Below are 42,315 nucleotides of genomic sequence, written 5' to 3' on the forward strand. Positions count from 1 at the left end.
CTTGCTGCGCGAGTTGCTGGCCAGTGCCGGGTTTGCCGATGCTGGGCTCCACAGCAGCCACTCGCTGCGCCGCGGGTTTGCCAGCTGGGCCAACGACCAAGGCTGGGATATGAAGGCGCTGATGGAGTACGTGGGCTGGCGCGATGTGCAGTCGGCCATGCGTTACCTGGACGGGCGTGACCCGTTCGCCCGGGATCGCATTGAAGCGAGCCTGCCCAGCCCAGCCGCGCCAGCTCCGACGATGGCGCTGCCGGCGCCCGAGGGCAAATCTGCCCTGCAGCTGCGCCTACGCATGATGCTGACCCCGTTTGCCCGCGCCGGCCGTGGCGCGGCCAAGGCCCGGGGGCGAATCGAAGAGATCTGCTTGGCTCCGTTCCAAGCTGTGCGGCTGAACACCGCCAGCAGCGAGTACCGGTTGACTGCTCCCACCGATCCCGACCGGGATCTGGATGAAATTTTGGCTACGTTGCTCGATGACATGCACCGCATGGCCGATACGCACCAGTGTTTCCTGGAAGCGTCTCTCAGTACAGACGACGGCCGCCACTGGGATTGACCCCCCTCATAACCTCCGGATCCAATGGCTACCCTTCACGAGACCGCCTACCCGCGACTGAAGCCTGATCCCACCGCCAAGGAACTGGAGGAGATCTATACCCCGACCGCCGCTGAGATTGCATTTGCAAAACAGCTGACCACCCAGCCGGGTCCGCAATTGGCGGTACTGATTCATCTCAAGCTCTTCCAGCGTTTGGGCTACTTCACACTGTTGGCCGACGTACCCGAGCGGATCCGGCAGCACATCGCCAAGGCCGCCCGACTCGGGCGCGTATTGGATACCGACCAGCTCGAACGCTACGACGCCTCCGGCAGCAAGCGCCGGCACATGCCGCAGCTTCGGCAGTTCATCGGTGTACGTCCCCTGGATAAATCAGGCTTGGCCTGGCTGGACACGGTGGCCACCGGAGCAGCCCAGACCAAGCACACCATCCCGGACATCGTGAACGTCCTGCTCGAAGAGCTGGTGCACCATCGCTACGAACTGCCCGGTTTCCGCACCCTGGAACTGGCCGCCATCGGCGCGCGTGAGCGGGTCAATCTGGGCTACTACCGCAGCATCAGCCACGCGCTGACGCCTACCACGCGCACGCTCATTGACGACTTGCTGCGCGCACCGGAAAACTCCAGGTTCACCGGCTGGCAATCGCTCAAGCGCGAGCCTGGTCGGCCCACCAACAAGGAAGTCCGGTTCTATCTGCAGCACATCCGCATGCTGCAGCAGTTGGCTGAGCAGCTGCCTCCGATCGATGTGCCGGTCCCTAAGCTTAAGCAATTCCGTGCAATGGCCCGGGCCTATGACGCCAGCGAGCTGGCCGAATTGGCTCCGGACAAGCGCTATGCGCTGGCCACCATCTTCATTCGCGCCCAGCATGCCAAAACGCTGGATGATGCAGCCGAGTTGTTCATTAAACAGGTGCGCGGGCTGGAGAACACGGCCCAGCAGAAGCTGCTGGCCTACCAGCTCGAACATGCCAAGCGGGCCGACTTCCTCATCGGCCAGCTCAAGGAAATCCTGCAGGCCTATCAGCTCGACGGCAGCGATAGTCAGCGCGTGGATGCCATCGACAACAGCCTGGAAGCGGAAGTGTCGACCCTGCTGGCCGAATGCGAAGAACATATGGCCTACGCGGGGAAGAACTACCTGCCTTTCATGTTGCAGCCCTATGGCGCGGTCAGGCCACTGCTGTTCAACGGGCTGGAGCTGATGAATTTGCGGGCAACCAGCCACGATGCCGGCATGGAGCCATTGATCGCAGCGGTGCTGTCGCTGCGCAACCAACGCCGTGAGCTGATCGAAGTCGCATCCCTCGGCCTGGATCCGGAAAAGGACTTCGATTGGATGTCCAAGCTCTGGCGTCAGCACGTGTTTGGCAAACGGGCCAGCGCGGCAGGCGCCGGCTGGATGCACCGCAAGTACTTCGAGCTGGCGGTACTGGTGCAGGTCAAGGACGAACTGAAGTCCGGCGATCTCTTCATTCCCAGCAGCGAACGGTTTGATGACTACCGCGAGCAGCTGGTCGATGAAGCCACCTTGGCCCAAGAGCTGGAAGCCTATGGCCAGGTGTCAGGCCTGCCCACCGACGCCGAGTCGTTCGTGGCAGGGTTGCGCGCACAATTGACCTCCCTGGCCGACGAGGTCGACGCGCGTTTCCCGGAGAACGTGCATGCGGACATCCTGGAGGGGCGCCTGGTGCTGCGGAAGGGGCAACGCGCCGAAGTCTCCAGCGCGATTACCACGGTGGATCGCCTCATCGCCGAACGGCTCCCAGAGTCCAGCATCGTCGATGTGCTGATCGACGCCAGCCAATGGCTGGATCTGCACCGCTTCTTCCGTCCGATCGCCGGCACCGAGAGCCAGGTTGAAGATCTGCCCCGGCGGGTGATCACCACGCTGTTTTGCTATGGCTGCAACTTGGGTCCGACGCAGACGGCGCGGTCGATCAAGGGCTTCAGCCGTCGCCAGGTCGCTTGGCTCAACCTCAAATACGTGACCGAGGATGTCCTTGAGAAGGCCATCGTGGAGGTCGTTAATACCTACAACAAATTTGACCTGCCGGGCTATTGGGGCAGCGGCAAGAGCGCGTCAGCAGATGGCACCAAGTGGAGCGTCTACGAAGACAACCTGCTGTCGGAGTACCACATCCGCTACGGCGGCTATGGCGGCATCGGCTACTACCACGTGTCCGACAAATACGTGGCTCTGTTCAGCCACTTCATTCCCTGTGGCGTGCACGAGGGCATCTACATCTTGGACGGCCTGTTGGCCAACACTTCCGACATCCAGCCTGAGATCGTCCATGGTGACACGCAGGCGCAAAGCTATCCGGTCTTCGGCCTGGCCCACATGCTGGGCATCCAGCTGATGCCCAGGATCCGAAACATCAAAGATCTGACGTTCTTCCGGCCTGAACCGGGAAGGGCCTACAAGAACATCCAGGCCCTGTTTGGGGACAGCATCGACTGGCAACTGATCGCCACCCATCTCCACGACATGCTGCGGGTGGTGATCTCCATCCGATTGGGCAAGATCACCGCGTCCTCGATCCTGCGCCGATTGGGCACCTACAGCCGAAAGAACAAACTGTACTTTGCCTTCCGGGAGCTGGGCAAGGCCGTCAGAACGCTGTTCTTGCTGCGCTACATTGATGACCACGAGATCCGCAAAACGATCAATGCCGCGACCAACAAGAGCGAGGAATACAACGGTTTCGTGAAGTGGGTGTTCTTTGGCAGCCAAGGGATCATTGCCGAGAACGTCCAACACGAGCAGCGCAAGATCATCAAGTACAGTCAGCTGGTGGCCAACATGATCATCCTCCACAACGTGGAAGGCATGAGCCGGACCTTGGCCGAAATGCAGAAGGAGGGGATTGAACTGACGCCCGAGATTCTGGCCGGCCTGTCGCCTTACCGAACCAGCCACATCAATCGCTTCGGCGATTACCACTTGGATCTTGAAAGGGAAGTGGCGCCGCTGAGCTATGCCGCCAAAGTCCTTGAACAGGCCCCATAGACGGGGAGATCCGCTATCGGAATAAGGCAATTATCATTGCGCTTCAATCGTTTAGGTGGCTTTTGGCCCAGTACGTAACGATTCCCTGCCGACCCTCGATTTCGCGCACTTCGCACATGCTGGGTCTGCAACGTGGCGACAGGACGTTAGCCTCTCATTCCAGCCGACCGATTCCAACGGGGACGGAATCGTAAGCAAATCAATAGGATAGAGTGCCGTGGCCGACCATTCCTTGACCCATCGTGGGGGGCAGCCGAGATACGTGTAAAAACCGATCACAAAGGCCGAAAAGTCCTTTGTGATCGATAACTTACAAAGTTTTCGTTCGTCGTTTAAGCGTCCAGCTCGAGCTCCCCGTCGATCGGATCCGGGGCTTCCTCGAAGTTCAGCCAGTAGTCCCCAAAGCGCTTGATGTGTTGGGTGGGGTAGGGGCTCAGGCACGCCACTTGGGCCACCGTGATCTTCCACCCGCCCTTACGAAGCGCGCGGATGATCCGCGTCTGGTGGACCGAGTTCCACAAGATCACCGCATTTGCCACCACATGGGTGTACTTGACCGCTTTTTCCTGTTCGATCGGGTCATTCTGGGTGATGACCTCGCCACCAAAGCGCAGGTGCTTGCTGAACCCATTGAAGGACTCGGCCTTGTTGCAGGATGCGGTGACCTCAACGCGGAGCGGCCCGTCCTGGATGTAGCGCAGTAGATACAGGGTCCGCACCGCGGTGCCGAGCGCCTTGAACGCGTGGTAGAGCCTGTTCTTCCGGCTGTAATTGCCCAGCTTGCGCAGAAGCGTCGACGGGGCGATGCGGCCGGCGCGGATGGACACGACCACCTGCAGCAGGTCCTTGAAGTGCCGCTCCACAAGCTCCCAGTCGACGGACTCCCGGAACAGGGGCTCGATGTGGTCGTAGCGGGTGCCGGGGTCGGGTCGGAAAAACCGGTAGTCCTTCCAGTTGCGAATCCGCGGCATGAGCTGGATGCCCAGCAGGTAGGCGAGGGCGAAGATCGGCAGGGACTGTCCCTGGGTGTCGGCGTGGAGCCGATCGGGCTGCAGATCGCTCGAGTTCTTGTAGTGCATGTCCAAGATATGCACGCCTTCCCAGACCCCGCAGCCCAGAAACTGGGTGAAGAGGGCAACGTAGGTGTCGGATACGTGGTGGTAGGCGATGCCGCCCACGCCGCCGTAGCGCACGTGATACGAGGCCAGCGCGTTGTCCTCGTACAGGTCGTGCTGCGTGCCGTCAGCGGCGGCGCTGGAGCCGTCACCCCAGAACCGGGGCAGGTGCATGGCGGCAAACGCGTTGACCACGTCGCGCGAGGCGGCCTCGAGCTTCGTGGCATCGATATGACGGCGATTGACGAAACCGATCTGATGGGACGACACCGCGCCGCGCATGTGCCGTGCGGTCTGGGCGGGGCCGAGATTGCAGCCGTAGGCGAACAGGGTGACGACATATCGGCTCGCCGCACTCTCAAGCTTGGGCTCCGAACCCGAGATCGGTCCGAACTGCCGGGTGTAGTCGGTCCAGCAGTGCACGTCCCAGAGGATGTCTACGATGCCCCGCACCGGCATGCGTTCGGAGATCGCCGCGGCCAAGGCCTCGGTACCCGGAGGAATGGGGCGCGCGGCGTGCCGCTTCAGGTGGGGCTCCCCGTTCGGGTCGATCACGAGCGCGGCGTTTTGAAGGTAGTCCGCGTCGGTCGTCAGGGCCTGCACGCGAAGCCGCTCCCGCAGTTCAGCCACGAATCCGGTGGCGTCCGCGGGCAAACCCAGCTCGTCGCAGTGCGCTTTTGCCGGGGTTTCGCAGTCGTCCCAGGGCACGAGCATGGCCCGGTAGTCACCGTGCGCGATCGCGCCGACGATCGCGATGTCGCCCGAACGCAACTCGTTGGCGAGCGAGGAGAAGACGCAGGCCTGGAAGAAGTCGAAGCGATACCGCTCGGCGCTCTCGGCGCGTTCGATGATCAGCTCGCGCCAGGCGTGGATGGCGAACCCGAGGTCGACCGATTCCGTGAGGTACGCACTGCGGCCATGGCGACGCAGCACGACCATCGCATCGATCAGCGTGGTGTCTTCCGTCGTCGAGACAAACTCGAGGGTGCGCAGCATGCGCATAAAGAGCGAGCGGAAGCCCTCGAGCGGCTTGAGGATGTAGCGCAGATGCTGGTCACCGTGGAACTGCATCAGCGCTTCGCAGTCGCGCAGCAGCGGCTGGATGCCCCCGCGATCCTCGATCAGGTGGCGGATCGCGCGACCGGCATCGGCGTCGGCCGGATGCTCGGCCAACAGGCGAATCACGTCGGCGATCGTCGCCACCATGGCGTCGGTGCGTTCGCGAAAAGCCAGCCGGTCGAGCTCGAGCGCGTCCTTGGCCGCGCGGTGGATCTTGGCCATCCGACGGATGAACATCTCCGCGATCTCATCGCGCGTGGTGGCGCGGGCGTGTGCGAGCAGGCATGCCAGCAGGGCGCGCCGCTTCACCGGCCCGTAGTCGCGCAGCTCGCTGGCATCCATCGCGGCCGCCTCGGCGGCGAAGTGCCGCCGCTTCACATGCGGGACCTCGTCCAGCACGCCCTCGACCCGCACGAGGCCGTCCAGAAAGTCCAAATGGTCCAGCAGGGCGCGCAGGTTGGTCGCCGAGTCCTTGCGGGCCCGCTTCTTGAGCTGGAACAGCAGGCTCTTGCCGCCACCGGGCACATCGAGCAGCGCGTCGAGCTGCGCCTTGTCGGCTTCGCTCAGGCGCGCGTCGATCCCGGCAAAGACCCGGGTGTTGATCGTGGTCCGGACGCGGCGGCAAAGGCGATCGAGCGTGGAGAACGCCGGCAGTTCGAAGCGCTCGCGGCCCAGTACCGCAAGGCTCGCATTAATGATGTCCGCGGGGTGGTCCTGGACCGCCGCCGCTTCGGCCATAGCCTCGGCGGCCGCATGCAGGGCGTCGCGCCCGAAGCGGCGCGCCTTGCAGCGCTTGAGGATGTCCTTCTGGTAGCGACGATAGGTCGCTTCCCCCAGCGGCGAGGGCACGACGTTGCGCCGGAGCTTGAGGCAGGTGCGCAGATGGACGACGACATAGGGGGGGACGTCCGCGACCGCGGGCAGGTAGCCCAAGCGCTGGAACGACTTGAACAGCATCGCGTAGGCGAGCCGATGCGGGGCACTCTTGCTGAATTTGCGGTTGAACAGCTCGATCTCGTCGTCGGTCGGCGTGTACGCCGTCGCGAGTTCCCGATCGAGGGCTTTCTTGCGAAAGCGGGGATAGGCGGTGCGGTCGATGGACGTCATGCGTCCCCCGCGGGCACGACGGGGGGTGCCGGCGTAAGCCGGGGCAGGTGACAGGCAGGCATGGGACTCCTCAGGCAACAGTCGCCCGAGCCGGCTCGCAGAGCGGCTTGACGGGCAGGGAGGAAATGCGCGAGGCTTGCCAGCGAGTCGTTATCGAAGCAACCGCTGTTCAAGCACTCTCAAGGGGTTCCGCGTTAGCGCGCGGGCCCCTTGTGCGTTTCCGGGGGCACGAAAATGCGGGGCGGTCGGCTAGCGCATGGCATCGCCTCCTTGCGGGCCGGCAGGTTCTGCCTCGGCATTCGTCGCCGGCTCGCTCGCCGCCGGTTCCGCGGCGCCCCGCGACGCCAGCCACCGAGCGAGCTCGAACGTGCGTGCAAAGCGCCCGCGACGCCCGGTGAGGGTGAACGTCTCGATCGGCATACGTTCGCGCTGCACGGCGACCTGGAACGCGCGCGCCGTCCGGTAGCCCAGTCCGCGGGCCAGCGCGGTACCCCCGATCAGCTCGCCATGCTCGCTTAAAAGACGCCGCTCGAGGTCGGCAGCGTCACGGTCGTTCAACGGCATCATTTCGGCTCAGCAGGCGCAGATTCGCTGCTGGATACCGCATTGCGCGACGGCAATCCATGCCAGAATTGGGAGGAAAAGACGTACACGTCGGACCATGCCTGAATCGATAGCGTCAGAGCCCGAAAACGACGCCGTGCTTCGCGGGCGCGGCGAGGAAGACGTCGTACATCGCGCCCAAAGCGAGGTCTGGCTGGCCTGCGTGCGCTCGATGGCGCGGACCCCGAAAACGCTCGCGGCCATGGGCACGGCATTCCTTGGGGACGCGCCCGATGCCAAGCGCGTGTTCGCCCGCATCGCGCACGATGCCTCCGACCCGGGGCGCAAGCGGGGCTCGTTGGGTGACCGGAGCGTGGTGGAGCTCGTCGCGCAGGTGCGCGGTTACCGGGACACGCAGGACGTCTACGGGAGCACGCTGTGGAAGCTCCTCGGCCGCGACCCGTTGCCGATCGATACGCTCGAGATCTATATGGGGGATATCAGCAAGCGGCTACTGTGGCGTCAGTGGAGTCCCCCGCCCGCGACCGAGGCGAGAGAGGTGTTCGACTTCCTGTCGCCGCCCCCGCGGCCGATGGAGGCGGCCGCGTTCCGCCGCTGGGCGCTCCGCCTGGCGCGTACGCCCACGATCGATGCGCTGACGCTGCTGTGCCTGTTGTATGAGCGCAGTCTGCGCGAGGACGCGATCGACGCCGCGCGGTTGCTACACGGCGCGATCCTGAAGGCGGCGCGTCGCTTCTGCGACCGCCCAGGGTTCGCGAGTCGCACGGTTGCGCTCTTCGTGTTCCTGATTCGTCGCCGCGTGTTGAGCGGCCGACGAATGCTCGATCACCCGTATTCGACGGTGTATGCGGCGGAGGACATGCTGGCGGAATGGCATTGCGTCGTCGAAGGCGATGACGAGCGCGCGTGGCTCGATCACGAGACGTGGCGCTTGGCCTGCGCGCTCGATAACACGTGGAGCCGGAAGTCCGTCCCGCCGGCTCCGGACACGATCGGGAGCACGATTGGAGCAGGCGAGCGGCGGTTGTTCGAGGAATTCGCGCAAATGCCCACGGCGCGGCGGCTGGCCAAGCGCTTTCCCAGCGCCTGACATCCTGGCGCCCCGTATGGCGGCCCAACGTCGGCTAAGGCGCCCGTGCGGTGTAGAAGTCGCCGTCCGCGTCCTCGGCAAGCCCGCGTAGCACGTCCTCGTCCAGCGCGCGGAGCGCCGGCAGCGAGCCCGCTCCCGTCACGTCCGTGGCGTAGAGCTCAATGCCCTCACCGCGGTCGTGCAGCGAGCGGCTGCCGGGCAGCCAGGAGCCGTGGAAGGCCTCGCAGTCGAGGCCCGCGTCGCGCGCAGCCGCGCCGCACGCGTCCTCTGCGCGTTGCGCTTCGAACACGCCGAGGACTCGCCAATGAGAGGGCTCTTGCACCAGCCATCGACGGGAGCGGATCGTGCTCATCGGTCCGTGTCCGACAGGCCGTCGAAGTCGGACGGCGGAAGCGGGAGCGCATTTTGCAGGTCGCGGGCGAGTCGCTCGACCGTCAGCGCCAGTGCGGCGACATCGGCAGGCGCGAGCTCGATCGGCTCGCCCTCACGCGTCCGGCTGTTGCGGTGGACGATGTCATGACGCACGAGGAGCGGCCGTTCGAGCGCGTCGAAGGACGGCACCTCGACCCCGAAGCCCGCCTTGTAGAGGCGGGCCACGTCATGCCAGCGGTGCCAGACAAAGCCCTGCAGGTAGCCGCGTACTTCCTGGCGCAGGCCCGCAACGCGCTTGAAGACGTCCCCGAGCTTGACCGTGCGCCCCTTGAACTCGTCGAAGCCGGTCACGAGCCGGTGCAGAACGCGCTCGTCGGCGTCGATCCAGTACGCCAGCGTTTCCCACAGATAGCTCTCCAGCGCCGTGATTACCGCGCTGTAGGCCCAATGCACGACTAGGCGCTCGGCCTGCACATCGCCGCGCAGCCCCATCACGCGTTGCGCGTCCGCCAGGCGCCGCAGGAGGTGCTCGAATGGGGCATCGGCCGCATCGACCTCGACGTCGAACGCCTCGTCATAGGCGCGCATGGGCGCCCATTCGTGGCCGACTTCGGCGTGCAGATGCTCCACCGCCTCGTCGATCAGCATGTCGTCGAGCACGCCGCCGAAGCGATCAGGCAGTTCGTCCGCCGGATCGAACGGGCCCCCGTGGATGAACTGGTACCCGCCCTCGCGGCCGTTGTAGGGCGTCTCCTCCGCAGGATCGCAAAAGCGCGCCCTGAACCATTCGATCATCGCGACGCGCTGCAGGCCGCGGGGAAGGGCCGCCAGCCGGCCGTCGTCGAACTCGAGCGGCTTGCCCGGTGGATGGGTGAAGACCACGATCGGCGCATCCGCGAGCGAGTACTCAAATTCGCTGTCGTTCGATTCGTCCATCGCGTGCGTGCCGGGCCAAGGATTCGAGTCTAGGCCTTCATCGCGCGGCGCATCAGTACCGGCGAATCACACCCAGCACCACACCTTCGATGCCGAACTCCCGCCCGGCGGCCACCTCGACCGGCGGATAGGCCGGGTTCTCGGCGATGAGCTCGATGCGCGGGCCGCGGCGCCGCAGCCGCTTCACCGTGATCTCGTCGTCGAGCCGGGCGACCACGATCTCGCCCGATTCGGCACTGGCGCGAAGCTCGACTGCGATGAGGTCGCGATCGAAGATCCCCGCGCCAATCATGCTGTCGCCTTCCACGCGCAACAGCACGTCGGGTAGCTTTCGAAAGAGCCCGTCGGCCACGGACACGACCTCGCTGGCATCCTCGACGGCGAGCACGGGACGGCCGGCGGCGACCCGGCTAATCAAGGGGATCGGGTGCACCGAAACGGCCGCCGACGCACGCCTCGCCGGTGCAAGTCCTCGCGAACCCGGCAAGCGGCGAAGGGCGCCGTGGCGCTCGAGTGCTACCACGTGCTGCTGCGCGGTCGGGCGGGTGATCCCGAAGGCGTGCGCGATGTCCGCGCGGGTCGGGGGGCGGCCACTGGCCGCCGTAGCCTCCACGAACGCCAGCACCTCGCGCTGCCGCGCGGTCAGCGCGGCCATGGGCGGGGGTGCGGGCACGCGAGGCGGATGAGATACCATACAGGTGTAAGGTATCATCGTCGGCACAATAGCCGGCAGTTCCGCCAAGGACAGACTCGGGGTCGACATGGCGACGCAATCGAAGATCGAATGGACCGATCGCACCTGGAACCCCACGGTCGGGTGCACGAAAATCAGCCCGGGCTGCAAGAACTGCTACGCCCTCGGGATGGCCGAACGCCTCAAGGCCATGGGCATCGACGCATACCGCTCAGGTTTCAAGCTGCGCATCCTGGAGGAGCGACTGGCTGAGCCGCTGGAGCGGCGCAAGCCGACGATCTATTTCGTCAACTCGATGAGCGATCTGTTCCACGAGAAGATCCCGGACGAGTACCTGGATCGGGTCTTCGACGTCATCGCCCGCACGCCGCAGCACCAGTACCAGATCCTCACCAAGCGTGCTGAGCGCATGGCGCGTTTTTTTGAAGGTCGAACCGCGCCGCCCAACGCCTGGCTCGGCGTGTCGGTCGAGAACCGCAAGCACGGCGTACCACGCATCGACTTCCTGCGCCGCGTGCCGGCCAGCATCCGCTTTCTCTCGTGCGAGCCGCTTCTCGAAGACCTGGGCGACATCGACCTGACCAACATCCACTGGGTTATCGTCGGCGGCGAGTCCGGACCCAAGGCGCGGCCGATGGATGCGGCCTGGGCCTCCCGGATCCGGCTGCAGTGCGAGGAGCAGGGCGCCGCGTTCTTCTTCAAGCAGTGGGGCGGCTGGGGTGCCGACGGCAAGAAGCGCTCCAAGGCCGCCAACGGGCGGCTGCTCGAGGGGCGCACGTGGGACCAGATGCCCGCCGGGTTTAGTCTGACCGCCTGAGCCGCTCGAACCGGAGACCGCTGTGGCAGGACGCTACGACTGGACATCCGGCACGCCGCCCCGGCTCGACGAGCACAGCGCCGCCAAGCATCGGGTGATGCGGCGCTATGTCGAGAACTACATCCAGATCCTCTGCCAGGATCCGCACCGCGACCGGATGCGGCTCGTCGTCGTCGACGGCTTTTGCGGCGGCGGCGTCTACCAGGACGAGGCGGGCATCCTCCAGCCAGGCTCGCCCCTGATCCTGCGCGAAGCGCTGCAATGCGGAAGGGCCCGGCTGCACACACGCCGCGCCGAGATGGGAATGCGCCGGCCCTTCGATTTCGAGGCCACGCTGATCCTCAACGATATCGATCCGGACGCAATCGCCATGCTGCACGAGCAGCTGCGAAGCGCGCCGGACCGAGGCTGGACGCCGGACACGCAGGTTTTCACACTGCCTTTCGAGCAGCTCGCGCGGCAGCTCATCGAGCAGTACCGCGGCCGGCGCGGCAGTCCGCGCATCCTGTTCGTGCTCGACCAGTACGGTCTGAGCGACGCGAGCCTTCCGGTGATGCGCGAGCTCTTCGCCGCCTTCCCCAAGGCCGAGATCGTCCTGACGTTCGCGATCGACACGCTCGTGAACTTCGCGTCGGACAACATGCTCGAGCGCTACGAGAAGATGCTCGCCAAGATGGGCTTTGACGACATCGTCAGTGCCAAGCGCCTGGCCCGGCTCAAGGCCGAGGACGATGGCGCCAAACACCTGATCCAGACGGTCATCCTGCGTGAGGTCTTTCCCCAGACCGGTGCGGCGTTCGCGACCCCGTTCTTCATCATTCCCAAGCAAAGTCGCCGCGGGTACTGGCTCGTGCACCTGGCCAACAACGTGCGGGCGAATGACGAAATGAAGTCCCTGCATTGGCAGGAGCGCAACCACTTCATGCATTTCGGTGCAGAGGGTCTGAACATCCTCGCGTTTGATCCTCTCCGGCTCGAATCGGCGCAGACCACGTTCGACTTTGGCGACTTCGCCCGCGACCGCACGCGTCGCGCACTGCAGGAGGATCTGCTGCGACGCGTGCATGACGCGCACGGGCAGGGCATTAGCGTCGGGGCGCTCCTGAGGAGCGTGGCCAATGAGACCCCCGCGACGGGCACCATGGTTCGTGAAGTGCTGTTCGGTCTCGACCGCGATCGTGAGCTCGACGTACGCTCGAGAACCGGGCGAAGCCGTAAGAACGTCGAACGCCTGCATCTGGACGACGAAGTCCACCCGCGTCGCCAGTTCATCCTTCTCTAGTCGAGGCCCATGTCCGGACCGAAAACGACCGTGTGGCCCCTGGAGCCGCACACCCGCGCCAAGCACCTGATCCTGCAGCGCTACCTGCAGGCGTGGCTGCCGATCATCTCGAGCAATCGCAGCCGCGTGGTGTTCATCGATGGCTTCGCCGGGCCCGGGGTCTATGAGGACGGCGAAGCCGGCTCGCCGGTGATCGCAATGCGTGCCCTGATCGATCACGCCCACCAGGCGGCGATCAACTCGGCGGTGCACTTCGTCTTTATCGAGGCCGACGGCCGTCGGGCCGCGCGCCTGCAAGAGGTGGTGAGCGATCTTGTCCCCGCCCTGCCGAAAGGCGCCACTGCGAACGTGCTGCAGGGCGCCTACGCCGATCTGCTCGCCCACGCGCTCGACGAGATCGAAGCCAATGGCAAACAGCTGGCGCCCTCCTTGGTGTTCATCGACCCGTTCGGCGTCTCAGGGCTGCCCATGGCGCTGGTTCGCCGCATCCTCGCGACGCCCAGCTGCGAAGTCCTCATCAACGTGATGACAGGCTTTATCCATCGCTTCGTGGGCTCGTCGGAATTCGAGCCCCATCTGGACGCGATCTATGGCACCGACGCCTGGCGAGCGGCTCGCGCGCTCACTGGCCCGGCGCGGCTGGAGCACCTGCGCCGGCTCTACCTTGAGGAGCTCACGCGCCCCGGCGTGACCGGCGCGGCACGCTATGTCCGGCTGTTTTCGATGCTCAATGGCGCGAACCAGCCGATCTACGACCTGGTGTTCGCGACGAACCATCCGCGCGGGATCGACCGAATGAAGGATGCGATGTGGAAGGTCGACGCCGCCGGCGGCGAGCGCTTCTCCGACGCGACCGATCCCGGGCAATCGACATTGCTCGACGCGGGCGCAAGCCACGATGCGGGCTTGATCGGCATGCTCCGCTCGACCCTGGCCGGACGCAGCCTCACCTGGGATGAGGTCGAAGAGCACATCCGGCATACCCCGTTCCGCGCATTACGACGGCCCTTGCTTCGCGCCGCGAAAGAACCGGCGTCCGGGATCCGCATCGAGTCGCGCACGCGCGGCATCACGCCCGACGCGCTGATCCACTTCTCCGAATAAGCGCGCCGCAGAGGCTACATCCCAAGGTCCCGGGAGCGGTCACGTTCGATCTGCCGGTCCATGCCTCGATCCTGACTTGGCGCCGGCTCGCGCTCCAGGCCGAGCAGCGAGTCGAGCGAAGTGGCGGTCACCGCCACCAATCCGTCGGCCCCGTGCGCCACCCCCAGCCACGTCTCGTCCGCCCACCGACCGCCCGCGCCGATCTGCTCGCTGCGCAGCGCGCGCAGGCGGCCCAGATACTCGAGCATGGCGGCAGGAGCGAGCCCGATCGGCTTATCCGGAGCTGGATTGGCGAGGTGGACGGCCAGCTTGCGAGCGGAGGTGCGATCGAGATTGACCGGGTTGGTAAGGCCGAGCACGTCGAGGTACGTGCACAGGCGGATGTCAACTACCTCGGTCGCAACGCGTCCATACAGCACGACGTGCCCGCACAGGCATGCGTTGTAGAAGGCGGCTTCTTTGGCGAGCGCGGCTCGCAATGCGGTTCGATCCTTCGCCCGTTCTTCTGCCAGGGCAGCGGCCGAGCGCTTGAATTCGATGACCAGGCAGCGCTCGCGCCCAACAACGAGGTCGTTGAAGGTCGCGTCCAGCGGCGTCTGCTGGAACAGGTTCACCATCATCGGAGCCGGCTGGGAGCCCGAGGCTCCGCTGCGGGCGCGATGGAACGCGTCGGCGTAGCCGAGTGCGTACAGGAACGACCCGATCAGCTGATTTTCGTAGGGAAGCATGGCCTTCACCCTACGCCGCGAGGTGCGCACGGCCGACGCGACGCAGGCGGTCGGCTCGGCAGCTTCTGCTGGGTCGGCACTCGGGCAGGCCCTCATCTCTGGCGGCCGCGCCGGCTACCACCATGGTGCCATTCGCTCCATCCATGCCTAGGCTCCTCGGTACCGGATCGCACGTTCCGACATGGCCATGGTACGGCGGAGCGACAGGTCTGCGCCGAGCGCGGGAGTTCGCAGGCGTCTCAGCCGTGCGCATGCCCGGTCGGGGTCGGGAACGCAGCTTTCAAGCCGCGGCGCGAAAATGTCTGCGCGGCGATCGCCCACGGATCCCCACGCTGGGCGCGGTACGCGAGTGAGGCCATGTCGCGCAGCAGCCAGAACGGGAGGCGACCAGGGACGGTCGCGGCGTCGCGACGCGCGCGGCACCGAGCAGCGAAGACCGCAACGCGCGCTGCAATGGCTGGGTTCGAGATCGTCGCACCAGGGGCGACCCGGACGCGCTCGCGGTAGGCCAGCACGGGCGGAAGCGCTAAATCGCCCGCCCAGGCAACGGCCGGAAGGGCGGGTGCGGGGTAGGGCGACTCGTAGGGGAGATACATCGGGCCTGGATCGATGTGCAGGCCGCTTGCGCCCACCCAGTAGTGCGAAGGCTCGCCAATGCCCGTCGTCCCGAACCCCTGCAGGCTGAGTTGGCGCCCGTCGGTCGATACCACCGCACACAGGAAGTCTCCGCCAACGACGCTCGCTTTGATCCCGGCATCCTCTAGCAGCGACGCGATGCCGAAGGCCGCGTACATGCACCGCTTGTGGAAGTCCGATGGAAATACCGCACGCAGTTCGGCGTCCGTGACGAGCAACGAGTGCGTGATGGGATCAGTCTTCGCCACGTGGACTCCAGTACGTGCGGGAATGAACGCGCCTCGCGCGCCTTGGCATACCGGGCGTCGCCGCATCCAGGAACGCGCGCAGGCTTGGATGAACTGTCAGGGTGCAAGCCGGCGCTGCGTGAGCCAGTCCGTCCCACAAGGCGCTTGGCAACGTGCACGGTGGCAGGCTACATGGAGTGCGCCAAGGCCCTGGACAGATTTGCTACGGCTCGTCCGCGCTGAAGCTGGGCATCGGCGCTTCGTGCGCCACGCCCGGCACTGCGCCGGCAGCGGTCGCTCGGTCGACACACATCCGGATCAACGCCTCGTCCGCCCCGGTGGCAATCGCGTAGCCATGGATCCCAATGTCGGCGACCAGGCTTTCGCCCAGGTGCGCAAGTTCGACGGTCGCAACGCCGATCTGCCTGAGTGCGCTGTGCTTGGACAGGGCCAAGGGTGATTGAAAAAGGGACGGCACGACGACCAACGCGTCGTCCGCCCTCCGGTACACGCGCAGCTCCACGGGTCGCGGTCACAGCAGGTTGGGTGTTGGGCGCGAACGGTACAGCGGCCGGCATGGGGCCGTCTGTGCGCGTACCACGCCCGGGTCGACGCGCCCGGACGCGGGCATGCTTCCGCATTTGCCGCAGCTCCTACCCGCCACTCCGAGCGCTCGGAACGCGTTGGTCCCCCGGCAGTGGGTGATATCCCATCAGGACGGTGAGGGTGCGGAGTTCAAGGAAGAAACACGGGCCGCTGAGCACGACCCTTGGGCTCTGACTGACGTTCTCGCCAGCCCCCCAAAGCACCCCATGCTTGTGCGCGTTCGGCGCGGGTTCCGTCAGTGAGGCGGTGTCATCCGGCCCTCGGCAGGGCGTAGTTGGGCTACCTCGACCGCGCCAACGCCGGCGTCTCGACCAGCCGAGTGAGCTATCGGCCGCGACCGGTCCGCGCCACGTCTACATGATCGACTGCCGCCGTGCGTCCAGGTATCCAGCGAGTTCCTTCAGGGCCCTCGGCACGGTGTCCATGGTGCTCATCTGTCCTCACTTGCCAGGAGCCGCTTTCATGCCGTTCGGGTGTGATGAAAGTAAGCGCCTTCCGGCGGCGCGGCCGTGAGCCCTACGTCGCGCGGCGGCCCCGGTTGGCCCGACAGGGCTCCCCTCTCGGCCACGGGCACAAACTTTGCAAGACCGATACCGCTCCCACTGCGGCGACCGACTTCCTCCATGGCCGAGCTCATCGATCCACCCCACCCGATACCAGCGGACGAGGCCGGGCGCCAGCGGGCACTCGACGCCCTCCAGGTTGTCGACACCGAGCGGGAAGGAAGCGCGTGACCTCCGGTCGGCCATGCGCGACGTGCAGGCGACGATCCGCACCATGGGCCTTCCGATGGATACACGGTTCGCTACGGCGGCCTCTACCAGGAACAGCAGCAGTCGTTCCGGGAGTTGATCATGGTATTCGGTGCTGCCCTCCTGCTCGTCGCGACGGTGCTCATGTTCGTCTACGAACGAGCATCGGTCGTCCTGGCGATCATTGCCACCGCGCTCCTCACGCTTCCGGGCATCTTCCTCGCCCTGTGGCTGACGAGGACCGAGCTCGACTTGTCATCGATGATGGGGCTCACCATGGTGATCGGCATCGTCACTGAAGTCGCAGTGTTCTTCTTCGCCGAAGTCGACACGCGCAGCGAAGTGACGCCCGGTGACTTGAGGCACGCGGCGCACATGCGGCTGCGGCCCATCCTGATGACATCGACGATCGCCATCCTCGCACTCAGCCCGCTAGCGCTGGGCCTGGGGACCGGCTCTGCGATGCAACGACCGCTGGCGATCACGATCATCGCGGGATTGGTAGTCGCCGTCCCGCTGGTGCTTCTGGTGATGCCGCTGCTGTTCCTGCGGTTTGACTCGTGGAAGCGGCCAACAAAGCTAACGCCGGCGGGAGATTCTGCTTAGAAGTCGCTACGGCAGCGACACCGAGACTCCTCCTCATAGGTCGACGCCGCGAGCGTGCAGTCCGGAGTCGACCCACTTCCGAAAAGCTGGGAATCAAAGAATGGCAGACAGTTACGGGCACCGGCCGCGAGGGCCAGCGCGTCTTCTCGCCGCGACCCGATGGTCGATGCAGGGGCTCCAGGCCGCATGGCTGCACGAGTCATCGTTCCGCTCCGAGGTGCTCGTGTTCGCGCTGCTCAGTCCCGTGGGCTGGATCATCGCGCCCGGGCCGGTGGAGCGGGTGCTGCTGATCGGCAGCCTGCTCGCCGTCCTCGCGCTCGAGTTGCTGAATTCGAGTATCGAAGCCGTCATCGAGCGTTATGGGCCGGAAATCCATCCGCTGGCGGGACGCGCGAAAGACATGGGATCGGCGGCGGTGTTCGTCGGCCTGATCGGCGGTGCGCTCACGTGGGCCAGCCTTGGCATCGTGCCGCTGGTGCACCGCCTGATGGCCGCATGACGTCGGCGCAGGTGCTGCCCCGCGTCGGTTCCATGCTGTCTCGCAGCACATGGCTACTCTGGCTCGTGTTTGCGGCCCTGTGTCTTGCTGCTGGCCTGGGCCTGCGAGACCCGTCGCCTCCCGATGAGCCGCGATTCGTGCTCGCCGCGCGTGACATGGTCGAGTCCGGGCAATGGCTGCTCCCGCATCGGGGACGCGAGCTGTACGCGGAAAAGCCACCGGTCTTCATGTGGCTTCAGGCGGGGGCTTACTCGCGCGTTGGCAATTGGCGAATCGCGTTCCTGCTGCCCTCGCTGCTGGCGGGGTTGCTCACGCTCGTGCTGACAGCCGATCTCGCGCGCCGCCTGGCATCCCGCAAAGTCGCGCTGTACGCCGCAGGCGCGCTGTGGGTCTGCCTGCAGTTCGGGCTCCAGGCAAAGCGCGGGCAGATCGACATGGTGCTCGTCGCCATGACGACGATGTCCCTCTGGGCACTCGTACGCTACCTGACCGCGCCGGACGGCGTGCGCTGGTTGGCACTGGCCGGGTTCGCCGCGGGCGTTGGCACGGTCACGAAGGGGGTCGGATTCCTGCCGCTTCTCATGCTCGTCCCGTGGGCCGTACATCGACGCGTGTCGCATGAAGTCGCACCTGCCACACCACGCTGGGCGTGGCTGGTTTTGCCCGTCGCCTTCCTGGCAGGCACCGCGGTGTGGCTTGCGCCGCTCTTGATCGAACTCGCCAGGACGGGCGACCCCGAGCTGGCGCGCTACACACGCGAGCTCCTGGTGCGCCAGACCGGAGAGCGCTATGCGAACGCTTGGCACCACGTGCAACCGGCCTGGTATTACCTGCAGGTCGTCGCGACGCTTTGGCTTCCTGGCGCGCTCCTCCTGCCGTGGCTGGTTGGTCCGTGGCTGCGGGCCCTGAAGATGCGCGACCAGGCGACCTGGCTGATGCTCGGGTGGTCAGCCCTTGTGCTCGTGTTCTTCAGCCTCAGCCCGGGTAAGCGGGAGGTCTACATCTTCCCGGCGCTGCCAGCGCTGTGTGTCGCCGCTGCGCCGTTCCTGCCCGGCCTGTTGCGCCGCCGACCTGTTCAGATGGTGCTCGCCGCGTACCTCGCGCTGCTTGGCGGCCTGCTTCTCGCCTTGGGCACCTCCGGCCTTGCTGGCTGGAGCGACTGGGCCGTCCGGCTGGCGAGTGATCGCGAGATTCCAGCGGGATTGTTGCGGTATTTCCTCGTCTGGCTCGCCGCCGTGGGGGCGATCATCCTTGCGCTGTTGGCGATTTTTCGACGCCGCCGCATCGGAATCGCACTCGTGCTGGCCACCGGCATGCTGTGGTCGGCCTACGGACTGGGATTGGCGCCCGCAGTGGACGCCGCGAGTTCGGCGCGTGCCGTCATGGAGGCGGCGCGGCGTCTGGCGGGCCCCACGGCCGAGATCGGGCTCGTCGGGTGGCGCGAGCAGAATCTGCTGCAGGCCGTCCCACCCGTACGCGAGTTCGGCTACAAGGCACCGTGGCGTCGCCAGTGGAACGAAGCCAGTGCATGGGCGCGCGCCGCGGCAGACCGACGTTGGGTCTTTTTCCTGAAGGATGCTGCGAGCCCTTGTGTTCGCGCAGGCTCGGCCATCCGCGTGGGCCAATCGAATCGCCGGGACTGGCTCATGGTGCGCGGCCGCAACCTGCAGGCCGGGTGCGTGACGCCGCCGTTGATCGACGAGGCAGCGCTGGCACCTTGAGTTGCCGCTCCCGGTATCGGGCGCGACCGGCGACCCGGTAGCCGGCAGCGCCGCTCCCCCGGGAGTCGTCGGCGGTTTAGTACACCGACACGCCGCGGAACGCTCGGCCACCGGCCGGCTGGCCGAAGCTGCACAACGCACCGCACATGCCCCGTGTTGCCTCGTGCCTGCATCGACACGAGGCGCGAGAGATAGGTCGACGCCGGGTCACCGGGACGCGCGGTGGACGACTCACGCCCCCGACGGCCGCCCCTGCGGGGCGCTGCATCGACCGAAGAGATCGAGGGACGTGTCGCGCGCCGCGGTCTGGATGTCGAGAAGCCCGAGTACCGAGCTGAACAGATTGTCGTGGCTGACAGCCTTGGACGCGCGGGCTCGAAGGCACTGCACATCGAGTCCGCGCGAACGGGCGAGGCCCGGGGACAGCCATACCGTCATCGGTACGCGCAGCTGCGTGGGCGGAGCGATCGGGTAGGGCATGCCATGGAGGTAGATATTTCCCTCACCGAGCGACTCGCCATGATCGGATACGTAGATCATCGCGCTGTCACGCGTGAGGTCGCGCTCGAGCCGGTCGACCAAGGTCGCCAGCACGTGGTCGGTGTACAGAATCGCGTTGTCGTACGAGTTGACGATCTGCTGCCGCGTGCAGTCGCCCAGCTGTCCCGTGTCGCAGGTCGGCGTGAATGCCCGGAACCGCGACGGATAGCGCGCGAAGTAGCGCGGGCCATGGTTGCCCAGCTGGTGCAGGACGATCACCTGATCGACACCCGTCCGCAATGTCGCCGGGAGCCGGTCCACGAGGATCTGGTCCAGGCAGCGCTCGGCGTTGCACAGCTGCGGATCCTTCGCATCGGCCAGCGATGTAAATGGCAGGCCTGCGCAGACCCCCTTGCACCCTGCCTGGTTGTCCAGCCATGCGGTCGCGATGCCGGCACGGTCCAGCACGTGGAGCAGCGAGTCCGATCGCCTGATCGTGTCGCGGTCGTAGTTCGCACGTCCGATGTCGGAGAACATGCAGGGCAAGGAGACCTCCGTGCTGGAGCCGCACGCGGACACATCGCTGAAATTGATGACACCGCGTCGTGCCAGCTGCGGCGTGGTGTTACGCGCGTAGCCGTTGAGCCCCCAGTTCTGCGCGCGAACGGTCTCCCCGACGACGATGACGAGAAGCCGCGGCTTGCGCGCGCCTCGTGGTCGCGAGCGGGCGTCGGCGCCTACGAGACGGCGTGTCGGGCTTTCCTTGACTACGTCCTGGACGACCCGGGCGACCGAAACGATGTAGTTTCCTGGCGTGATGAGGTGGCGCAGGTCACGGTGGTTGCGCATGAGCGCAGCGATGGGCTGGAACCCCACCGCCAAGGCGGCAACGGTTAGGACGAGTCCGCCCATTGCGAGCGCGCCGCGGTGGAGAAGCCCCTTTCGCCAGGGCTTGGGACGCAGCCGCAACCGCCACAACAGCACTGACGGCAACACGGCATAGCCGAGGAGCCACGGCACGAGCCCGGGCGTGAGGAGCTCGCGCGACTCTTTGCTGTCGGTGTGGATGACGTTGCGCACCATGTCAGGGTCCAGGTACACCCCATACACATGCATGTAGTACACGGCGAACGCCGTCACAAATAGAAGGCCGGTCAGCACGACCTTCGCGGTCCGCCGGCCAAGCAGAACCGACATCAGGAGAACGTTGACGCCGAAGATCGCGAGGAAAAGGCTGACCGTCATGGTGACCGATGACCCGATCCCCCCTGCCGCCTCGGCATAGCTTCGCCAGAATGCGAGGTTGCATGCCAGTGAAAAGAATGCCGCGGCCAGCAGGGCCAGCATGTCGACCGACACCGCGGGTCGCCAGGTCCGCGCCCAGCGCAGTGCACGCACACCGCGCGGCATCATGCCGACGCTCCCAACGCCTTGCCGGGCGATGCGGGCAACCAGGGCAGGCCCGCCGCGCGGAATGCGACCCAAGCGACCAGCCAGCAGATGGCGAAGGTCATCGCGTCATGCGACGCGAAATGGGCGCCTCGGAACTGCTGCGCGATGCCGAACGCGAGTCCGGCGAGCACGCCAGCGGCGAGCCCTGCCCATCGAAACCGGGGGAGCGTCGCGCCAAAGAAAAAGTAGAGCGCGACCCACGCGTATCCGGCGCTGGCATGCCCTGCCGGAAAACACCCGCCCCGCGGCTTGAGCATCGCGATGGACCGGAGCAGCCCGGTGTAGGGCTGGGACCCGCCATAGCGAGCGAGATCCCAGGGGCAATCGACGCCGGAGAACTTCTTTACCAGCGAGACCGCGACCGTGGCGGTCAGGACCGACAAGGCCAGATAGCCCAGCGGGCGCCGCCAATGCTTGATGCGCGGCTCTGCACAGGTATAGGCAAAGAGCGCGAGTACAGCGACCCATGCCGCCGCGCTCGCCTTCTTGCCCAGTTGATGCAAGCCCAGTTCGAGTATCGGGTGCTGCGCCAGCGACCAGTGACCGCCCTGCAGTGCGATTACGCGGTCCGCGATCTGGAGATCGATGCCACTGAGGGCCAGCACCAGCGACGCGGCCAGGCCGATCAGTGCCGGGCCGAACATGGGACCCGGCGCGGGGGATCTCGATCGTTGGGTGCGAAAACGCGACGCGACCGGACCGCGCCGGACAAAACGGACAGACGAGTGCATTACCTGAAAAGCCTTTCCTGATCCGCTGCGTGTCACGCCGCGTGCATGGACAAGGCTGCTCGACGCGATGTACGGACGGCTCCGGCGGTTCTCCGGCGCGTGTTATGCCGTGAGCGCCATCACGGTCGATCGAGCAATGCGTCGGTGGACGCAGATTCGCTCTCTTCGTAAATCGCGTACACGCCCGCGCCTTCCCGCTGGTACATCACGAGCCCGTCAGTCTTGTACGGTTGCTGATACACACGTGCCAGCCCTCCACCGGGGCGCGCCCGCTTGAGGCGCGTGACCAGCAACCCTCGCGGATGAGCGATGAGCCACGCACGCTGATCGTGAGGCGCAACACGTTCGATCGGCGCGGACAGCCTGCCGAGAAAGCCGAACTCGCCCTGGTAGTTGCCGACGTAGGCGACAGGACGACCCGCGCGCTGTTCCTCGCCGATAAATTTGGAGGCGGCCTCCAAGTCGTAGCGTGGGCCGATGACGCTGAAGGTGCCAAGTATCGCGAGCACTGCAAACGCGACGCTCGACGCTGCGATGCGTTGAACCGACATCGCAAGCGTCCTCGCTGACCGCGATACGAGGATCAGACCGATCATGAATCCGACGAGTGACATCCACCATGGCGGCGCCGTCAGCCAAGCCGGGCCGTGCTTGCCCCCAAGCGTTATCGCGAGTGTCACCGATATCCCCGCACCGCCCAGAAAAAGCGCCGGTGGCACCAAGTGCCACGGTCTGCCGGGGCCTCGCGCTTGCCAGAGAAGCCGGCCGGCGAGGAGAGCGAAAAGCGCCGTGACCGGAATCATGTAATGGGGTTGCTTGCCTGCGACAAGGCTCAGTACGCACAGGGCGGACGTCGCGGTCACGATCAACATCCTGGCCGACCGGTCGTGCGAGAGCGTGTGGGCGTTTCCCATCGCCGTCCACAGCGTCGGCCAGAGCGACCAGGGCAACAGAAGCAGCGGAAGCAGTGGGGCATACCAGTACAGCGGGCGAGGGTGCCCCATCGCGCCAGTGATGCGGCCCAGGGTCTGGTCCAGCAGGACACTGTGCAGGTAGCCCAGCGACGATGCACCTGATGCGGACGCGATCCATGCCAGCGGTATGGCGGCCATCAGGGCGCAGGCTCCGGCAACATGCCAGGCGTTGACGCTCGGTCGCAATGACGGGGCCCACGCACGGATGGAAATCAGCGGAGGTAAGGCATACACCAAGGCCACGGGCCCCTTTGTCAGGATCGCGAGGCCACCCAGGACGCCCCAGGCCATCCATTGCCGACGCCTGCCTTCGACGACCGCGCGGTGCAGCGACCACCACCCGAGGGTGATCCAAGCCAACAGCACGAGATCAAACATCACGCCGGTCAGGAACACGGCGACATAGACGGACGATAGCCACATCAGCGTGCCGATGCGGCCGGCCGCCTCATTGTCGGGCCATAGACGCGCCGCGAGCCGTTCCAGGGCGAGCGCGCTGACGAGGGCGCACAACGGGCCAATAAGGCGCGGCCAGGACTCGCTGACGCCACCCACCCACCACCCTGCCTGGATCAACCAGAACAGCAGCGGGGGCGTGTGGTCGTATGGGACGCCGTTGAGATGCGGTACCCGCCAGTCGCCAGTGCGCCACATCTCCCAGGCCACCGTGAGGTAGCGGGTTTCGTCGACCGGAAGGACCGGACGCATGAATGTGGATGCAGCCCAGAGCGCGGCGATCGAGGCGATCACGGTCCACAGCCACTGGCGGCGACTCAAGGTTGCGGCTCCACCGGTATGCGAAGCAGGAGCAGGGCGCGCACGTCAGTCACCAGGTCACCAGCCAGGCGGGTCAGGCACTCTCGAACGTTTCCCGTCCGCGCGAAAAACAGCAGCGTCGTGCCGCCGCCGCGACCTGAACGCCCTTGAGCGATCGGCACGACGCTGGCGCACCCGACTGGTGACGACTGCCATTGCGCGACACGCCGCACCGGGTACGACCGACCTGACCGCACGGGCACGAGCGCCCAACCGGTCAGACTCACGGGTCACCACCGTCGGCGCGCGGGATCTTCGGAATCCGGGCGGACCGGTGGAGAGCAGTGATGGGCGAATTCACGGTGTCGATCCGGCGCACTGGCTGCCCGACGATCACGCTGGAGCGCGTAAAGCGTGCTCGTGAATTTCTCGAAATCGCGTTAAGTCGCTGGCGGTCGATGTCGACTGTCCGAGGTTCCCGGACCACGAGTGAGCGATCGCCAGGCCAGGGCCGCGGGGTTTGCGGTGCGGCGTACATCTGCCTCCAAGCGATGGCTGCAGGGCGAGGAGTCTCTCCATACCGCGCGCGGCACCTACAGAGCTATCGCACGTCGGGCACGTTTGGAGGCCGAGTCGATGTCGCCGACCGTCCACGTGCACGGGGCGCACTCATCCGGATCACCAGGGCGTGACAAGCCGCACCCACCAGCAGGCCGGCACAGGCCGCGGCGACCACGTCGGACGGCCAGTGCACGCCCAGTACGAGCCGGGACAGACCAACGGCTGCGACCCAGAGTGTGCCTGCCGCGCCGACGACCATCGCCGGCTTTCGACCAGCGCTTCCTGCGACCAGGTAGGCCGACGTCGCGACGGCTGCCACGGCCAGCGTATGCCCGCTCGGGAAGCTCGATCCCCAGTACTGGTGCGTGGGCCACAGGGTCGGGCGCGGGCGATCCACCAGCGCCTTGGCCACATAGATGAGCGCACCCGCGGCGATCGGCGTCAACACGAGGCTTGCCGCATTGGCCCGACTTCCGCGCAACCACAGGCCTACGCCCGCGAGGGTGCACGCCCCGGTCAAGAAGGCGAATGAGCCCGTTAGCGTGATGGCGCCGAACGCTGTCTCCCACACGGCGGGCACGGTTTCATGAAGCCCGAGCAGCAGCGAGCGATCGAGCACCGACGTTTCACCGCCGAGCACATCCTCGACCAGCTTCACCAACACGATCGTTGCGCAGATGACCAGTCCGTATCCAAAGCGGCTCTCCGCCAAAGCCGCGTCCCACGCGGGACGCTGCGACGCGACGACCGCGACCAGGCTCAGCGCAATGCCGAGCGTCGCGATGAGTTGCAGTGCCTCAAGGGCGATCGTGCCCACGCCTGTGCTTTGAAAGTCCGGAAGGCGGTGACGATGGCCCGGTGCCGGGTAGGGAAAGCTCGGCCAAATCTACGTGACGCGTTAACGCGCCCTGCCTGCGCGGGTAAGCTTCCATAGGCTGATCGACAAGGGCGCGTCGACCGTGAATGCACTGGGTAACCTTCTTCTCGTCGGCGCGGGTGGCTTTCTCGGTTCGATCGCCCGCTACGGCGTCACCCTGGCGCTGGGCGCACCGGCCGACGGTGCATTCCCGACGGCGACATTCATCGTCAACGCCGTAGGCAGCGCTGCCATCGGGTTCCTGCTCGGGATGTCCCTTGACGGCCCGATGGCATCGCCGGCGGCGCGGTTGTTTCTCATCACCGGCGTACTGGGCGGCTTTACGACATTTTCCGCGTTCGGAGTCGAAACGTTCATGCTCCTGCGCCGTGGAGACACGGGCCTGGCGGCTCTGTACGTGGTTGGAACGGTACTGTCGTCTCTCGCGGCGGTCTGGCTGGGGTTCCGTGGCGCCCAGGGCTAGGACGGCTCGCGGGCGTTCTGCCGGTCGCCTTGCCAACGCACCTGCACGGTGCCGTTATCTCGCTGCGACTCGTCCACGAACCAGCCCATTGCGTGAGCGAGGCGGCCCATCAGGCTCATGCCCAGTCCGAGGTCTCCACGGCCGAAGCGTGCGGCGCCTGGCTTGATCTGGGCGAGCGGATCGCCGGTGACGTGCGAGAACGTCGCGCGACCTGCCGCTGCCGACACGGCGAGGGCTCCGCTCGCGCCTGGGGGAACCAACCGGCGCACGAGCGTGCGAGTGACCAGCTCGGCATCGCGCGGCGATATGTCAAGGGTCTCGCCATCCGATCTGACTACGACCTCCACGTCGGGCGCATGCCGCCGCAGCGCCTCCTTCGCGGTATCGCGCAACCAGGCGCCCAGCTCAACCTGCGTGTCCGGCCTGATCTGCCGGCGCGCCAGGCGAAACAGCGCTTCAACCAACTCCGACAGTTCGACAACGCCACGCTCCACACGCTCCAGCCGCGGCTTCGCGCCGGGTACGCCGTGGATGTCCTCCTGGAGCAGCTCGATCGCGCCGCCCATGACCGACAACGGCGTACGCAACTCGTGGCTGGCGTCGGCGAAAAACGCCTGCTCGGCCGCGGCGGCGGCTACCAGACGCGCCTGGTAGCCGTCGACCGATGCGCCGAGGCGCCCGAGCTCATCCGGGGGCAGCATGGCCGCGAACGCCGTTTCCGTGGGCTCGGGCGGCAGAGCTTCAACCTTGTCGGCCAACCCGGCGATCGGCCGGGATGCGGCGCGGGCGACCAGCCAGCCCAGCCATGCGCCGATCGCGATGCCGCCAGCGACGATCACGAGCAGCATTACGCGAAGATGGACTTCCAGCTCCTCGATGCCGCTCAGGTCGATCTTGAAGTACAGCCGACCCGCACGGGTATCAAAGACGCCGATGTGCACACCATCCACGTCCTCGGTGGCCGACTCGTGGATGCCGGGTTCGAGATCGCGAAGCTCAGGGGGTATGGCCGGCGAATCCGGGTGGCGATGGGACGCCGCGAAACCCTGAAGCCGTCGCGTCCGCGGCAGGGGCGTCGCCGGCGCTACAGCCAGTCGCTCGCTGTAATCCTGCGCAAGGCTGTCGAGGATCGCTTCGACCAGAACGTGCTCGTAATCCTCAGTGATGTAGATCGATGCCCACGCGAATAGCAGGCTCAAGACGGCCGCCATCGCCGTCGCGAGCAGCGTCACGCGCGTCCGGAAGCGCATCGGGCTCTTCATTCCGGCGGCAGCAGGCGGTAGCCCATTCCATGCACGGACTGGATCATGGCTGCACCGAAGGGGCGATCGACGAGGTGACGAAGACTGTACACATGGTTGTGCAGGGCGGCGAGGTCCCGATCCTCGTCACCCCACACCGCGCGGCAGAGCGCCTGGTGCGTGACGACGGCCGGGGATCGCTGCATCAAGGTCTGCAAAATGGCGCCTTGGGCGCGAGTCAGCGCAACGCGCCGACCTTCGCGGCTGGCGATCATCGAGTCGGCGTTGTACGCGAGCGGGCCGCACGCCAATGCCTGGGTTATCGGCGCCTGCCGGCGACGGTTCAATGCGTTCAAGCGCGCCTCGAGCTCGCGCAGCTCGAACGGCTTCACCATGTAGTCGTCGGCACCCTCCCCAAAGCCTTTGATCTTGTCGTCGAGTGTGTCGCGCGCCGTCAGCATGAGCACCGGAACACCGCGCCCGGCTTCGCGTAACCTGCGACACAGCTCGAGTCCGTCGAGCTTCGGAAGCCCGAGGTCGAGCACGATCACGTCGAACTCGCCACTCAACGAACGCATGAGGCCCGATGACCCGTCGGCAGCATGGTCGACGTGATGCCCGCGGCGCTCGAGGTAATCCCAAATGTTCGCGGCGATGTCGTGCTGGTCTTCAATAACGAGAACCTTCATGAGCACTCCTGCCGTCGGATGCGAGGCCGAGAAAATTAAATTGGATGACGGTGACTCGAGCGCGTGCGCCGCGCATCAGATTTCTTCCGCCGTAGTGCGCCGTGCGCGGGCGATCAGCCAGGCAACGCCATGCAGGTCGCGGATGCCCACGAGCGCGCGGTTGAGGTTGTTGTACTTACTCACGCCGGTGGCGCGCGGGCGATGGTTGACCGGCACGCTGACTGTCTTCCAGCCGGCTCGCTGCATCAACGCGGGCAGGTAGCGGTGCATGTGGTCAAAGTAGGGCAGGTCGAGGAAGGCTTCGCGCTCGAACAGCTTGATGCCGCATCCGGTGTCGGGCGTGTCGTCCTTCAGCATCGAGGCGCGGATCGCGTTCGCCCATTTTGAGGCCCAGCGCTTGCTGCCACTGTCTTTCCGCTCCACGCGCCAGCCGGCAAACATCTTGACGTCCGAAGGCGCGCCATCACGCCTGGCCAGCAGCTTCGGGATATCGGCCGGGTCGTTCTGGCCGTCGCCATCGAGCGTCGCGATCCACGCACCGCGCGCGGCCTTGACGCCGTTGCGGGTGGCCGTGCTCTGCCCGGCGTTGCCCAGGTGGCGCACCACGCGAAGTTCGGGCACCTCCGCCTTGAGCGTGGCGAGGGCGGCGAGCGTGCGGTCGGTCGAGCAGTCGTCGACGTAGACGATCTCGAACCGCGTGACGCTGCGCAGGGCCGCGACGATCTCGCGTACCAAAGGGCCTACGTTGCCCTCCTCGTTGTAGACGGGAACGACTACGGAAAGGGAAATCGCTGCCGCGTCGATCATGAGTCGAAAGCCGTTGTCGAACGGGTGACGCCTTGGCCGTAAGGCGTGGATAAGGGCCCGACCGCAGCGGCAGTGGCAGGGGAGCCACGCGGGCCAGAAGCGGCCGGGTCAGTGGATTTTAGTCGCCGCAGATGGGTGGACTTAACGATCAATGGAGAAGCCCTCCCCCCCTGGGACGGGGCGTGTCCTGTCGCCGCTTCGCGGGTCGAATGGAACCACGTCGCTTCGGGGCCGGTACGAAGTCATCGATCGGTCACGGGCTCACGCGACGCCGGCATCAACCTCGGGTGGGGGCCTGCGTGCGCGGGAGCGCGAGTGTCCAAAGCCCAGCAATCGCGGACAGGGCCGCGCCAGCCGCGAACGTGGCGAGCGGGCCGAACGCCGACCACAGAGCGCCTGCGCCAGCGCTCGCAATCAGCAGCGCGCAGCCGATGACGAGGCTGAAGACCCCGAACGCCGTGCCGCGGAGGTGGTCGGGCGCGGCATCCGCGACCAGCGCACTGAGCAGCCCCTGTGTCGCCCCCATGTGCAGACCCCACAACGCGGCACCGAGCATCAGGGTGCCCGCCGATGAGGCAAGACCGAGCACGACATCGGCGATGCATAGCAGGAAAATGCCGATCGACAGCAGGTGCCTGCGATCCATGCGATCCGCCACGCGCCCGAGTGGCCACGCACTGATCGCGTATACCGCGTTCATGGCCACGAGCACCGCTGGCGTCCACGTGGCTTCGAGGCCCACGTCGCTCGCCCGAAGGAGCATGAAGGCCTCGCTGAAACGAGCGAGCGTAAGCACGCCCGCCACGGCGAGGCATGCCCAGTAGTAGGTCGGCAACTGCCTGAGTTCCCGCGGATGAAGCGCGATCGGCTTGCGCGCGACGGGATGCGCATGCGTCTCGGGCTCCCTCACGCCGAAAACGACAATGGCCACTGCCACGGCTGCGGGTATTGCCGAGGCCCAGAGCACCAGTCGGAAATCCCCGGACGTGGCCGCCATGAGGGCGATGGCGACGACAGGCCCGGCGACTGCGCCCACGGTGTCCATCGACTGCCGAAAGCCGAAAGCGGCGCCTCGCGCGCCCGGCGGTGTTATGTCGGCGATGAGTGCATCGCGCGGCGCACCGCGCACTCCCTTTCCCACACGGTCTACGAATCGTGCGGTGACGATCGTCGCCACATCCTGCGCGATCGGGAAAAGGGGCTTGACTAGCGCTGCCATGCCGTAGCCCGCCAGCACGAGCGGCTTGCGGCGCCCGATCCAGTCGCTCAGCGCGCCCGACGCGGTCTTCATGAACGCGGCGATGGCTTCTGCAACGCCTTCGATCACGCCCACAGTCATCGTGCTGACGCCCATGACGCTCACGAGATACACCGGCAACAGGCTGTGGATCATCTCGGAGGAGAGGTCCATGAACAGGCTGACCCAGCCCAGCGCCACAACGCCAGCGGGAAGCCCAGTGCGTTTCATCGGTCCCTACCCGCCGTGTTCAGGAGTCTTGGAAGAGTAGGTCAATGCTTAGGAGCATGCCCACGGGAGCAGCAGCCGTGCCACGCTCAAGCGGACGGTTCGATGGCGCGCAGTGCCGGCGCGCGAGCCTTGAAGGTGGTCGTGTGTCGGAAAAGGGGCCGAAGTCCGATGCGGCAGGCGCCCCTCGGGACGAACCCGACGACGAGTCCTCGGGGCTCTGCGCCCTCCCGCGGACAACGTGCGCCGGTTTAAACTCGAGGCGGCCCGGTTGCGCGTACCGATCTGGTTCATCGTTCGCACCGGTCGAAGCTGACGGCTTCGCTGTTGTTGACCAGGTCCGCTTTCAGCCAGCGGCGGACATGATTAAGGGCGAGTAGGTGATAAGTTCGGTGCAATCTACTGCCGCAGGAGGTGTAGATTGCAGCGCCGTTGCGAGCTATCTAGCGAACCAGGCGCGTACATCTTTCACTAGTTGATTTCGCTGATCGGCCGTCCATTCGACGCGGCCGTCTCGTAGCCAGAAGTGGGCGCCACATCGACTCGTTCGCCATACGGAAGGCGAGAGGGAAGCTCGGCCGTTTCGAACGGTGAGATGCCAGGTCGGGCGCTGATCAGCAAGCAGGTTGAGCAGCACATCGTCGCCGCAGCCGCACGGGCAGCGCATACCGGCTGCCAGTGCAAGCGAGCCGTCGACTGTGATCACGAGCGTCCGATTCGGAAGTGGGCTCGGGAAGTCCTCACCGACGAAGGCGACTTGGAAGCGGGGTTTAACGGCACGCCGGAGTAGTTGGAAGAGTGGTCTCATTCCTCAAGCCCCATGTAGATGCCTAGCATGGGCTCCGCATCGCCAAGACCGACATGGGCGCCGAGACTCCTGCAGGAACGTGGGTGGGCGTGCTGGAAAATCGTCATCCCGGCGAAGTCCACCTCGACCTGATCGAAGTTGCTGTTTGGTTCGTCGCGAAACGGGGCGATGCGGGCGATCAGCTCGGTAACAGCAAGGGACGCCAACGCGCTATTGATGCTGATCACGGCAGGACGCGAAGTCGGCACGCCGCGGACATACCCCTCCTTGACTTCACGCTCGAGGCCTTCCGGGTCGGTCACCGCTCGACGGGCAGCCGTGACGTCCGCCATCGAGATCAAGCCCCGACTCAGAAGGCTCGACCCGCCGGGAACCAGATAGTGAACACTCCCGCACGCAGCACGCACTTTCGATGTAGTTGGCGAGGTGGGGATCGCATCCACGCAGATGCCGAGGTCGACATACGGGATCGTGTAGTAGATCGAGATGGCGTTCAGCAGGTATCGACCATCGGGGCTGTCCACGCAGCCGAAAACCACGTCGGCCTCTCCACAGAGGCGAATCGCCTGCCTGGACCACAGACTGGCCTTGAGGATCCGCACCCGGGTTCCAAGGCCCATCGCCTCTATCGCGCGCTTGAGTACCTCGACCTTGGGGCGCTCTTTCTCCGCGTCGTCCTTGGTCGCATGGACGATGCGATTGAGGTTCCGTTCCTCAACGACGTCGGGGTCGATCAGGATGAGTTCCCGCGGGGCCATTCGCGCGAGCTGCTCAATCAAGGGGCTTCCCGTCCCGGAGCAGCCAACCACCGCGATCGAGAGCGTAGAAATCGCGGCGAACGTTCCCTCGCCGAAGGCCATGACGTGGGACGCCTGGGAGGGAGACGTGCCTGAGGTGCGAGCCCACCGCTTAAGGTCGTGACCGACAACCTGAACCGCGTCGAGCTCTACGAATTCGCCTGAGCCTTGCAGGTACCGGCCGAGCAGGCTGCCGTCGGGCAGCATGATCGCCGACCCGGAAGGCGCGCTGACCTGCTCGCCCCAGGCACTGAAAATCGGCAAAAGCTCGCGGTCGGAGACGTCGTCTTGTGCGGAGAAGCCCCGCATCGCGTTGGGATGACTGCGGACCTTCCAGACAACGAGCCCCTCGCGTTCCGCGCGATCGAGCGCGTCCGACTCAGCGGCCGGATTCCAGTCGACACGCGTCGCCGTCCGCCGACAGCGCGCGTAAGGTACCGGATGGACTTCGCGAACCACCAAGCGCGTGTTCTCATCGCCAATGCGATGCCCGCATAGCAGGAGCGCGACAGCTTCGTTGCCGTCCCCTGGGTAGAGGTGACCTCGGAGCTCGGCGTGCTGGGCGGCCGTCATATTCAGGGTCACGTACACGTCGCGACCTCCCGAGCAAACCATTGCTCAGCGCTGAGGACATGCCGCTCCAGTCCGTCAGTTCCCGGGATCCAAGGGTTTTCGGCCGTGTAGTGGCGCGACCACCGCTGGTAGCTGCGCCCCTCGATATCCTGCGTGACTTGGGTCGCGTTGATGGGCTGACCGTCCGCGCGCACCAGCGCGGGGTAAACGTAGACCATGTCCAAGCACGCCATCGGATAACCCGGCTCGATCCGGATTGCCATGGTGTAGCTCTCGATCGCGTAGCCCGGTCGCGGGGCAGGGACGTCGTGGATCAATACCCAGCCGTTGCCATGGGTAACCGTCTCCCATGGACGCCCGAAGGCGTCCAGGAATTCGACGTCGGCCGGCGGAAGCGTGAAGTCGCGTCGAAGCGTCATGGATCAGCCCTCGCTCTGGTCGTTGGGCAGTGCCTTGAACTTCTCGACCCCCGGTCGGGTCAAATCGACCTGATGATCCAGACGCACGATCTCGTAAGTGCCGCCGTGGATCTTCAGACGCAGGGTCCATCGCTCGGGCGGCGTCAGGCCCGCGGCGGTCAGGATCTCGGCCCCGGTCGGATCGGGCTTCGCGATCTGGACGTGGTCGGCATTGACGCGAATGCGGTAGCGCTTGGTCTTGGGCGGCTTCTTGCCGCTTGCCGCATGGGTCTCGAGGTCGACGACTTCGACGATGACTTCGCCGTCCTGGGGGGTATCGTGGTCCTGCTTCTGGTTTTCGCTAATCATGGTCAGCCTCCTGGGCTATCTGGTATATGTGCTACACGTCACAAGTTCCTTTGTTGTTACTGCCGGTGTTGCCTATCTGGACAACACCTTGGGCATAATGGCAGACCGCTTTTGTCCCCCTATGCAGGGGGCTCGCAGTGGTCTGTTGTTTGCTTGGACAACAGCATGAGCGGTTTAGTTCCCTCCGTCAAGGACTAGATATGACCCTCTCACCCCTAGGCGTCGTGCTTCGGCACTGCCGGGAGCAGCGCAAGCTTTCTTTACGGGAAGCTGGGCAGATCGCTGAGATCGACCACGCATACATACACAGGCTGGAGACGGGCGCCAAAGAGGCCCCTTCCGCAGCGACGGTGGACAAGCTTTTTAGGGTCCTCAAACCGCAGGCCCGTGAAGCCGACCTGATTCGCTTTCTTTACAAGTACCCGTCGGGCGACGCGGATCTCGTGAAGTACGTCATCCAGAATCCAGGGGTGCAAATGGAAGCGTTCGAAGCGGCCTACCTGATGGCTCATCGTGGAACAGGACGTCTCAGTCCTGAGATGCAGATCGAACGGGCTCAGCGTGTACTAGCCGCATTCGCCCATGAATGAGTTCGAAGCCGAACTCAAGGCTCGTGCATTCGTAAAACGAATTTCTCCGCAGTCTGCCCCTGTTCCACTCGAGCCCTACTTGGCCGATGTTGGAGCAAAGTTTCTCGTTGACGATGCAATGGCACCGGATGAGGCCGGTTACTCCATGCCAATCGGTGCGGGGTTTCTCGTTGCGGTCAATGGGCGGGATCGGCTCGAGCGACAGCGGTTTACCGCATGCCACGAGATAGGCCATATCGTTCTCGGCCTTCCGAGTGAGCACGGCCCCGCCCAACTTCAGCGACACCCGAATGAAATCTGCTGCGACGTCTTTGCTGCGGAGCTTCTCCTTCCGGTGCACTTGTTTCGCCCGGCGATTGCCGAGCGTCCCGCGACCTTCCAAGCACTTGAGGAGCTCCGGGAGGTGTTTCAGGCGTCCCTACACTGTCTAGGCTCGAGGTATGCCGCGCTGTCGCGAGAGATCTGTGCGTTTGTTGTGGCTCGCGCAGGTGTCATCCAGCATTGCTTCCGTTCTCCGCCCATGCGTAGCTCGGGCCTAGCGGTGCGTCGTGGGATGCGGTTCCCAGCCAAATCAAAGGCAGCAAAGCTGCGTGGTGACGTGGAGGTCCAAGAGCTTGTCGAGCATCAGGCCGATGCTTGGCTCGAGGGCGAGCTCAACGGGGTGGTCATCGAGGACGCGATCCATGACGTCGAACGAGATACATCCCTAATACTTCTCACATGCGACTGCGAGGTTATATCCAACGCGCTCTCACGTTCTTCGGACCCTCGAGCAAGCTACGAGCGAGACGGGCTGGATGAGCTCAGCGGCACCCTGTCGTGGAATCGACGGCGCTAACGCGTTGATCGGACCGATGCAACTGCTTATGCGGCTGAAATTCGGTGGGTTTCCCGTGCCGGACCGGCGATACCGCGTCGAGGAGAAGACTAGCGCTTCTAACCTACAGCAGCGGCTATTGGTTAGGATGCCGACTTTGGCTCCGGTCGAGTTCCTGGCCGACCAGGCTGATCACGAGTACCGGATGCAGCTGATCACTTTGCCTCTATCGAGTATGTTGGCTATCGGCCAGTGGTAGACATCTGCTAGCCCCAGCGTGAAGCTGGTTAGCTCGACAGGAGCCATGGCGCAATGGCATAGGCGCACCCACTCGGCGACTGGCTCGCCTGAATTGCGTGTGTCATCGATGCAGTACGAGCGCGCGCAGCGTGCTCGCGTCTCGCGCCAAGGCGTGGCGATGCGTCGAGTGTGCGCATACGCACCGCCTTCATGACACGAAGACACGCTAGGCATCGCTGTAGGTCTGCGCGATGCGTGCTTACGGCCATCGCACGTGAGCGAACAACGGATTCGCCCGTCCGACTGGCTAACCGTGAGCGTCGGCGCCCGACCCTGGCGCGCTGCGGTGGCACGGCGCCAGGTGCTGGAGCGCCCTTCCATCGGTTCGGTACCGCTAGAACGAGCGGTATTCAGCAGCCTTTTTCAAGGCCTGCGTGTGCTGGTTGATCTGCGCGCTGGTATCGCCACCCACTTAGGTCCGGTCCGAGAAGTCCTTGAGGGAATCGAGCAGGGGCGTGAGCACAACGCGCCGGGTCCGGGCATCGCGGATCGCGAGTGTCGTCCAGTTTTCGTCGCCACGCACGAAGCCAACGTTGAACGTTACGGTGAACCTGCCACCGGGCTTGAGCCCGCCATTATTGCGGTAATCATTGGTGAGCGTGGTCGTAGCCTCCGGCTCGGTACGGCCGTCGATATAGAGGGCCGCCTTCCAGTTCAGCCCGCTGATGGGCAGGGACGAGTCGTTGACGACGGTCGCGCGGATCCGCGGCTGCAGACCAAAGAAGTTCCTGTCGATGAAGAACTGCGGGTGCAATGCCGCGATGCGAGACAGCTGCGCACGGATCGGAGCCTCGGCACGGTGCCGCGTCTCGAGGGCCTTCAGCGTCGCGGGGTAGGTTTCGAGCACGAGCCGGGCCTCGCCCCGAACGATGTCGCGCACGCTACCCTCGGGATAGCGCGCGTTGAGCGTGTCCAGATTGCGATCTGACACCGCCCAATCGAGTGCCTTCGCCTGCTCGGGCGAGAGCTTGGCGGCCACCGGCGCAAGCGATGCGCGGTACGCCTCCAGACCACGGCAGGTGACGAGCTTTTTGTCTGCGGGTCTACTGCAAGCGACTGCGGTCAGAAGCGCCAGGGCGCCGATAAGCGTGCGGCATGCGCGGGAGAACGAACGATCCATGGAAGTCCCCTTGGTTGAATGGCCGCTGCGGCCGGCGGTGAAATACGCGTCGTTAGCTGGCCCGCTGCGTACGCGCAGGGGCGAGCAGGGCGAGTTCGTTGGGAACCAGGGCCCAGAAGAGCTCGCCCAGCGTCGTGAGGTGTTCTGCAAACAGCATGCTCAACGCGTTCTCGGGGCGCGCGTTGAAGGGCAGAAAAGAGGTATTGGTCCACTGGCCGGACGCGACCGGACCCACTCGCCTTCGCAGCTCCGTGAAGATGACCTCGCGGACGCGAGCAGGATCCGGAAGGCGCTGTTGCTGCGCGACGGAGGCTCCTTGCCGTGTGGCGGCCCAGACGCAGTAGCGCCATTGCGCGGCCGATAGCTCGAGTCCGCATTCGCGGTGGACAAAGGCCAAGTCCTGGGCCCAGCTGGCGTCGAACTGGTGCTTGGTGAGCTGCGCTTCAAAGTACCGTTCGCCCTCGGCAACGGCCAGTTCGCGCCACAGCTTCAGCCGAAGGGCGATGGCGAAGTCGTCGCGCGGGACTGACTCGAGGTAGTCCCGCAGGGCAGGGGCCAATGCATCCGGCTCGTAGGCTCGCCACGCAAAGCGCCACTGAAGCCCCTCGATCGGAGTTTCCCGTGCATCGGGCGATGCGTCCCAACGAGGTTCCGGCCACGGCACCTCGATGAGCCCGAGCTCTCGCAGCTGCCCCATGACCGCAAGGGTCATGCGACGCGTCGGCGCGATGCGCGTGCGCCTCGCCCAGCTTTCCATGAGCGCGCCCAGATAAAGCGCCGCCGGCAGGCCGAGGTCGTCGATCGTGGCAGGGGGCGTGGGGGCCATCGCGTGGGCTCAGCCCCTTCGTCGTTGAACGCGCCTATCAGGATAACTTAGTATCGGAGCCGCTCGGAGTTTCCCACCCTATGGGCTCGTCCTATTGGGGTGGTTCGTGGTGTCTGGGGCTGGGGAACTGCCGATCCTTGCTGTTCGCCTGCGCGAGGCGCGGGTGCGGCTGGGCATTGCCCAGGTCGAGCTGGGACGGCGCGTCGGCATGGACCCGGGTGTGGCAAGTCCCCGGATCAACCAGTACGAGAACGGCGTCCACGTGCCGCACCACACCACGGCGGCGCGGATCGCGCGCGAGCTGGGCGTGCCTCTGGCCTATCTGTATGCCGAGGATGACCAGCTCGCCCGGTGGATCTTGGTGTGGACGCAACTAAGTGCCGCCGAGCGACGGCGGCTCTTGAGGGAGCTCGAAGCCTGATCGTTGAGCGAATCCCATGCGTGGCTTCAAAGTGCGCTTTCCAGCTTCGTGAGCCGAACGTTTGGTCGAGCTCCACTTGGCATGCACCGCGTCGTGATCGTGGCTCTACCGAAGCCTAGACTCCGCGGTCGAGGGGTTCCGCGGGTTTGACCTCCACAACTAGCGTAGGCGCGCCTGCCAGAACCTGTGGAAGCACCGAGTAGGTTTCGCACCACTGTGCGCCAGCGGGCACCAGCCAGCGGGTGAGCTGGACAATCGATGCATAGCGCTCGCCCAGCGGCTCGTGGAGGATCGGTTCGTGATGGGCGATCCGGTTGCGCAGATCGCGCACCTTGCCGATGGGCGCGGAGAAGTCCTTGCGGCGCAAGCCCTTTCCGTTGTCTCGCTGCGCGATGGCATACAGCGCGCGCTGCCACAGGGTTTCGTAATCACTGCCGAACAGGCCGGTCCAGAAGCCGAACGTCAATGCAGCCACCAGGCGGCCGGGTGTCTCTGGCCGGCGCATGCGAGACAGGGTCGTGCGTGCTTCGTCGATGCGCTTACGCATGTCGGCGCCGACCAGCACGCGCGGCTCGTCGAACCAGAACTCGCCGTAGCGCGCGGAGAGGACGTCGTGAATCCGGTTGCGCAGCGCGACCTCGAGCATCTGCAGCGGCGTATAGAACGCTTCGGACACGCGCGTGTTGTACAGGTACAGCTCCAAAGCGCGCGTCCGATCGCCGCCCGCCCACTGCAGGTACCGGCCGAACCGCTCGAGCGACAGTGCATGCTCCAACCCTTCAAATGAATGCATCCCCGCTCCCAAGTTGCATCGTCCGGGACAGGCCCGTAGGATGGGCGGCGTAGACCCCGGTACCGTCTCTGCCTTCGTGCACGCGGCCGGGGTATTTTTTAGTCGCGTTTCGGCTCGTCTTCGAGCAGCCGTGCCGCCGGGTTGTCCTGTACGCCACCGGCCTGAAAGTAGCCGATTACGCTTCCCACCGACCGATGTTCGGTCATGGCCATGATGGCGGGCAGGGCGACTCCCTGGCGGCCCCCCTCGGTGACGAAGCCTGAGCGCAGGCTGTGGCCTGCGAAGTCGCCCTCCAGGCCAGCCTTGGCCGCGCGCCGCTGCACGATCTCAGCCACTGCAGCCGGCGAAAGGCCCGCGCCGACGCGGTCCTTCCACAGGCGCCGGAAGACCCGACCCTCGGTCAGACCGCTGGCCTCGATCCAGCGGGCGAGGGCGTCGCCTGCGACTCCGAGCACAGATTTGTCCGGCGTCGACTTAGCGTTCGGGCCGGCCTGTTGCGTCTTGCTGAACTGCAGTCGATACACGTAGCCGCCGTCCGGCAGACGCTTGAGGTCGGCGAAGTCCGCCGCGGCGACCTCGCTACGGCGGCGCCCGCCGCTGGCGAATGCGAAGTAGAGCAGGGCGCGATCCCGGATGCCCTCTAGCGTCTGATCACACGTTTCTACCAATGCCTCGAGCTCGCGCCGCGTAATCGCAGTCTTTTTGGTTGGCCGCTCCCCACGCTTGTTTGCCGCGCGTCGCGCACGTGCCAGAAGGTGGCGCACTGGCGGCTGCTCGCAGGGATTGTCCACGCGCCGCAACTGATGGGCCTTGGACAGCACTGCGACCCGGTGCACGACGGTCGTCAGCTTGAGCGCACCAGTGCGTTTCTTGAAGCCGGCGGCGACCAGTTGATCGTCGAGGGACTTGGGCAGTTCCCACGCCATTCCCGACGTCGAGCGGCGCGCTACGTGGTCGACGATGAACTGCACGACCGCAATTTCCGGCACCGGCAGCTCGATCGATCGTCCGTAGCGCCCCTGAAACCAGGCTGCCCAGTAGCGCAGCGCGCTTGCATAGCTGCGGGTCGTGTTGGCGGACGCGGCTTCCTCGAGGATCTCCTTGACCGCGCTCTCGGCGGCCTCGGCCAGCTGATCGGGGAAGAGGACCGGGGTGATCGCCAGTGGCTCCGGCAAGGTGTTATCAGACATATGTAATATGTATCCCCTACTACGGTCCCATCATCGTACCCGTGATAAACATCCATTATCGCGGGTGCTGAAACCGCAGAGTAGGGCACCCGACAAGGAGACGCAAATGGCCCGTGGCATCACCCAGAACGACGTCGATCAGGCCGCCGATGCCCTGCTGCTGGCCGGTGAACGCCCCACCGTCGAGCGCATCCGCCAGCACCTGGGCACCGGCTCGCCCAACACCGTGACCCGGCTGCTGGACACCTGGTGGAAAGGCCTCGGGGCGCGCCTGAGCGCGCAACGGCGCACCGTCGAGCTGCCGGATGCACCCGAACCGGTCGCGATGCTGGCCGCCCAGCTCTGGGAGCAGGCGCTAACGAGCGCTCGCGAGCACGCCGAGGCCGCGCTGGCCGAGGAGCGCGGCAGCCTGGCGGCGGCCCGGCTGGAGGCCGATGCCCGCGTCGCCGCGGCCCAGCAGGCGTCGGAGACGGCGCAGGAAGCCTCAGCCCAGGCGGTCGCCGCCCTCTCGGCCGCCCAGGAGCGCCTGCAGGAGCGCCAGCGGCTGGTCGACCAGCAGACCGGGCAGCTCGAAGACCTCACCCGCCAGCGCGACGAGGCTCTGCAGCGCCTTGCGAGCCAGGAGGCGGAACTCTCTGCCCTGCGCGCCCGGCTCGAGACCCAACAAGCAGAGGCCGCCGCCGAGCGCGAGGCCCAGGCGACCCACCTGCGCGCGGTCGAGGACCGCGCCCACCGCGAGGTTGACCGGGCCCGGCAGGAAACGCGGGGCCTCAAGCAGCAGCTCACGGCGATGGAGAGGGCGCATTCGACGCGCCTGCGTCAGCTCGACGCCGAACTCGTTGAGGTGCGGACATCCGCGGCGCAGCTGGCGCGGGATCTGTCGGCAGAACGGGCGCGACGAGAGACGCTGGAGGCGCAGCAGGCCGAGCTTCGGCGCAGTTTGGAGTCAGCGCTCGCACCGGCGCCGATCGCAAAACGCGCACGAGCGCGAACAAGCACGAACCCCCGCCCGGGCCGGACCGCGAAGCCTGCAGGAGCCAAAACCTCTAAGTAATACTGAGGGGCATGACGTCGACCGCCGAGCTCCAACGCCTGATTTCCCTGTCGGTAGCCGATCCGCGGCATGAGCCGGATTTCCTGCGCGCGCTGCTGACAGCTCGGCTCTACGTGCATCTGCCGCTCAAGCCCTCATCGCGTGCACTGCAGCTCGTGTGCTTCACCCGGCCGGATGGACTCACGGTGATCCCGGTGTTCACCGACGAAGGCAAGGCGGCGGTCGCGGCCCGAGGCGCGGTCCGCGTGGGCCAGGTGCGAGGCTGGGATCTTTTCATGAGCGCGCCCGGCGCGACGTTCATGCTCGACCCGAACGATGTCTCGACCACCCTCTACCCGGAGGAGATCCTGGCGCTGCTGTCGGATGGCAGCGCCGCCATGGCGCCGACGTCCGTTCCCGATGCGCCTGTCGACGTCTCGCCGGCGCTCCCCGAGGATGCCTGGATCGGGCAACTGGTCGTCGAGGCCGTCAGGCCCATCGAGGCCGCCGAGGCCGTGCACCTCGTGCACGCACACGTGGCCGGCTCCGTGGAGCCGACGGGCCTGCTGGCGGTGGTCGCCGTGCCGCACGCGTTCGCCGAGCGCGTGGCGCGGGCGGTGGCGCTGGCACTGCAAACCAATGACCGCGAGCCGCGCCTGCCGATCGACCTGAGCAGCTACGAGCCGGCCGAGCCGCCGGATTGGGTCGCAATGCCGGAATTCCCGCCGGTTTGGGTTCGCCGCCCGACGGTCTCGCATTGATATGGATGGAGCCGATGGGACCGCGAGTGAGGTTGCGCCCGGGGAAGTACTCGCCAAGGCCGTGGGCCGCGCCGCCGCCTGGCTGGGCCTGAGCGACCAGGAACTGCTCCAAGCGCTCGAGCTGCAGGCGCCGTCCGGCGAGCTCGAGGCTGGGTCGACGGCCTGGCATAGCGCGCTGAGCCTGATCCATCTCGCGTACCGGTTGGAGCATCTGGCCGGAGATCAACACGGGGCGCAGCAGTGGCTACGCGGGTCCAATGTCGGGCTCGGCCGGCCACCGATCGAGCGACTGGTGGAGCCCGGCGGCGCGTCGGCCCTTCTCGACTACACCCACACCTTCTACCGGTGAGGCCGTGCTCCTGTTCGTCGATCTCGACAGCACGGGCGAACCCGGTGAAGCAGGCCGAGAGGGGGCGTCGGCGCGTCTACGTACCCTGCTGGAGGGGCTGGGTCCGTATGCGGAGCTGGTGGAGGTGGTGGTCAGCTCGCCGTGGGCTCGCGCGCACCGGCTCGAGGATCTCTGGGCGGCGCATGGGCTCGATTTGCCGACCCAGGTCGTCGGGAACCTCTGGGACGACGTGCCGCCCCTGAGCTTGTCGCGGTACGAACACATCATCTACTGGCTCACCCGGCGGCACGTCTGGAGGCTGCCCAGCTGGCTTGCCGTCCTGCCCAGTGAAGAGGAGTGGCCCGCGGACCAGCACAGGAGACTCATTCAATGGTCGGATTCGCGGGACGCGGCCGCGACCTCCCATGCGTTGCGGGCTCAACTGGAGCGCTACTACTGGGCGGACCTCTGGTGGGGCGACGGGCCACCGCCCGACGCCGCGGCCCGCTGGCGTGCGCACGCGCTCATGGTGGCCTGGAGCCTGCCGCGGCGCCGCTGGCCGCACGTCCTTGGCCACACGACCCCGGAGTTCGAAGTGCGACTGGACCTGCTACTCAAAGTCCATGCCGGCGCCCAGCGCTACGTGCGCGCTGGGGTCTGGTATCCGCACTGGGTGCATCTGCCGAGAGCAGAGCTCGGCAGGAGGAGGCCGATCGAGCTCATCGAGGCGTCAGGGGTCCAAGGGATCGAGCAGGTGCTGGCCTACGTCTGGCAACCAGAACCGGCAACGGTGTCTTTGCCGCAAGGCGTCGCAAGCGCGGGTCTGGTCCGCCCATCGAACTACTGATCCGGCGGGGTGGCGTGGTCAGCAGCTGCCGTAACCATGCCCGACCGCAATGAGCTCAACATCCACTGAGCGATGAGTAGCGCCTGCAGGTCGCCGCGACAGGCTGCATCTACTGCCGACATAAGGGTGTTCCGGTACTCGTCCATGAGCGCGTGCTCCAGCTAGGGTGGCGCCAGATCTAATCTGGCCGGCGGCACACAGCATGAGCGGATCACAAAGCTATTGCCGTCGGATTGCGCCGCGAAACCTGTAGGAGACTTCTGAATTGCTGCGGCGCAGCGAAACCGGCCTAAGCGTTTGATACAGAACGCTAAAACCGCGTTTGTGCACTGTTTTTACACGTATCTCGGCTGACCCCC

General features: G+C 65.8%; 40 protein-coding genes and 1 pseudogene. 17 read left to right on the plus strand and 24 right to left on the minus strand.

What is annotated here, in order from left to right:
- Positions 1-556: tyrosine-type recombinase/integrase (locus IP93_RS14730; RefSeq protein ID WP_144816982.1), on the plus strand; the 556-nt coding region annotated here is incomplete at its 5' end.
- Between the two features lie 24 nt (positions 557-580).
- Positions 581-3,574, plus strand: coding sequence for a Tn3 family transposase (locus IP93_RS14735; RefSeq protein WP_144816984.1), 2,994 nt, complete (start codon positions 581-583; stop codon positions 3,572-3,574).
- A gap of 332 nt (positions 3,575-3,906) precedes the next feature.
- Here IP93_RS14735 and IP93_RS14740 read toward each other — a convergent pair whose 3' ends face one another.
- Together IP93_RS14740 and IP93_RS14745 are read right to left on the minus strand one after the other, a co-directional pair.
- Positions 3,907-6,855, minus strand: a complete 2,949-nt coding sequence (locus IP93_RS14740; RefSeq protein ID WP_144816985.1) for a Tn3 family transposase — start codon at positions 6,853-6,855, stop codon at positions 3,907-3,909.
- 249 nt (positions 6,856-7,104) lie between these two features.
- Complete coding sequence (locus tag IP93_RS14745) at positions 7,105-7,419, minus strand: hypothetical protein (protein ID WP_144816987.1); 315 nt, start codon at positions 7,417-7,419, stop codon at positions 7,105-7,107.
- A 97-nt stretch (positions 7,420-7,516) separates the two neighbouring features.
- Between IP93_RS14745 and IP93_RS14750 the strand changes: the two genes are divergently transcribed.
- The gene (locus tag IP93_RS14750; protein WP_144816988.1) at positions 7,517-8,509 is read left to right on the plus strand and encodes a hypothetical protein; all 993 of its coding nucleotides are present in this window, start codon (positions 7,517-7,519) and stop codon (positions 8,507-8,509) included.
- A gap of 34 nt (positions 8,510-8,543) precedes the next feature.
- Here the strand turns inward: IP93_RS14750 and IP93_RS14755 are convergent, their stop codons facing one another.
- From IP93_RS14755 to lexA, 3 genes are read right to left on the minus strand one after another with little or no spacing between them, the layout of a single operon-like run.
- Positions 8,544-8,861 carry a hypothetical protein gene (locus IP93_RS14755; protein WP_144816990.1) on the minus strand — a complete coding sequence of 106 codons (318 nt, stop codon included), beginning with the start codon at positions 8,859-8,861 and terminating at the stop codon, positions 8,544-8,546.
- Positions 8,858-9,817, minus strand: a complete 960-nt coding sequence (locus IP93_RS14760; protein ID WP_144816992.1) for a hypothetical protein — start codon at positions 9,815-9,817, stop codon at positions 8,858-8,860. Before IP93_RS14760 ends, IP93_RS14755 begins: the two co-directional genes overlap by 4 nt.
- Positions 9,818-9,869: 52 nt before the next feature.
- Positions 9,870-10,472, minus strand: a complete 603-nt coding sequence (gene lexA, locus IP93_RS14765) for a transcriptional repressor LexA (RefSeq protein ID WP_144816993.1) — start codon at positions 10,470-10,472, stop codon at positions 9,870-9,872.
- Positions 10,473-10,578: 106 nt separating this feature from the next.
- On the opposite strand from lexA, the gene IP93_RS14770 reads away from it, so the two are divergent.
- From IP93_RS14770 to IP93_RS14780, 3 genes are read left to right on the plus strand one after another with little or no spacing between them, the layout of a single operon-like run.
- Complete coding sequence (locus tag IP93_RS14770; RefSeq protein WP_144816995.1) at positions 10,579-11,328, plus strand: DUF5131 family protein; 750 nt, start codon at positions 10,579-10,581, stop codon at positions 11,326-11,328.
- A gap of 22 nt (positions 11,329-11,350) precedes the next feature.
- Complete coding sequence (locus IP93_RS14775; RefSeq protein WP_144816997.1) at positions 11,351-12,610, plus strand: three-Cys-motif partner protein TcmP; 1,260 nt, start codon at positions 11,351-11,353, stop codon at positions 12,608-12,610.
- A 9-nt stretch (positions 12,611-12,619) separates the two neighbouring features.
- Positions 12,620-13,714 (plus strand): three-Cys-motif partner protein TcmP, encoded by a 1,095-nt coding sequence (locus tag IP93_RS14780; protein ID WP_144816999.1) that lies wholly within the window; start codon positions 12,620-12,622, stop codon positions 13,712-13,714.
- A gap of 14 nt (positions 13,715-13,728) precedes the next feature.
- Here the strand turns inward: IP93_RS14780 and IP93_RS14785 are convergent, their stop codons facing one another.
- The 3 genes from IP93_RS14785 to IP93_RS14795 all read right to left on the minus strand — a co-directional run bounded on the left by IP93_RS14785 (position 13,729) and on the right by IP93_RS14795 (position 15,828).
- Positions 13,729-14,442 (minus strand): hypothetical protein, encoded by a 714-nt coding sequence (locus tag IP93_RS14785; protein WP_144817001.1) that lies wholly within the window; start codon positions 14,440-14,442, stop codon positions 13,729-13,731.
- A gap of 239 nt (positions 14,443-14,681) precedes the next feature.
- Complete coding sequence (locus tag IP93_RS14790; protein ID WP_144817003.1) at positions 14,682-15,326, minus strand: hypothetical protein; 645 nt, start codon at positions 15,324-15,326, stop codon at positions 14,682-14,684.
- Between the two features lie 202 nt (positions 15,327-15,528).
- Entirely contained in the window at positions 15,529-15,828 is a 300-nt protein-coding gene (locus IP93_RS14795; protein WP_144817004.1) for a hypothetical protein, read from the minus strand.
- Between the two features lie 883 nt (positions 15,829-16,711).
- Between IP93_RS14795 and IP93_RS14800 the strand changes: the two are divergent.
- The 3 genes and pseudogenes from IP93_RS14800 to IP93_RS14810 all read left to right on the plus strand — a co-directional run.
- Positions 16,712-17,269 (plus strand): annotated as a pseudogene (locus IP93_RS14800) (efflux RND transporter permease subunit); the annotation flags it as partial.
- Between the two features lie 100 nt (positions 17,270-17,369).
- Positions 17,370-17,768, plus strand: a complete 399-nt coding sequence (locus tag IP93_RS14805; RefSeq protein ID WP_144817006.1) for a diacylglycerol kinase — start codon at positions 17,370-17,372, stop codon at positions 17,766-17,768.
- A complete protein-coding gene (locus tag IP93_RS14810) occupies positions 17,765-19,489 on the plus strand; it encodes an ArnT family glycosyltransferase (RefSeq protein ID WP_242006890.1) in 1,725 nt (574 codons plus the stop codon). Before IP93_RS14805 ends, IP93_RS14810 begins: the two co-directional genes overlap by 4 nt.
- Before the next feature lie 231 nt (positions 19,490-19,720).
- Here the strand turns inward: IP93_RS14810 and IP93_RS14815 are convergent, their stop codons facing one another.
- The 4 genes from IP93_RS14815 to IP93_RS14830 all read right to left on the minus strand — a co-directional run bounded on the left by IP93_RS14815 (position 19,721) and on the right by IP93_RS14830 (position 25,260).
- Positions 19,721-21,379, minus strand: coding sequence for a phosphoethanolamine transferase (locus IP93_RS14815; RefSeq protein ID WP_425480057.1), 1,659 nt, complete (start codon positions 21,377-21,379; stop codon positions 19,721-19,723).
- The gene (locus IP93_RS14820; RefSeq protein WP_158636372.1) at positions 21,379-22,065 is read right to left on the minus strand and encodes a phosphatase PAP2 family protein; all 687 of its coding nucleotides are present in this window, start codon (positions 22,063-22,065) and stop codon (positions 21,379-21,381) included. The genes IP93_RS14815 and IP93_RS14820 overlap by 1 nt, the downstream gene beginning before the upstream one ends.
- A 206-nt stretch (positions 22,066-22,271) precedes the next feature.
- Positions 22,272-23,903 (minus strand): ArnT family glycosyltransferase, encoded by a 1,632-nt coding sequence (locus IP93_RS14825; protein WP_144817012.1) that lies wholly within the window; start codon positions 23,901-23,903, stop codon positions 22,272-22,274.
- Between the two features lie 580 nt (positions 23,904-24,483).
- Entirely contained in the window at positions 24,484-25,260 is a 777-nt protein-coding gene (locus IP93_RS14830; protein WP_158636373.1) for a phosphatase PAP2 family protein, read from the minus strand.
- Between the two features lie 142 nt (positions 25,261-25,402).
- Here IP93_RS14830 and crcB point away from each other — a divergent pair, with 142 nt between their 5' ends.
- Complete coding sequence (gene crcB, locus IP93_RS14835; RefSeq protein ID WP_242006891.1) at positions 25,403-25,783, plus strand: fluoride efflux transporter CrcB; 381 nt, start codon at positions 25,403-25,405, stop codon at positions 25,781-25,783.
- Here crcB and IP93_RS14840 read toward each other — a convergent pair.
- From IP93_RS14840 to IP93_RS14870, 8 genes are all read right to left on the minus strand, one after another.
- On the minus strand, positions 25,780-27,045 hold the full coding sequence (locus IP93_RS14840; RefSeq protein WP_144817015.1) for a histidine kinase dimerization/phospho-acceptor domain-containing protein: 1,266 nt from the start codon (positions 27,043-27,045) through the stop codon (positions 25,780-25,782). The two genes, crcB and IP93_RS14840, sit on opposite strands and share 4 nt — an antisense overlap.
- Positions 27,042-27,713, minus strand: coding sequence for a response regulator transcription factor (locus IP93_RS14845; protein WP_144817017.1), 672 nt, complete (start codon positions 27,711-27,713; stop codon positions 27,042-27,044). Before IP93_RS14845 ends, IP93_RS14840 begins: the two co-directional genes overlap by 4 nt.
- Positions 27,714-27,788: 75 nt before the next feature.
- Complete coding sequence (locus tag IP93_RS14850) at positions 27,789-28,520, minus strand: glycosyltransferase family 2 protein (RefSeq protein ID WP_144817018.1); 732 nt, start codon at positions 28,518-28,520, stop codon at positions 27,789-27,791.
- A gap of 277 nt (positions 28,521-28,797) precedes the next feature.
- Positions 28,798-29,988 (minus strand): MFS transporter, encoded by a 1,191-nt coding sequence (locus IP93_RS14855; RefSeq protein WP_144817020.1) that lies wholly within the window; start codon positions 29,986-29,988, stop codon positions 28,798-28,800.
- A 436-nt stretch (positions 29,989-30,424) separates the two neighbouring features.
- Positions 30,425-30,793, minus strand: coding sequence for a ubiquitination-like system serine protease family protein (locus IP93_RS16110; protein WP_425480056.1), 369 nt, complete (start codon positions 30,791-30,793; stop codon positions 30,425-30,427).
- Entirely contained in the window at positions 30,790-32,181 is a 1,392-nt protein-coding gene (locus IP93_RS14860) for a ThiF family adenylyltransferase (RefSeq protein WP_158636374.1), read from the minus strand. Before IP93_RS14860 ends, IP93_RS16110 begins: the two co-directional genes overlap by 4 nt.
- Positions 32,172-32,582 (minus strand): E2/UBC family protein, encoded by a 411-nt coding sequence (locus IP93_RS14865; RefSeq protein ID WP_144817025.1) that lies wholly within the window; start codon positions 32,580-32,582, stop codon positions 32,172-32,174. The genes IP93_RS14860 and IP93_RS14865 overlap by 10 nt, the downstream gene beginning before the upstream one ends.
- Positions 32,583-32,585: 3 nt before the next feature.
- Positions 32,586-32,930 (minus strand): multiubiquitin domain-containing protein, encoded by a 345-nt coding sequence (locus IP93_RS14870; protein ID WP_144817026.1) that lies wholly within the window; start codon positions 32,928-32,930, stop codon positions 32,586-32,588.
- A gap of 200 nt (positions 32,931-33,130) precedes the next feature.
- Between IP93_RS14870 and IP93_RS14875 the strand changes: the two genes are divergently transcribed.
- A complete protein-coding gene (locus IP93_RS14875; RefSeq protein ID WP_144817028.1) occupies positions 33,131-33,520 on the plus strand; it encodes a helix-turn-helix domain-containing protein in 390 nt (129 codons plus the stop codon).
- A complete protein-coding gene (locus IP93_RS14880) occupies positions 33,513-34,358 on the plus strand; it encodes an ImmA/IrrE family metallo-endopeptidase (protein WP_144817030.1) in 846 nt (281 codons plus the stop codon). The genes IP93_RS14875 and IP93_RS14880 overlap by 8 nt, the downstream gene beginning before the upstream one ends.
- A 691-nt stretch (positions 34,359-35,049) precedes the next feature.
- Here the strand turns inward: IP93_RS14880 and IP93_RS14885 are convergent.
- Both IP93_RS14885 and IP93_RS14890 read right to left on the minus strand, forming a co-directional pair.
- Positions 35,050-35,757 (minus strand): hypothetical protein, encoded by a 708-nt coding sequence (locus IP93_RS14885; protein ID WP_144817031.1) that lies wholly within the window; start codon positions 35,755-35,757, stop codon positions 35,050-35,052.
- Between the two features lie 52 nt (positions 35,758-35,809).
- Complete coding sequence (locus tag IP93_RS14890; RefSeq protein ID WP_144817033.1) at positions 35,810-36,583, minus strand: hypothetical protein; 774 nt, start codon at positions 36,581-36,583, stop codon at positions 35,810-35,812.
- 109 nt (positions 36,584-36,692) lie between these two features.
- On the opposite strand from IP93_RS14890, the gene IP93_RS14895 reads away from it, so the two are divergent.
- Entirely contained in the window at positions 36,693-37,004 is a 312-nt protein-coding gene (locus IP93_RS14895) for a helix-turn-helix domain-containing protein (protein ID WP_199747242.1), read from the plus strand.
- 115 nt (positions 37,005-37,119) lie between these two features.
- Here the strand turns inward: IP93_RS14895 and IP93_RS14900 are convergent, their stop codons facing one another.
- Positions 37,120-37,797: an Abi family protein gene (locus IP93_RS14900; protein WP_144817035.1), complete on the minus strand. Its 678-nt coding sequence runs from the start codon at positions 37,795-37,797 to the stop codon at positions 37,120-37,122.
- Positions 37,798-37,895: 98 nt separating this feature from the next.
- On the minus strand, positions 37,896-38,987 hold the full coding sequence (locus tag IP93_RS14905; protein WP_144817037.1) for a tyrosine-type recombinase/integrase: 1,092 nt from the start codon (positions 38,985-38,987) through the stop codon (positions 37,896-37,898).
- A 106-nt stretch (positions 38,988-39,093) separates the two neighbouring features.
- Between IP93_RS14905 and IP93_RS14910 the strand changes: the two genes are divergently transcribed.
- From IP93_RS14910 to IP93_RS14925, 4 genes are all read left to right on the plus strand, one after another.
- Complete coding sequence (locus tag IP93_RS14910) at positions 39,094-40,041, plus strand: DNA-binding protein (RefSeq protein WP_158636375.1); 948 nt, start codon at positions 39,094-39,096, stop codon at positions 40,039-40,041.
- An 11-nt stretch (positions 40,042-40,052) separates the two neighbouring features.
- Positions 40,053-40,781, plus strand: coding sequence for an SseB family protein (locus tag IP93_RS14915; protein WP_144813693.1), 729 nt, complete (start codon positions 40,053-40,055; stop codon positions 40,779-40,781).
- A gap of 61 nt (positions 40,782-40,842) precedes the next feature.
- Complete coding sequence (locus IP93_RS14920) at positions 40,843-41,130, plus strand: antitoxin Xre/MbcA/ParS toxin-binding domain-containing protein (RefSeq protein WP_144813696.1); 288 nt, start codon at positions 40,843-40,845, stop codon at positions 41,128-41,130.
- 4 nt (positions 41,131-41,134) lie between these two features.
- On the plus strand, positions 41,135-41,956 hold the full coding sequence (locus IP93_RS14925; RefSeq protein WP_144813698.1) for a hypothetical protein: 822 nt from the start codon (positions 41,135-41,137) through the stop codon (positions 41,954-41,956).
- Positions 41,957-42,315: the final 359 nt, after the last annotated feature.

The sequence above is a fragment of the Aerolutibacter ruishenii genome (genome assembly GCF_007830115.1).
Lineage (GTDB): Bacteria > Pseudomonadota > Gammaproteobacteria > Xanthomonadales > Xanthomonadaceae > Aerolutibacter > Aerolutibacter ruishenii.

What these genes read in the sequence shown, in the direction of transcription:
- IP93_RS14880 (WP_144817030.1), top strand. Translation starts at nt 33,513, where the DNA reads ATGAATGAGTTCGAAGCCGAACTCAAGGCTCGTGCATTCGTAAAACGA.
- IP93_RS14815 (WP_425480057.1), bottom strand. Translation starts at nt 21,379, where the DNA reads ATGCCGCGCGGTGTGCGTGCACTGCGCTGGGCGCGGACCTGGCGACCC.
- IP93_RS14840 (WP_144817015.1), bottom strand. Translation starts at nt 27,045, where the DNA reads ATGAAGAGCCCGATGCGCTTCCGGACGCGCGTGACGCTGCTCGCGACG.
- IP93_RS14875 (WP_144817028.1), top strand. Translation starts at nt 33,131, where the DNA reads ATGACCCTCTCACCCCTAGGCGTCGTGCTTCGGCACTGCCGGGAGCAG.
- IP93_RS14750 (WP_144816988.1), top strand. Translation starts at nt 7,517, where the DNA reads ATGCCTGAATCGATAGCGTCAGAGCCCGAAAACGACGCCGTGCTTCGC.
- IP93_RS16110 (WP_425480056.1), bottom strand. Translation starts at nt 30,793, where the DNA reads ATGAGACCACTCTTCCAACTACTCCGGCGTGCCGTTAAACCCCGCTTC.
- IP93_RS14910 (WP_158636375.1), top strand. Translation starts at nt 39,094, where the DNA reads ATGGCCCGTGGCATCACCCAGAACGACGTCGATCAGGCCGCCGATGCC.
- IP93_RS14785 (WP_144817001.1), bottom strand. Translation starts at nt 14,442, where the DNA reads ATGCTTCCCTACGAAAATCAGCTGATCGGGTCGTTCCTGTACGCACTC.
- IP93_RS14755 (WP_144816990.1), bottom strand. Translation starts at nt 8,861, where the DNA reads ATGAGCACGATCCGCTCCCGTCGATGGCTGGTGCAAGAGCCCTCTCAT.
- IP93_RS14745 (WP_144816987.1), bottom strand. Translation starts at nt 7,419, where the DNA reads ATGCCGTTGAACGACCGTGACGCTGCCGACCTCGAGCGGCGTCTTTTA.
- IP93_RS14900 (WP_144817035.1), bottom strand. Translation starts at nt 37,797, where the DNA reads ATGCATTCATTTGAAGGGTTGGAGCATGCACTGTCGCTCGAGCGGTTC.
- IP93_RS14870 (WP_144817026.1), bottom strand. Translation starts at nt 32,930, where the DNA reads ATGATTAGCGAAAACCAGAAGCAGGACCACGATACCCCCCAGGACGGC.
- IP93_RS14740 (WP_144816985.1), bottom strand. Translation starts at nt 6,855, where the DNA reads ATGACGTCCATCGACCGCACCGCCTATCCCCGCTTTCGCAAGAAAGCC.
- IP93_RS14845 (WP_144817017.1), bottom strand. Translation starts at nt 27,713, where the DNA reads ATGAAGGTTCTCGTTATTGAAGACCAGCACGACATCGCCGCGAACATT.
- IP93_RS14780 (WP_144816999.1), top strand. Translation starts at nt 12,620, where the DNA reads ATGTCCGGACCGAAAACGACCGTGTGGCCCCTGGAGCCGCACACCCGC.
- IP93_RS14770 (WP_144816995.1), top strand. Translation starts at nt 10,579, where the DNA reads ATGGCGACGCAATCGAAGATCGAATGGACCGATCGCACCTGGAACCCC.
- IP93_RS14810 (WP_242006890.1), top strand. Translation starts at nt 17,765, where the DNA reads ATGACGTCGGCGCAGGTGCTGCCCCGCGTCGGTTCCATGCTGTCTCGC.
- IP93_RS14865 (WP_144817025.1), bottom strand. Translation starts at nt 32,582, where the DNA reads ATGACGCTTCGACGCGACTTCACGCTTCCGCCGGCCGACGTCGAATTC.
- lexA (WP_144816993.1), bottom strand. Translation starts at nt 10,472, where the DNA reads ATGGCCGCGCTGACCGCGCGGCAGCGCGAGGTGCTGGCGTTCGTGGAG.
- IP93_RS14760 (WP_144816992.1), bottom strand. Translation starts at nt 9,817, where the DNA reads ATGGACGAATCGAACGACAGCGAATTTGAGTACTCGCTCGCGGATGCG.
- IP93_RS14805 (WP_144817006.1), top strand. Translation starts at nt 17,370, where the DNA reads ATGGCAGACAGTTACGGGCACCGGCCGCGAGGGCCAGCGCGTCTTCTC.
- IP93_RS14855 (WP_144817020.1), bottom strand. Translation starts at nt 29,988, where the DNA reads ATGAAACGCACTGGGCTTCCCGCTGGCGTTGTGGCGCTGGGCTGGGTC.
- IP93_RS14820 (WP_158636372.1), bottom strand. Translation starts at nt 22,065, where the DNA reads ATGTTCGGCCCGGCACTGATCGGCCTGGCCGCGTCGCTGGTGCTGGCC.
- IP93_RS14890 (WP_144817033.1), bottom strand. Translation starts at nt 36,583, where the DNA reads ATGGCCCCCACGCCCCCTGCCACGATCGACGACCTCGGCCTGCCGGCG.
- IP93_RS14915 (WP_144813693.1), top strand. Translation starts at nt 40,053, where the DNA reads ATGACGTCGACCGCCGAGCTCCAACGCCTGATTTCCCTGTCGGTAGCC.
- IP93_RS14735 (WP_144816984.1), top strand. Translation starts at nt 581, where the DNA reads ATGGCTACCCTTCACGAGACCGCCTACCCGCGACTGAAGCCTGATCCC.
- IP93_RS14885 (WP_144817031.1), bottom strand. Translation starts at nt 35,757, where the DNA reads ATGGATCGTTCGTTCTCCCGCGCATGCCGCACGCTTATCGGCGCCCTG.
- IP93_RS14905 (WP_144817037.1), bottom strand. Translation starts at nt 38,987, where the DNA reads ATGTCTGATAACACCTTGCCGGAGCCACTGGCGATCACCCCGGTCCTC.
- IP93_RS14850 (WP_144817018.1), bottom strand. Translation starts at nt 28,520, where the DNA reads ATGATCGACGCGGCAGCGATTTCCCTTTCCGTAGTCGTTCCCGTCTAC.